We start from the raw sequence: 52,454 nt of genomic DNA on the forward strand, positions 1-52,454 counted from the left end.
CGACCACGTGCTTGAGGCTGCCCAGTTCGACCTGGTCGGCCAGCTCGCGCATCACCGCGACGGCGCCGACGATTTCGTCGATGGTCTCGCTCTTCATGCGCATGCCCATGAGGAAGGCGCCGATCTGCGCGTCGGTGCACTGCCCGGTCATGATCTCGCGCATGACGTCCTGCATTTCCTCGGTGGACAGGTCCAGCTGGTTGACCACGCGGTTGAGGGCTTCCTTGATATTCATGCGCGCACCCCGCCGGTCTGCTTGAGGAAGTTGGCCAACATCTCGTGGCCTTGTTCGGAGAGGATCGACTCGGGGTGGAACTGCACGCCCTCGACGTTCAGCGTCTTGTGGCGCAGGCCCATGATCTCGTCGACCGAGCCGTCTTCCAGCGCCGTCCAGGCTGTGATCTCCAGGCAGTCGGGCAGCGTCTCGCGCTTGACCACCAGGGAGTGATAGCGGGTCTGGGTCAGCGGGTTGTTCAGGCCGGCGAATACACCCAGGTCCTTGTGGAACACCGGGCTGACCTTACCGTGCATGACCTGGCGCGCCCGCACCACGTCACCACCGAAGGCCTGGCCGATGGACTGGTGGCCCAGGCACACGCCCAGCAGCGGCAGCTTGCCGGCGAAGCGTTCGATGACTTCCAGGGAAACACCCGCTTCGTTCGGGGTGCACGGACCGGGGGACAGGACGATGCGCTCGGGGTTGAGCGCGGCGATCTCGTCGACGCTCAATTCGTCGTTGCGAATGACGTGGATGTCGGCCTTCAACTCGGCGAAGTACTGCACCAGGTTGTAGGTGAAGGAATCGTAGTTATCGATCATCAGCAGCATGTCTGCTCGAACCTCATGATTGCACTGCTTTCGGATCGCGCCATCGTCGACACCCATTGCGGCCTCGCGGGCTGCGCGAATCTGGCAATTATGCCAGCGGATGGGAGAAATGGACGCGTAAGAAGAGACCGGCGCTATGCCGGGAAAGAAGGAATCAGGCGCGCCAGCGCCAACGGGCGAATGCCTTGAGGAGGGAGGTGATGATGCGGGTGCGGTGGATCACGGTTGCGGTCTCGCCTAGCGATGGCCGAACAGTAGCCCAAGGCCGGGCGCCAGCGCAATACGCGCGGCGCCCCTGCCGACGAAGGTAGGACATTTCACTGGCACGCCTGGAGGGCGGCACGCAGGCGGGTTTCGTAGGCCAGGTGTTGCTGCCGTTCGGCCAGCAGCGCACGCACCTTGGTTTGCAGGTCGTCCGTCGGGCGCAGGGCGGTGGTGGCGAATCGGGGAGCTTCGATGGCCGGTGTCTGGCACGGCACCGGGATAGGGATACGGATTTCCACAGGCTTGGGTGAAGTCGCGGCGCAACCGGCGAGCAACAGCGGAACGATCAGCATGAGCACTTTCATGGCAGCAGCTCCCGGTCGATCAGTTGACGAACCACTGCGCACTCTTCGCCCTCGCTGCGCTCCAGAAGCAATCGGTTGGCGGCATCTTCATGGCTTTGCGCCAGGCCACGGGCCTGGGCCAGGGCTCGCTCGGCGGCCTCCGCACGCTGGCGGGAAGTTTCTGCCAACACGTCGAGCTGCTCGTTCTGCAGCACCAGCCGAGATTCCAGCGCCTTGCCGGCTTCGCTGCAGCGTGCCTGCTCAAGCTGCAGGCCCTGCAATTGCCCGCCATAGAAGCGCGCCGCCAGCCAACCGCCGAACAGGCCACCCAGCAGGAAGCCGGCCACCCCCAGCGCCAGCCAGAAACGGCTCATCCCAGCACCTCCTGCGCGCGCCGCCAGAGCAGTACGCGCTCGTCCTGGCCGTTGAGCCCGCCATTGATACGCCGGGTAATGTCCTCGAAGCGTCCGGCGTCCGCCAGCTCGCCAAGCCCGTTGCGCTGCCACCACCAGGCGGCGGACCGACACGCCCAGCGGGGTTCCGCCAGTAGTTGTGGGCGGGCGACAAAGGGCTGTGCGAGCCGTTCGCCAACCGAGCGGTAGTTGCTCCGCCCCGTCACCTGCAGCAGGCCGCGGCCACGAAAGCGCCAGCCGTCGCCAGAGGCTTCATCACCGTTTCCGTTGCGCCCGGCGTAGACGAGGTTGGCAATGCGCTCCGGCTGGTACGCCACCTCTCGCGCCAGCGCCGTGGGCGAGCCGTCGGCGCTGCGGAAGCGCCGGGGCCAGACGGCGGCCAGACGCTGGGCGCTGTAAGTCAGGCTTTCCACGCAGCGGGTCAGATGGGCACTTTCATGGCCGACCTGGGCGATGAAGGCAGCAACACGCGGCGGCGTGTCGATTCCGAAATCCCCCATGGCGGCGTCGAGTGCCGGAAGAAAAACGCCCGCGACAGGGCGGGCGTTGGGCAGGATCAGCAGCAGCTGGCGTTCGTCGATTTGCATATCAGCCGCCCTCCCCAGCCTTGCCCTTCCCTTGCGCCCCGCCGTTGCACTGCACCGTGGTGGTCCAGCCACCTGCGGAAAAATGCTGGGTGACCGAATCGATCAGGTAGCGACCGTCGAGCCCTGCCTTGAAGCCCTGCAGATCAATAGTCAGTTCGGCGAACAGATCGGCGCGGCCGGGCAGGTCCAACTGCACTTCGGCGCTGTTGCGATTGAACTCGGCCAACCGTGCCGCAGCGACGCGCCGGGCGGCCGCCTCGTCCGGCTGCGGGTGGCGGTCGCAATGCTCCGCGGCGACTTGTGACGGCGCGTCCGGGTTGGTCACACGAACCTGCTTCTGTACGCCGTCGGTGCCGCGATAGGGCACCTTCACCGCTGCCACGACCTTCCGGTCATCCAGGGTAAAGCGGAACGAACCCACGTCCCCGCGCCCCAGCACCGGTATCTCCAGCGCCTGCCCACTGGCGCTGCGGCCAGACTGGCGCGGCTGCACCAGCAGGCTGTTGTTGGCCAGCTTCGCGGTGCAGTCGTACTGCCGGGCCAGCCGGGTGATGAAGTTGAAGTCCGACTCTCGAATCTGGTCGATGCGCGCGATCATTGTCTCGACATTGCACGCTGCGCGCCAGCCATTGCGCGCAGCGATATCCGCCACCACGCTCGCCAGGCTCATGCCTTCCCAACTGCCGCTGCGGGCGGCCTTGCCCTGCCCGCGCATGTCCCCGCTCTTGCCCTTGATCACCAGGTTGTCCGGCATGCCGCTGTAGGTCAGCGTATCCACCACATAGCGGCCCATGCGCGTAAGCGGCGCGCCGTCGTAGCCGAGGAAGACTTCCAGCGCCGCGCCGCGCCGGGGCAGCGTGACGGCGCCATCGCGGTCATCGATGGTGATCTGGAAGGTATCGGACTCCAGGCCAGGCTTGTCGGTCAGTTGCAGCTCGATCAACCGGTCGCTGACCAGCGCAGTAATGTCCGCGCCGTCGGCGCTGATGCGGAAGGCAGGTTTCATAAGCCACCTTGAATGAAAAGGCCCCGCTTGAGCGGGGCCTGGTTACTGAAGCGAATGCCGGTGGTCACTCCCACAAGCGCACGCTCTGGTCTGCCGGCACGAGCAGTTCCGGCAGGCGGATGATCACGCCTCCCCGTAACGGTTGAGCTTCGTCGGCCAGTCCGGGATTGGCATCCAGCACAGCTTCCACGCAGCCATTGAGATGCCCGTAGCGCTGGTAGCAGAGGCGGTCCAGCAGGTCGCCGTCAGCGCTTCTGACTATCGTCGTCGCCATAGCGGGTGAACTCCAGGTCGAGGGTTTGCTGACGAGGCACGCCATTGGCGAACAACGCCTCCTGCGTCTCGGTGATCTTGGTCAGGCACCAGTTGCCCAGGTCATCGCCGCGGCCGGTGCCGAGATGGACCGGCTCGCTCAACGCGGCGATGTCGCGCAGAGTTCGCGGCTGGTTCCAGCCGACGCGCTGCGAGGTGTCGCCGGCACGGATGAACAGCGGCATGACCACGCCATTGAGCGTGAGCGTTTCCGGGCCCAGGCCGACGCTCTGCTGCGCGCTGCGCCGGCCAAGCCGTGCCTGGTCCTTCCAGGCATAGCTGCTGGTGCGGGTCAGTCGCTGGAAGCCAGTGGTGTCGACGTTGAAGTAGTAAGTCTGCTCGGTCGACTTCAACGGGGTCATGATCAACAGGTGCTGCGGCACCTTGCACATCTGCTCGGAAGGGTCGAGCCTGGGTGCCAGCACCGAGCTTGGCAGGATGTCCTTCAGGCGCGGATCAATCTTGCCCAGCACCTTGTTCACCGCCTGGCCGGCGTTGCTGATCTCTTCTCCCAGCTTCTCCACGTGCTCGTTGACCTCGGCTGCCACTTGCCTGGCCTTGTCGAGGTTCTTCTGCAGCTTTTCCTGCTCGGCCTGGGCTTTCTTCACCCCGTCCTGCAGCTTGCCCTGGGCACGGACGATGCCATCGGTGACGCGCTTGAGCTTGGCTGCCGCCTCAGGTGTAACCCCGGGCAGACCTTCGAGCGCCGCGACGCCGCTGCGAATGTGCAGCATCGCCTTGTCCACCGGTGCGGCGACCTGCTCCAGGTCGCGCCGGGCGGCCGTGGCAGCGCCCGCAATCATCCCGAGGCCGGTATTGAACTGTTCCAGATAGGTCATGGGGCCTCCCTACATAACGACGGTGTCGAACAGCGCATTGCGCTGCCTTTCCTGCTGGGCCTCGGCGATCAGCCGGCGCATTGCCGGGACCAGCTCATCCAACAGTTGCTGCGGATTGACGATGTTGCCCGCCACGTTGATGCTCACCTGCGGCGAGAAGGTCCAGTTGGCTGGAGCGTTGGCGGCCATAGCTGCGGCGACCGGAGTTGCCGGAGCCGGCGCGGCAGACTGCGATTTCGCTGCCTCGTCCGCCGGACCGAACAGCGCCCCGACCTTGCCACCGATCAACTCGCCCACGGTTGCGCCAATGGAACCTCCGACCAGCGTGCCCACCAGCGGAATCGGGATCAGTGTGCCCACAGCCGCACCGACTGTCGCGCCAATGGCGGCACCACCGGCCTTGCCGTAGCCAACCGCCTTCTGCGCGGGCGACTGATCACTGGCATAGACCGAGGCAGCATCGGCAATCGCCATCGCAGCACTGACCGGACCGAAGCGTCGCAGCCCCGCTCCCAGTCCCCGCGCCAGTCCACTCACCGCCCTCTCGACTCCGGAGGCGCCTACGCTTCGCACCACTGCTGTGCCACGGCGCAGAATGCCGCCAGCGGCGCGGCCGACACGCGAAGAGCGCACGGATTTTGCCGCGCGGCCGATCCATCCGGAGGCGACTCCGGCGGCGCGTCCCAGGGTGGACCGGGCGCGCTGGAAGATACCGCCACGCGCCGCATTGCCCGAGCCGCCAGTTTTCGCTTTGCCGGTGCCTTTGCCTTTGCTCTTGCCTTTGGGTCTGCCATCAGAGAAGTCACCCAACCCGCCAGTTGGCCAGTTGGTGACGAAGACATCCTGGACCTCGCGCCTGCCCCAGTTCCAGGGCATCGCATCATTGGCGTCCTCGACGAATTTCTTTGCGTCGATCAGTGACTTCAGCGCCAGCAGACCACCACCGACAAACTCCAGGGCGCCCTGATGGCTGAGCACGGCATCACCAATTCCCAGCATGGCGCCGGAAATCTTCTGCTCGCTGGCCTCCAGCTGCCCCAGCGGAGAATCCTGATGTTGCTTGACGCCCTGCTGCAACAGGTCGGCCGGGGCGGCAGCCAGGGACTGCCTGGTCTGCAACAAAGCCTCAGTCTTCTGCGAGTCTCCTGGCCGCAACGAGGCCAGGCTGCCAAGCAGATCGCGGCTGAACAGCTCGACCGACGGCGCTTCCTTCTGACCACGCCACGCCACTGCACTCAACGCACGCTCCAGATCGGCGGCATTGTTGATGCCTCCCTTCTGCTGCAGGGCGCTGATCAGTTGTGCTGCCGTTTGCGTCGACACGCCCTGTCCCTGGGCGAACCTGGCCGCCACCGGCAACATCGTGTCCATATCGCGGAGCGGCACCTTGCTCTCGGCCATCGCCTGCGCCAGGTCCAGCACCTTTTCGTGGGGCATCGCAGCAGCATCCGCCGCCGTCACAACGCGCTTGCCCAATGCCGCCTCGGCGACCGGGTCGTAGGGTTGCCCTGCCGCTTCGCGAACCTGCATCAGACGCCCACGAAACGCGAGGCTCGCGCTCAGGGAGGATCGCGCGACATCACCGACAGAGTTCAGCTCGGCCAACGACTTTGTCGCCGTTTCCATTCGCTGCCAATCGTTCGCCGGTGCGCTCGCCCCTGGCGCTACAGCGACGGTGATTTTCGGCAAGCGAACCTCTGCCGGCCGCAGCCCCAGCAGATCGATGATCCGTCGCAGCGCCAGCCTGGTTTCCCCCGCGTTGCGCTCACTGGCGCGATGGCGGACATCCTGGTTGTCCAGAACGGCATCGATGCCATCCACCAGCGTGCGCATGGGCAGACTTGCATCCAGTTTTCCAACGAGGGTTCCCAGGCGCACGGCGGAGTCCGTTATCACCCGGCCGAGCGTGCTGCCCAGACCGACGACAGCCGCCACCAGCACGTCCGGCTTTTCACTCATTTCCATTTCACTCGCCCTCTGACGACATTCGTCACTTCAACGACAAGGGAGCGCCGGTCACCCGACGCTCCGCCAGGGCGAACTAGCCCGCCTCGTCCCCCAGCCACCAACGCAGGTCGCTGAGGGTCATGCACTCCAGTTCGCCGGCCGTGAAGCCCGACTCAGTCGCCAGTCGCCGCGCCAGCTGGCGCATCAGCGCGAAGCTCATCGTCGTCCTCTCGCACCAGGCGAAAGTAGGCGTGTTGCAGGCGCTGGTAATCGCTGAGCTTGAGCCCCTCCAGGTCCTGACGGCTGACCTGCACCAGCGAGGCGAACAGTTGCAGCTCGCGCTCCTCGTCATCACTGGCCACCTTGCTGGCCAGGCGGATGTCACGCACGGTCGGCGCACGCAGGGTGAGGACGTCCACATCGACGCCATTGCAGGAGGTCGGACGGGACAGCTTCACCACCGCCGCGTCCTCGGAAAGGCTCAGCCACGCGGGCTGTTTGACAGAGTCTTGCATCACGGCTCTCCTCAGACGCCCAGGTCGTTACGCATGGCGGCGAGCTGGTCGACGCCGTCGATCTTGCGCACCGAGTTGGCCGGGTCGATCTCGAACATCTCGCGACCCTCGACTTCCAGCTTGTAGTAGGTGACCGCCACGCTGTAAGTGCAGGCGGCCAGGTCGCCGGCTTTCCAGTCGCCCGGGTTGATCTCCTTGAGCAGGCCACGGACGGTGGCGACTACCGGAACGGTGCCGCCCTTCTGGGTCTTGAAGGAGCCGCGGAAGGTGCCGTTGAATGCCCCCTGGTCGCTCAGGCCGAAGAACTTCATGGCCTCGCGGCGCGCGCCGTTGGTGGTGAACTTTGCCTCCATGGCCTCCAGGCCGACGTCGAGCAGGACCGGAGCGTCCATGCCACCGGCACGGTACTCCTGGGTCTTCACCTTGAGGGTCGGCAGGGTCAGGGAGGGCACGTCACCGGCAAAGCTGACGCCGTCGACGAAGAGGTTGGTATTGGTCAGGATCTGCGGAATCATCTGGGGTTCTCCTTAAGCTGCGTCCAGGACTTCGGTGAGCCACTGGTCGGTCACCTCGACGCGGAAGTTGGGGTTCTCGGCAGGCGGTACGTCGGTGAAGCGGATGTTCCAGTACACCTTGCCCTGGGCCAGTTGGCTGGCGGTGTTGAGTTCCGGGTCGGCATAGACCTCGAAGTCGATCACCGCGCCCTGGTTCTTCAGGTCGCGCATGAAGGCCTGCAGGCCCTCGGTGACATCCTTCACGTAGGTCTTGGTGATGCCACGGTCGACCGCCCACTTGTGCCCGGCGAGGATCGCGTCCATCACCATGTCCATGGTCCGCACGCGGGTCACGAAGGCCCACTTGGCGTCGCTGGAGAGGGTGCGGTTGCCCCACAGGCGGTAGCCGTCGTCGCGGATGATGGTGGTGATGTTGGCGTTGTTGAGCAGGTTGGCGCGGCAGGTCTCGTCGCCGTCGAGGAATTCGATGGGCCGGCCGGTACCGGTGATGCCGAGCAGTTCCTTGTTCGACGGCGAGGACCAGAAGCCGTACTGGCTGTCGGTCCAGGCGAACAGCGCGGCGGCGTTGGCGGATGCCGGTGCGTCAACTGTGGCGCTGCTGGCGGTATCCCAGTACTGCACGCCCGGATCGACCAGGTAAATGCGCTTGCTGCCGAACTCTTCGGCGTAGGCAATGGCCTCCTCGTCGGTGGTGTTGGGGCCGTCGACGATGGCGATGGCGCGCAACTTCTCGGCCAGCGCGCCCATGGCAGTGCCGACCGCCTGAGTGGCGGAATGCTTCGGCGCGATCAGCAGACGCGGCTGGGCATTGAAGCGCGACTTGCCATCGAGCAGCGCCTGCAGGCCGGTACGCTGGCCGGCTTCGGTGACGCTGCCGATGATCGAGGAAGTCTGCTGCGCAGCATCCTCGACCTTCGTCACGCCGACGGCCACGACCACTGCGGCGGACTGGGTGAAGATGGCGGTGCAGGACTTGTAGATGGCCGATGCGGTACCGAAGGCGGCGGCCGCTTCACGCAGGTTGGTGAGCAGCACGGGCATGTCCGCCTGTGCGGTCAGCTTGCTATCGGGGGTGAAGGTATCCACCAGGCCGATGATCGAGGACGACGGCAGCGCAATGGTGCGCGCACCGACGTCGACATTGGTCACGGTGACGCCGTGAAAGAAGCTCATAGGGTTTTCTCCAGACATAAAAAAACCCGCACTGGGCGGGTTCTGTTAATGGCTCGTGCGAAGCGATTACTGCTCCGGCAACTGAGGCCACATAAGGGTTTGAGGATAGTGGGGCTGTTGCTCCACCCGGTTGACTTCAACTCGGTAAACTTTCCAGTCATGCAGCCTCTGGATTTCCTCCGGGGTAGCAATCCCGAGCTCCACCGAGTCCTGCAGCGGGGCGATCTTTTCTGCGGCCTGCTGCAGCAGATGACTCTTCTGGTAAGAGATTTCCGCTATCAGTTGCCCACTCGTAGGCACAGCGCAGGGCGCAATGTCACCGAATTCTCCAGCTATTGCCTTCTGGAAAATCTCGCGCCCATGGGCCTCGCCGTCATTGGGCGTTGCCGTGAAAGGCACCTCGCCCAAGCCTTCGAAGGTCACCAGCAACGATATGCCGGTCTGCGCCTCGTCCACCCAGAATGGTTGGCTGGCTTTCAAGAAATTCAACATTCACGCGATCCTCAGGAACAGACTGGCCCCGCCAGTTCCGCTGTTGTTGTCACTATAGAGCTGGCCCATCAGACGCCAGGTCCCACCAGCGAAGTTCTTCACTCCATTGGTGTCTCCGGCGATGTTGGTATAGAACAGACTGCCGCCCGCCGAGACCGACCCGGCCGCCGCGCCCAACGCCCCGCCGGCATTGTTTCGCAAGAGCGCATACGTCCCGACGGCGCCGGTTGCAGAGTTTGCTGCCAGACGCGACAGGCCGTGCATGTCCGTCCAGAGGTAGCCCAGATCAAGGGCATCAACCTGGATTCGTGCCCCGGTGCCGTTCTGCGCCCACCCGATGTAAACCGTATTGGTACCCTGGGCATTGCCACCACCTTGGCGAACCGGGACAAAGCCCAGCCAGCTCTGAAGATAATGAGTTCCGCCATCTGTTTTCCTGCAGTAGACGTTGCCGCCATCATGACCTATGCCAACGGCGATCCCCTCCCTGGAAGCTCCGTCGGTGATCCCGTAGCCCCCCAGCGTTGTTGCTTTACCGGCCTTGCCCGCGAGTGCGTTGGTAACGGTCGCTGCGAAACTGGGGTCATTGCCCAACGCTGCGGCAAGCTCCTTGAGCGTATCCAGCGAGGCCGGCGCACCGCCGACTAGATTTGCAACAGCCGTCGACACAAAGGCAGTGGTAGCCAATTGTGCGCTGTTACTCCCGGCAGCAGCAGTGGGTGCTGTTGGGACGCCAGTCAGTGCCTGCGAGTCGACCTTCGCCAGCTCCACTGGCGTTCGCCAGCTCCCATCACTGTTGCTGGATCGCCCCCAGAACCGATCGGTGTAAGGGGCATTCATCAGCTCAAAACCGCGGCTGCCGTTGTAGGTCACCCGGATGACAAAGGCGTTGGTATTCGGATACGGCGATACAGGTCCTGGGAGGTAATACATTCCCGATTTCAGGTTAGCCAGTGCATCCGCATCAGCTGGAACACTGCCCGTAGTAGCACTTGCCAGCCCCGCACCTTGCAGAGTGGCTTGCACGGAAGCAGTGGTACTGAACTCCTGCCAGGCCTGCCAAGTGCCATTGCGGCGTCGGTAGAAGATGCGCTCCACGCCGTATGGCTGGAAGAGCTGGAAACCGGCTGTTCCATAGACCTTGTGCAGAACCAAGCCTGAGTTCGCAAGTGGAGTGCCTGCTGCGCTGGCCGTGACATAATAGAACCCTGCAGCGGCAGTCACATCGTCCACATCCGCAAGAGTCGGGGCGGCTCCCGCACCTCCAAGACCGATCTTCTCCCGCAGGACATTCCAGACATACCCAGTCGTAGCCAAAGCATTGTCTGCCCGATCACTTGCGGCTGTCGGAGCCATCGGAGCCCCACTGAATACGGGGCTATCCAGGAAGGCATTCTCCCGCCAAGGTCCCCAAGCGGAAGTTCCCCTACGGCGAATCCAGGTGCGATCCCCGCTATACAGCACGAATATCTGGAATCCGCCTGCACCGTAAACTCGATGAATCAACCCGCCTTGCGCCACGATTGGTGTCCCCGTCGCGGTGCTTGGAACGAAGTAGAGTCCGGAAAGCAGCGATGGATCATCCAGGTCATTTGCCTGAGCACTGTTCAGAGAAGTTGTCGCGAGGCCATAGGCTGCCATCGCATTCCGCACGAATGCCGTGGTAGCAAGACTGGTGTCGTTGTCCGATGCATCCGGTGTCGGAGCCGTGGGGTTGCCGGAGAAAGCCGGCGACGCCAGTCGCGCCAACCCGTTAGTGATGTTCTGGAATGTCAGTGCAGTCGCACCCAGAGCAATGGGCGCATCGGTGACCAGCTGCCACACCGTATCGGCCTGGGCTGTCCCAGTTTCGACAGAGACAGTCAGAGCCGGGGTCACCTCGGCATTTTCGTCGCAGTCCTCGCTACGCTTCCAAGCTCCGCTGGCGGCAACGTAGATGCCGTTCTCGCTGGCGGTCGTCTGGTTCTTGACCAGTACCCTGTCGCCAGCGATCAGCGCGACGCCGTCCACGCTCTGGATCCCGCTCAAAGTGATGTTGGCAGTGGTTGCCGTGCGCACGGACTGCTTGTAGTCCGTGCGATTCATGGCACTGACGATTGCACCGTCCACATAGTCCCGAGTCGCCAGGACCACGCTGGGATCGACGGTCAGTTGAACCGACGACGTGTTGCTGACGAGCAACACCATGCGGACGGTCTGTGTGCGGCCGCTGCCTTCGGCCAATTGCGGTTTGTACGAGGGCGCGCAGTTGGCATAGGCGACCAGAGCCCCCGTCTCGTCGTACAGACCGAGTTCACGAAGCCACCAACCGCCCACATCGGCGGGAATGATCTGCTCGGCAATGATGCGTGAGCTATTGCTCGGATCGACATCAAGGCTGTTCAGAGGTGCACGACGCACCTCGTTGACCAGCGCAGTACGACCGGCATCAGGCGTGGGTACGGTACCTCCGCCGTCGCCCACAGCAAGCTGGGTAATCTTCAGAGTGGTGCCTTGCGCAGTGGCATTCGCCAGCTTGCCGGCACCGATGGTAGTGAGGAGTGCGTAGTAGGTTACGGCCATGATTGGACACTCAAGCAGTCGATGTCAGATTTCAGTCCAGAGGACTGTTGCCACCCGATTACGGAGGGCTGGAGAAAACGGTGATGGTGTCCCCGTCATAAACGACCGAGCCGACGTAGAGCGGCCCCAACGGTTCCACGCTGATATCTAGCCCAATGAGGTGTCTGGTAAGAGGCTTAGCGTCATCAATAAGACGCTCTACCTCCTGGTACATCTCTTCGCTGATACCGCTGTCGAGTACGCCGATGCGCAGTCGAAAGGTACCGGGCTCGCCCTTGGGCTCCATGTGCCACCACTCGATTACCTCGATGAGGTAACCCAGCGGCTCAATCACCCGCCGGAGCGCGGCGATGGTTCCCTTGTGCTGATGGATGCGAAACGCAGCGGCCACCGCCTTGCGCTTCACCGCCTCGTTCCAGGCCGGATCCCAGCGGTCCACCGACCAGGCCCAGGCGAGATACGGCAGCAGCGCGACCGGGCAGCGTTGCGGGTCCATCAGCTCGCGCAGGGGCACTGGCAGGTCACCGACCTGCACATCGGCCAGCGCACGCTCCAGCGGCGTCGAGTTGATCGGCAGCAGGCGGCTACTCATCGGAGCCACCGACGCGGATCTGGTAGCCGCTGCAATAAGCCGCCTGGGTGGAGTCGAGCACCACGTCCGCCGCCGGCTTCGCCAGTTCGACGCGCTGCACGCCTTCCACATGCAGGGCGGCAAACAGCGCGCTGCGGCGGATATCCCGGCCGATGCGGCGCTGGGTAGCGATGTAGCTCTGCAGCGAAGCTTCGGCAGCCTGCTGGATCAGCTCGGCCTCCGGCCCCGGGTAGATATAGAGCACGGCATCGACCTGGTAAGGCACGATGGCGGCGGACTGCACCGTGAGACGGTCGCCTACCGGGCGCACATCCTCATCGTTCAGAGCCATGCGCACCGCCTGGAGCAGCTCTTCCGAGGCAGCGCCGTTGCCCTCGGAGGACAGCACGCTGACCAGTGCTTCGCACGGCTGCGGGCTGACCGCCGAGACGTCGGCGATGCGCCCGTCGGCGCCGAGCGCGAAGGCCACGTAGGCGTTGCGCGGGCCGGCCACCGAAAGCTGATCGAAGGCCAACTGGGTGCGGTTGCGCAGCGAGTCGTCGCCCTCCAGCACGGCCGGTGTCGGCGGCGAGGTGGTGGCGTCCGCCTGCTGGATCACCAGGCGCTTGACGTTGTAACCGGCGGCCAGTTGATCGAGGTCGCCCTGCGTCGCATAACCGAGCATCACGGCACGGGCGGCGTCGTTGATCCGGGCGCGCAGCAGCAGCTCGCGGTAGGCCGCCAGCTCCAGCAGCTTGACCACCGGATCGGACTCCAGCGCGGCGTTCCAGGCCTCACCCATGGCACTGCGGAAATCCGCCAGCAGCTCGTCGTAGAGGCTCTCGTAGTCGAGGTTTTCCACCACTTCCGGGGCGGGCAGCTGGGACAGGTCGATGAGGCTCATGCCGCCACCTCCAGACCGACTTCGTCACCCAGGTAGATGCCGCGCAAGCGCAGCGAGACGCTACCGCCCATCACCGCCGTCACCTGCACGGAACTCAGGCGCAGGCGCGGCTCCCAGCGGCCGATGGCGCGGGCTACTTCCGCCTGTACTGCTCCCTTCCAGCCCTCGGTCACCGGCAGGTCGACCATGCGCCGCAGGCGACTGCCGTACTCGGGGCGCATGCGTCGACTGCCCAGCGGCGTGCCGAGGATGTCCTCGATGGATTGTTTCAGGTGTGCCAGCCCACTGAGCGGCTGGCCGTTGCGCCGATCCATGCCGATCATGGCCGCGCCCTCCGCCACTCGGGGTGCGCACAGGAATCTTTGCCCATGGCAGGTCTCCAGAAATGCAAAGGCCCGCACATGGCGGGCCCGGGTTGAAAATCGACATTCGTCAGTGGGTGTGGTGATTGCTGTTGCCGGCGGTGTCCATGATCGAACCGGTGCTGCTGATATTGCCGTTCACCGTCAGCGCTCCCTTGATGTTCACCGGCCCGGTCAGCTGGATATTCGCGGCAGTGACGGTCACCGCCCCCGGATCGATCACCACCTGGGTGCCCCCGACCTTCACCGTTGCACTGCCGGCAGGCAGTTGCAGGTCGTAGCGATGCGCCTGCCAGTCGTAGCTCAACACCGCGCCATCGGGGAAATGCCAGCTCTCCACCTCGCCGCGATTGTTCGGTGCAGCCGCTGCCGCGCCGAACAAGCCGGGCACGAAGGTGCCCATCGCGGCCATGCCTGACGGGCTCAGCAATACGCCCTGCTCGCCCAGGCTCGGCGCGCGCCAGTGCCGAGCGGCACCAGCGGCCTGTGCATGCCAGCGCACCCAGGCGCTGGTCCACTCGCCGGACCGCACACGCACCCGCGCTGCCGCCAGGTCCACCGCTACCACCTCGCATGGCATGACCAGCGCGGCCAGCATGCGGTCGTGCTCGGCGCTCACGTAGTCCTGGTTCATTGCAGCGCTCCAGGGTCGAAGTAGTCGTCCTCATGACCGGGACCGGTCTCGGGATCGAACCCCAGCACCAGGCTGCCCGGCGGCTGGTCTTCCCAAGGCCATTCCGTTTCACCGAGCAATACCGGTTGCTGCCACTCGACCAGCCAGGCCCGGCACGTCGCCAGCGCCGGACTCTCGCTGTCCGGCTGGGCCTGGATGAAGCTGACCGGCTCCAGTTCCAGCCCCCAGTTCTGCGCGCGCAACAGCATGGCCAGCGCGGCGACGTTGCGCAGTGCAAAAGCCTCGGATTGCGCGTTATCTTTTGCTACCAGAATGCGCGCCTGGAGCCGGCAGACTAGAGCTGTCTGCCCATTGCCGGGATCGCGGCCGGGCAGCAGGCCGGCGTACTCCAGCGCCAGCGCAGGAAGTGTCGCCGGTGCTTGCTTGAGTGGGCCACGCAGAAAGGCGCCGATCTCGGTCAATCGCGTGGATAGCGCCTGCTCCACCGTGTCGAGCAGCAGGGCGAGGGTCAAAGGTTGTTCGGACATGTCGTCTCCTTGAAGCATCACTCTTGTCCGCGCTCGCTTGGCGGCAGTTCGCAGACGCCCAGGCGCTTCGCCGCCCAGCGCTCATAGAGGCCGACGGCGATCTCCGCGCCGGCCGCCGCAGTCAGGCTGCCGATGGCCGCGGCCAGCGTCAGCGAGGCCCCGCAGGACATGGCCAGGAACATCACCGCCATGCCACAGACGATGGAAGCGCCGGAGCGCAGCGCCAGGCGTCGCAGCAATCGCCAGCCGCCCAGGCCCGCCTTGTCGGCGCGCCACATTTCACCGCTGATGCCGCCCGCCACCGCGAGCAGGATCAGCCCCCACAAAGGCACATCGGCCAGGGTCTGAGGTTCGTTGCCCATTGGCTCACCTTGGATAAAGACGCCCGCGAACGGGCGAAACCGGCGGCTATCAGCCGGCCGGGGATCACTGCCGGCAAGCTCGCCGGCCGCCCGCCGAATCGGCGGTTCAAAAAAACGCGGGCATGAAAAAGCCCGGCGCTGAGGCCGGGCTTTTCGGGGTTTCGCGTTGTGCTCCCTGGGGACGCACCTTTACAAGAATGACTACTTTTTACCCCCCGATTCCCGCCGGAACAAGGCTTCTTAGGGAATGCGCTGCAATACGCAGATGACACACCGCAATGTGCCGCCGAAACGCCGAAATCCAGCGTCTGAAATTTCAGAGCACCTTGCTCATCAGCACGGTGGTAAAGCCGCTGTGCCACTCCTCATCCGGGTAGAAATCGACCTCCGCATAGCCCTGCTTGCCATAGAAAGCGCGCGCCTGCTGGTTGAAGGTGTCGGTCTCCAGCCGGGCCCGGGCGAAACCTGCTGCGCGGATATTCCGCTCCGCGTGATCCAGCAACACAGCACCAATGCCGCGGCGCTGCTGGCCGGGTGAGACGTGCAGGGCATCGATGAAGTCGTCGCGCCAATCGAGCAGGCCGACGATCTCGCCATCGATGCAGGCGACCTGGAAATGCGGCAGGCGCTCGCGCAAATAGGCGACGGTATGTGCGGAAGACTCGAAGCGCGCGATGGCTTGGGCACTGAGCGCGGGCTTCCAGGTGGCTTCATAGGTTTCGCCGAGGATGCGCAGGATGGCATCGGCGTCGACCGGTTCTGCGCGGCGGAGAAGAATAGGCGTTTTCATGGGGCGCGAGCATAGCTCAAGGCACCCCGTGGAATGCACGAAGCCCGGCGCAGGGCCGGGCTTCGGAGAAGGGCAGGAAGGACTCAGGCGACGCGGCGCATCAGTCGCGACTGGATGCTCTGGTGCGCCACATGCAGGCGCAGATAGAAGGTGTTGCGGCTGCAGCGGCAGTGCCGGTACTTCTGTGCGGCTTCGCTGTCGCGGTTGAGGTAGTGCTCCGTGACCACATCCTTCTGCTCGTCCGGCAACTGGTTGATGATCAGGTCCAGTTCGGCGACGCGGTCGAGGATCACCTTGCTACCCCGGGTGCCGCGGATCATTTCGCCCTTGTTGGCGATCATCATCGCCAGGAGGTTGCCGCCGGCGTAACCACCGCCCGCGCTACCCGGATTGTGCATTTCCTCGGCCCAGAGCTTGAGCATTTCATCGATCGGCTTGATCACGGCATTGCTCCCTGGCGGCTCAGTGCCGCCGCTCCAGTTCGTCCATTGCCTGGCAGTCGATGCACCGCGTGCAGCCCGGCGCGGCCAGTCGACGTGCGGGTGGAATATCGTCGCCGCAGTCTTCGCAATACTCGGCGGAGCTGACCGCCAGGCGAGAGCGGCGGCTGTGCAGCAGGTCTTCGATCCGGTCGAGCACCAGGTCGTTGGCGTAGTCAGCGATATCAGCCACGGCGCACCTCCGTATCGACGGCGTGTGCGCAATGCCCGGCGTGTTGCAGGTGTTGATTCATGAAGGTCCTCCTGGCGACCTGCCCTCCGTGGTCGCCGAGCCTTCGGTCGGCCTGTGGTGGTCAGTCGCGATCTGTTCGTCGCGGACGCCTGACCATCGTGGCGGCGTCCCTTGCCGTTGCGCGGGCAGCACCTCCCTGGCCTGCCCGCGCCCTCCAGCCTGCGCCGCGCATCGCGGTTCGCAGGCAACCCGCAGCGTCCTTGCCGCGGTGAGGGGGAAGCCGTTCGCCTCCCTTCAGCCGAACCGGTATTCATCTCTTCGGTCGGCTGCTGGTTTTTATGATTACAACTATAGCTATACTTAGTCAACACCAAAGCTATTTACAGCCTACAACCCAGGAGGTAGAGTGCCCCCATGGAAAACCCACCCTCATCGACGCTGGCAGACCGCCTCAAACAGGCGATGGCCTCGCGTAACCTGAAGCAGGAAACCCTGGCTGAAGCTGCCGGGGTTTCGCAGAACACCATCCACAAGCTGACCTCGGGAAAGGCGCAGAGCACGCGCAAGCTGATCGAGATCGCCAGCGCCCTGGGCGTCTCGCCGACCTGGCTGGCCACCGGCGAAGGTTCGCCGGCGGCCAGCACCAGCACGCCGGTAGTGCGCCCGGCCGATGGCAGCCCGCTACGGCTGGAACCGCTGCACCCATGGGATAGCGACACACCGCTGGACGAGGACGAAGTGGAACTACGCCTGTACAAGGAAGTGGAACTGGCAGCCGGCGCCGGCCGCACCGCGGTGCGCGAGATAGAGGGGCGCAAGCTGCGTTTCTCGTACGCCACCTTGCGCGCGGCGGGAGTCGACCCAGCGGCGGCGATCTGTGCCCAGCTCACCGGCAACAGCATGGAGCCGCTGATCATGGATGGCTCCACCATCGGCATCGACACGGCCACCACGCACATCACCGACGGCGAGATCTACGCCCTGGAGCACGAAGGCATGCTGCGGGTGAAGTTCGTCTATCGCCTGCCTGGCGGCGGCATCCGCCTGCGCAGCTTCAACCGCGACGAATACCCTGACGAGGAATACCCGGCGGAGCAGTTCGACAGCGGGCAGATCCGCATGATCGGCTGGGTGTTCTGGTGGTCGACGGTGCGCCATCGCCGCGCACCGACCCTGGTTCGCTGAGCGTCGCATGCTGGTCATGAACCCCGCTTCGGCGGGGTTTTCTCTGCGCGGCGATTGAAAAGAAATACAACCTTTGCTATATTTTCTCCTGTCGCCACCACCATCGGAACAGGAGAGTCCCATGCAGTCGACCGCCGATATTCGCCCCGCCCCGCGCCCGGAGACGGTGAGCCTGGTGTATCAGATCTTCGGAGACGTCCTGGTGCCGCTGGAGCAGGTACGCGAGCGCTGGTTCCGCAACCTGAACCGGGAGAATTTCAGCAAGGCACTGTCCTGCGGCCGCATCGCCCTGCCGGTGACCACGTTGGATGACAGCCACAAGGCGATGCAGTACGTCGCGGTGGATCATCTCGCTGCGTATGTGGAGGAGCGCTCGCAGCAGGCGAATGCTGCCTTGGTTCAGCGCAAGTCGGGTCTTCAGGTGATGGAGGCGCGCCAGGCCGGGTGATCAGGCTCTTGTAGGAGCGAGCTTGCTCGCGAACGGCGTTGGCCGGGTGCTCCGATGTTGATCGGTTCGCGAGCAAGCTCGCTCCTACACAGAGCAGCCGGCGACTGCGCGAAAGCCGAGTCAGGGAACCTGATGTATCGCGTAGGAGCGGACTCCGTCCGCGATAGCTCCCGGCGCGACTCGTAGCTGGATATCGCGGACGGAGTCCGCTCCTACGAAAAGAAAAAGCCCCGCCGAAGCGGGGCTTTTCAGTCGAGTCAGCGACTCAATCGTTACCGTGCAAACGCGCGGTGTGCTCGGCCAGAGCCACGGCGCGGAACATCGCACGGCGCTTGTTGATGGTTTCTTCCCACTCCGCTGCCGGGACCGAGTCGGCGACGATGCCGCCGCCGGCTTGCACGTGGAGTTCGCCGTTCTTGATCACCGCGGTGCGAATGGCGATGGCGGTATCCATGTTGCCATTCCACGCGAGATAGCCCACGGCACCGCCGTAGACGCCACGCTTGACCGGCTCCAGCTCGTCGATGATTTCCATCGCACGGATCTTCGGCGCGCCGGACAGGGTGCCGGCCGGCAGGATGGCGCGCAGGGCGTCCATCGCCGAGAGCTCCGGCTTGAGCTGGCCGTTCACGTTGGAAACGATATGCATGACGTTGGAGTAACGCTCGATCACCATCTGCTCGGTGACCTTCACGCTGCCGGTCTGCGACACGCGACCGACGTCGTTGCGGCCCAGGTCGATGAGCATCAGGTGCTCGGCGATTTCCTTGGCATCGGACAGCAGGTCCTCTTCCAGCGCGCGGTCGGCTTCTTCGGTCGCGCCACGCGGGCGGGTGCCGGCGATGGGGCGTACGGTGACTTCGCCGTCCTCGACGCGCACCAGCACTTCCGGTGAGCTGCCCACGACGTGGAAGTCGCCGAAGTTGAAGAAGTACATGTAGGGCGTCGGGTTGAAGCAGCGCAGCGCACGGTACAGGTCAATCGGCGCGGCGGCGAAGTCGATGGACATGCGCTGCGACGGCACGACCTGCATGCAGTCACCGGCGAGGATGTACTCCTTCACGGTGTCCACCGCCCGCTCGTAATCCTCGCGGGTGAAGCTGGCGCGGAACTGCGGCTCCGGTGCGTTGACCGCGCTGAAGTCCAGGCCGCGGCGCGGGGTGATCGGCTGGCGCAGGCGCTCCAGCAGTTCATCCAGTTGCGCCAGCCCCTTGTCGTAGGCGTCGGCCTGGGCTGGGTCGGCGAGGACAATCGCGTGCATCTTGCCGGCAAGGTTATCGAACACCACCACGGCGTCGGAGACCATCAGCAGGATGTCCGGATTGTTCAGCGGGTCCGGGTTCGGGCACTGCGCCAGGCGCGGCTCGACGTAGCGCACGCAGTCATAGGCGAAGTAGCCGACCAGTCCACCGTTGAAGCGCGGCAGGCCTGCGATAGTCGGCACGCGGTAGCGATCCTTGAACTCCTCGACGAAGGCCAGCGGATCGGCGCATTCGAAGCTCTCGGTCTCGGCGCCATCGACCTTGATGCTCGCCTGGTGGCCGTAGACGCGCAGCACGGTGCGGCTGGGCAGGCCGATGATCGAGTAGCGGCCCCACTTTTCGCCGCCCTGCACGGACTCGAGCAGGTAGGTGTTCGGGCCGTCGGCGAGCTTGAGGTAGATCGACAGCGGGGTGTCGAAGTCGGCAAGGGTTTCGCAGGTCAGCGGAATGCGGTTGTAGCCTTCGGCGGCCAGGCGCTGGAAATCTTCGCGGGTCATGATCAGCCTCGTGGAATGAGGAGGTAACGGACTTGGGTGCACACACGCGCCGGGCGAACCGGCCAAAGGAGGTCAGGCGCGCCAGCGCCAGCGGGCCAGGGCCTTGATGACCTTCATCCAGAGTGTGTGGGGAGCCGTTTCCACGGTGCTGTCTCGCTGAGCGGGTTTTGAAGCGGAGTCGGGCAACACTATCGCTTTGCTCGAGTCGAAGCAAGGCAGCAGATGGCGCAGGTCGTCGAGCACCAGCGTCGGGGTTTCCTCGGCGATGGGGCGGCCATGGTTGTAGCCGTAGCTCAGGCCAACGCTGCGAACGCCAGCGGCTTTGGCGGCAAGGATGTCGTTGCGCGAGTCGCCGACGAACAGGGTCTGTTCCGCCGACACGCCGGCCATCTTCATCACGAACAGCAGCGCAGCCGGGTCGGGCTTCTGCTGCGGCAGGGTGTCGCCGCCGATGATCCAGCGGAAGAATTTCCCCAGCTTCATTTCGTCCAGCAGCGGACCGACGAAGCGCTCGGGCTTGTTGGTGATCAGCGCCAGCTCGACGCCGCGCTTCTTCAGCCACTTCAGGGTCTCGATGACGCCGGGGTAGACCACGGTCAACGCATGGCTGTCGGCGTAGGCGTCCATGAAGAGTTCCAGTGCGCGCTCGGTGTCTTCCTCGCTGACACTTTCATGCTCGATGTCACCCGCCAGGGCGCGGCGCACCAGTACGCGCGCACCGTTGCCGACCCAGTGACGCACGGCGTCCAGGCCGGCCGGCTGGCGCCCAAGCGCCAGCAGCATCTTGTCCACCGCCGCGGCGAGGTCGGGGACCGAGTCCACCAGGGTGCCGTCCAGGTCGAACATCACCAGACGCGGCAGCCCGGCGAACGGCAGTTGTGCAGCGCTCATCACTTGCGCGCCTGCGCCAGCTCGGCATGCATGGCGCGAATGACCTCGGCGTAGTCCGGTGCGTTGAAGATGGCGGAGCCAGCGACGAAGGTGTCGGCGCCAGCAGCGGCGATCTCGCGGATGTTCTTCACGTTCACCCCGCCGTCGATTTCCAGGCGGATGTCGCGGCCGGAAGCGTCGATCAGCGCGCGGGCTTCACGCAGCTTGTCGAGGGTGCCGGGGATGAACTTCTGCCCGCCGAAGCCGGGGTTCACGCTCATCAGCAGGACCATGTCGATCTTGTCCATCACGTACTTCAGCGCGTCCAGCGAGGTGGCCGGGTTGAATACCAGACCGGCCTTGCAACCACCGTCCTTGATCAGTTGCAGGGAACGGTCGATGTGCTGGGTGGCTTCGGGATGGAAGGTGATGTAGGTGGCGCCGGCTTCGATGAAGTCGCCGATGATGCGGTCAACCGGGGAAACCATCAGGTGCACGTCGATGGGCGCGGTGACGCCGTACTTGCGCAGGGCCGTGCAGACCATCGGGCCGATGGTCAGGTTCGGCACGTAGTGGTTGTCCATCACATCGAAGTGGACGATGTCGGCGCCGGCGGCGAGCACCTTGTCCACATCCTCGCCCAGGCGGGCGAAATCGGCGGACAGGATCGACGGAGCGATGGCGTAGGGTTGCATGGCGCACCTCTGTGGGCGGAAATCACGGATGGCGCGCATTGTAGCCGCTCGGACGGCTGGAAGGGGACTGGGCCGATAGTCGATGCCGGGCGGGGCAAGCCCAGGCGGAAATTCAGGCAAAAAAAATCGCGGACCGGTCCCGCCGCCGCGGGTGAGCACGGCGACGGGAACGTCCGCGAAACACTGTGAACTCAGGAAGTCGGGGCGGTACGCAGTTTCTCGCTGCGGCCACGCAGCCACTCGAGGGTCAGCAGGAGCAGGACGGAGAAGCCGATCAGCAGGGTCGCCGCGGCGGCGATGGTCGGGCTGAGGTTCTCGCGGATGCCGCTGAACATCTGGCGCGGCAGGGTGGCCTGCTCGGGGCCGGCAAGGAACAGGGTCACCACCACTTCATCGAAGGACGTGGCGAAGGCGAACAGCGCACCGGAAATCACCCCCGGAGCGATCAGCGGCAGGGTGACTTTGAAGAAGGTCAGCACCGGCGGCGCGCCCAGGCTGGCGGCGGCGCGCACCAGGTTGTAGTTGAAGCCCTGCAGGGTCGCCGACACGGTGATGATGACGAAGGGCACACCGAGCACCGCGTGGACGATGATCAGCGAGATGTAGCTGTTGCCCAGGCCCAGCGGCGCGAAGAACAGGTAGCTCGCCACGCCGATGATCACCACCGGCACGACCATCGGCGAGATCACCAGGCTCATGATCAGCGCCTTGCCGCGGAAGTCTCCGCGGGTCAGGCCGATCGACGCCAGGGTGCCGAAGACCATGGCCAGCACGGTGGCCGCCGGGGCGACGATGATGCTGTTGGTCAGCGCACGCATCCACTCGGCGGAGTTGAAGAAGTCGGCGTACCAGCGCAGGGAGAAGCCCTGCAGCGGGTAGACCAGGAAGGTGCCGGAGTTGAACGACAGCGGCACGATGACCAGTACCGGCAGCACCAGGAACAGCAGGATCAGGCCGCAGAGGATGCGCAGGGTGTAGAACCACACGCGCTCGACCGGGGACATGTACGGGCTCAGCATCTTCTTGTTCTCCTCATCAGCCCAGGCGCAGGCGGCTCGCGCCCACCAGCCAGCCATAGATCACGTAGAGCACCAGGGTGGCGAACAGCAGCAGGCCGCCCAGGGCTGTGGCCATGCCCCAGTTGATGGTGGTGTTGGTGTAGAAGGCGACGAAGTAGCTGACCATCTGATCGTTCGGGCTGCCCAGCAGCGCCGGGGTGATGTAGTAGCCGATCGACAGGATGAACACCAGCAGGCAACCGGCGCCGACGCCAGCGACGGTCTGCGGGAAGTAGACCTTCCAGAAGCTGGCGAACGGGTGGCAGCCCAGGGAAATCGCGGCGCGCATGTAGCTCGGGGAAATACCCTTCATCACGCTGTAGATCGGCAGGATCATGAACGGCAACATGATGTGCACCATGGAGATGTACACGCCGGTGCGGTTGAACACGAGCTGCAGCGGCTGGTCGATCAGGCCCATCTTCAGCAGCGCGCCGTTGATCAGGCCGCCCGACTGCAGCAGCACGATCCACGCGGCGACGCGCACCAGGATCGAGGTCCAGAACGGCAGCAGCACCATGATCATCAGCAGGTTGGACTTGCGGGTCGGCAGGATCGCCAGCAGGTAGGCCAACGGGTAGGCCAGCGCCAGGCAGATCAGGGTGATCACCGCGCCCATCCAGAAGGTGCGGGCGAAGATGTCCAGGTAGATCGACTGGTCGGGCGTGGCGCGGGCGATTTCACCCAGGTCATCGATGCGGTGATCGAGCGCCGCCAGCAGGTAATAGGGAGTGACGGAACTGGCGTTGCGACGGATCGCCTGCCAGTAGGCCGGGTCGCCCCAGCGCTCGTCGAGGGCTTCCATCGCGTCCTTGTACGACGCCGGCTGCTCCTTGAACGGCAGCGCGCGGGCAGTCTTGGACAGCAGGCTGCGGTAGCCGGCCAGTTCCATGTTCAGGCGCTTGGAGAGGTCACCGATGGTCTGGTTCTTGCGCGCGGCGACCAGGTCTTCGCTCAGCGCCTTGTACACCGCGTCCGAGGGCAGCGACTTGCCGTCCCATTCGGAAATGGCGTTGACGGTCAGCGGCATCGCGCCGACGACCTCGGGGTTGTTCACGCTCTTGTAGAGCAGCGCCGCGATGGGCACCAGGAAGGTCAGCAGCAGGAAGACCAGCAGGGGCAGCACCAGCGCCTGGGACTTCAGACGGTTCATCCGCTCCGCGCGCGCCAGGCGCTGCTTGAGGGTGGGGCCGGCGACCTCGTTCAGAGACACAGCGGTGGCCATAGCGAACTCCGGTAAAACGGGCCGCCCGAGGGCGGCCAAGGTGTGGTGTCAGGAGGAACCGCCGCGAGGGGGAACGGCGGCTCCGGTCCGTCGCGGCTCGGGCAGTCGCGACGGCAAGGGACGGCTGCTTACTTGGCAGCCCAGGCGTTGAAGCGCTGTTCCAGCTGCTCGCCGTAGTCAGCCCAGAAGGTCACGTCCATGCCCACCTGGCCCTGCATGTTTTCCGGGGTGGTCGGCATGTCTTTCAGCAGGTCCTTGCTCAGCAGCGGTACGGCGTTCTTGTTGACCGGGCCGTAGGCGATGTTCTCGGAGTAGGTCTTCTGCTGCTCGGGCTGAACCGAGAAGGCGATGAACTTGAGGCTCTCGTCCTTCTTCTTGGCGCCTTTGGGGATGGCCCAGGCGTCGAAGTCGTAGATGCCGCCGTTCCAGACGATCTTCAGGTTGCTCTCTTTCTGCACGGCGGCGATGCGGCCGTTGTAGGCGGAGCTCATGACCACGTCACCGGAGGCGAGGTACTGCGGCGGCTGGGCGCCTGCTTCCCACCACTGGATGCTCGGCTTGATCTGGTCGAGTTTCTTGAAGGCGCGGTCCTGGCCGTCCTTGGTGGCCAGCACCTTGTAGACGTCCTTGGGCGCGACGCCGTCGGCCATCAGGGCGAATTCCAGGGTGTACTTGGCGCCCTTGCGCAGGCCGCGCTTGCCCGGGAATTTCTGGGTGTCCCAGAAATCCGCCCAGCTGGTCGGCGCGCTCTTCAGCTTGTCGGCGTTGTAGGCCAGCACGGTGGACCAGACGAAGAAGCCGACGCCGCAGTTGCTGACGGCGCCCGGCACGTAGTCTTCGGCCTTGCCGAGGATGGCCGGGTCGATTTCTTCGAACAGGCCTTCGTCACAGCCGCGGGCCAGTTCCGGCGATTCGACTTCCACCAGGTCCCAGGAAACGCTGTTGGTGTCGACCATGGCCTTCACCTTGGCCATCTCGCCGTTGTATTCGCCGGCGACGATCTTGTTGCCGGTGGATTTTTCGTAGGGCTCGTAGAACGCCTTCACCTGGGCATTCTTGTTGGCGCCGCCGAAGGACACCACGGTCAGGTCGGTGGCGGCCATGGACTGGGCCGCAAAGGCCACGCCCAGAGTCAGCGCTGCGAGTTTGAGCCCCGATGCTTTCAAGGACTTCGACATTATTGTTGTCTCCACAGTGTGCAGTTTGTTTTTCTTGGATGCGTCCGGGAGTGGCCGGTCCGCTTTCGTTACGCCGCGGACAGTGGGTCGAGCGCGCGGACGTGCTCGACTTCCCAGCCCAGCGGAACCACGTCGCCAACACTGAGCGCGGGATCGAGCTCGGCGATCGGCTGTTTGACGAAGAAATCGGTACGGCCGCAGACCTCCAGGCGAATGCGCACGTGGTCGCCCAGGTAGATGAACTCGGCGACGCGGCCGGAGAAGCGGTTCACGCAGTTTTCGCTGTGGCCGTTGAGGCGCACGCGCTCGGGGCGGATCGACAGGCTGACGGTGTCGCCGACGTTGCCGACGTTGACCGCCAGCGCCTCGACCTTCTCGCCACGGGCCAGGCCCACGGTGCAGCGGTCGCCATCGCGGGCCTGGAGCTGGCCGGCGATGCGGTTGTTCTCGCCGATGAAGTTGGCGACGAAGGAGTTGCGCGGGTGCTCATAGAGCTCGGCCGGCGGGGCGATCTGCTGGATCTCGCCCTGGTGGAACACGGCCACGCGGTCGGACATGGTCAGGGCTTCGCCCTGGTCGTGGGTCACGTAGACCACGGTCACGCCGAGGCGCTGGTGGATGTGCTTGATCTCCATCTGCATGTGTTCACGCAGCTGTTTATCCAGCGCACCCAGGGGTTCGTCCATCAGCACCAGTTGCGGCTCGAAGACCAGCGCGCGGGCCAGGGCCACACGTTGCTGCTGGCCACCGGAAAGCTGGGCGGGATAACGGCCGGCGAAGCTGTCGAGCTGAACCATGGACAGCGCACGTTTCACGCGCTCGCTGACATCGGTCTTGCTCATGCCGCGCACGGAGAGCGGGAAGGCCAGGTTCTCGGCCACCGTCATGTGCGGGAACAGGGCATAGTTCTGGAACACCATGCCGATGTCGCGCTTGTGCGGGGGGACGTTGTTGATGGCGCGGCCGGCGAGCTGGATTTCACCGGCGGTAGGAGTTTCGAAACCGGCCAGCATCATCAGGCTGGTGGTCTTGCCGGAACCGGAAGGCCCCAGCAGTGTCAGGAATTCGCCTTTGCGAATGTCCAGATTGAGGTCCTTCACGATGAGGGATTCGCCGTCGTAGCTCTTCTGCACGCCACGGAAACTCACCAGCACATCGTTTGCCTGATTCTCGGCCATCACCGCACCTTTGTTTTTTTGTAAATGCCGTTGATCTCAAGACTAGAGAAGCAACACCTACGCGCAAATCGGGCGGTATGAGAGATTGCTATAAGGCTTAGAGAGGATGCTTTGTAGGGATCGCCCTACAAAAACCAGGGAAACCAACTGCCGACCAAGGGCTGGCCGGCAGTCCGCCGATCAGCGCTTGGCCCAGGCCTGGAAGCGCTTCTCCAGCGCGTCGCCATGCTCGGTCCAGAACGCCACATCCATGCCGACGGCATTGGCGATGTTCTGTGGCGCGGTCGGCAGGTTGGCGGCCACGTCCGGCGCCAGCAACTCCACCGCCTTGCGGTTGGTCGGGCCGTAGGAAATGTTTTCGGCGAAGGCCTTCTGCTGTTGCGGCTGGCTGGCGAAGTTGACGAACTGTTCGGCCAGTTCCTTCTTGAACACGCCCGAGGGCAGCGCCCAAAAATCGAAGTCGTAGATGCCGCCGGCCCAGACCATGCGAAAGCCCTTCTGCTCGCCCTGCGCGGCGGCGATCCGGCCGTTGTAGGCGGAGCTCATCACCACCGTGCCGTCGGCGAGATCACGCACCGGGTCCTGGCCGGACTTCCACCAGTTGATGTTCGGCTTCAGTTCATCGAGCTTGCGGAAGGCGCGATCGACACCGTCATTGGTGGACAGCACCTTGTAGACGTCCTTGGGCGCGACGCCGTCGGCCATCAGGGCGAATTCCAGGCTGTACTTCGCGCCCCAGCGCAGGCCGCGCTTGCCGGGGAATTTCTTCGTGTCCCAGAAATCCGCCCAGCTGCTGGGCGTGCCCTGCAGCTTGTTCTGGTTGTAGGCCAGCAGCGTGGTCCAGACGAAGATGCCGACGCCGCACGGCTGCACCGCACCGGGAACGAAGTCGGCTGTGTTGCCGAGGGTCTTGGGGTCGAGCTTCATGAACAGCCCTTCCTCGCAGCCGCGCGCGAGCTCGGGGGCCTCGACTTCCACCACGTCCCAGGACACGTGGCTGATCTCCACCATGCGCTTGAGCTTGGCCAGGTCGCCGTTGTAGGAGCCGTGGACGACGGAGTTGCCGGTCACTTCCTTGAACGGTTTGTAGAAGGCCGCCTCCTGGGCTTCCTTGTTCGCGCCACCGAAGGAAATCACCGTGACGTAGTCCGCCAGCGCCGGCATCGCAGCGCCCCCCAGCAGGCCGAACAGCAGCCCTCCCCTTACCGCTCGCAACATCTTCTTCTCCTTGTTATCACGACGTACCGCATGAAGCGGGCAATCATTCCCTGCCTCACGCCCGCTAGATAGACGGTTTGTTACAGAAATCGGACACGTCGCACAGAGTGAAGGGAAAATTCAGCGAGCCATCTGCCGCAGATCAAACCAGCGGCACGGGTCGGTCAGACGAGCTTGTGCTCCATGGCGTAACGCACCAGATCCGCCACCGAGTTGGCATTGAGTTTCTGCATCAGCCGCGCCTTGTGGGTGCTGATGGTCTTGCTGCTGACCGCCAATTGCTGGGCGATCTCGTTGACGCCTTCGCCGTGCACCAGACGCTCGAACACCGAGAACTCGCGCTCGGAAAGCAGCGCATGGGGCGGCCGCGAATCGGTGAGGCCGACTTCGAAGACCATCCGGTCGGCGAGGTCCGGGTCGATGTAGCGGCCACCGCTGGCGACCTTGCGAATCGCCGTCAGCAGTAGCGCCGGGTCGCTGTCCTTGGTGGCGTAGCCAGCGGCGCCGACCTTCAGCGCGCGGGCGACCATCTGCACCTCGTCGTGCATCGACAACATCAGGATCGCCGGCGGATTGTTCAGCGCGCGGATCCGCGGGATGGCTTCCAGGCCGTTGACGCCAGGCATCGAGATATCCAGCAGAACCACTTCGCAAGGGATCTGGCGCAGGTTCTCGAGCAACTGCTCGCCGTTGGTGGCCTCGCCGACCACCTGCAGGTCCTTGGCCATGCCGATCAGTTGCTTGATGCCTTCGCGCACGATCGTATGGTCTTCCGCCACCAGCACTCGAATCACCTCCGTTCCTCCCGCTTCGCACTTGTCATTGTCATTGTCATTGTCATTGTCGTTATCGATGCCGATGCCGATGCCGATGCCGTTGTCGCCCGGTTAGGCGCTTCGGGAGCGCAGCGGCACCCGGATCCACAGCGTAGTGCCCTCCCCGGGCTGGCTGTCGATCTGCAGGGTGCCACCGAACATCAGCACCCGCTCGCGCATGCCCACCAGGCCGAAGGAAACACCCTGGCGCGTGGCCTGCGGGTCGAAGCCCAAGCCGTCATCGGCGATGCGCAGGCACAGCTCGCTGCCCTCGACGCTCAGCTGCAGTTCCACAGTATGCGCCTGGGCATGGCGCATCACATTGGTCAGCGCCTCCTGGAGGATGCGGAACAGGCCGATGGCCTTGGCGTCGGACAGCTCCGGCGGATTCTCCGGCACCTCCACCAGGCAGGGAATCTGCGTGCGCGACTCGAAGCGGCGCGCCTGCCACTCCACCGCCGAACCGATGCCGGCATCGAGGATCGGCGGGCGCAGCGCGGTAGCCACATCGCGCACCAGCTGGAACAACTGGGCGATAAGACGCTTCATGTTGTCCAGGCGCTCGCGTAGCCCCGCGTCCAGTTCGCCATAGGCCAGTTCGCACATCGAGGTTTCCAGCTTGAGCACGGTGAGCACCTGGCCCAGTTCATCGTGCACCTCGCGGGCGATGCGTGCCTTCTCCTCCTCCCGCACGCTCTCCAGGTGCGCCGACAGCTCGCGCAGTTGCCCGCGGGAATCCTGTAGTTCGAGTTCGATCTGCTTGTGCTCGGTGATGTCCCAGACCACGCCGTCCCAGGCCGACCGACCGTCATCCAGGGTCCGCACCGTGGCCTTGATGTCGACCCAGCGCGGCTCGTTGCTGCGGGTGAGGATGCGGCCCTGCCACAGCCAGTTGCGCTGGCCTTCCACCGCCTCCTGCTGGCTGGCGAGATAGCCCTCGCGCTCGGACGGATGCACCAGGCCCATGATGCCCAGGCCGCTCTCGCGCAGGTAACCGGGCGAGTAACCCAGCGAGGTTTCGCTGCCGCCAGTGATGAAGCTGATGTAGGCGAAATCGGAGTCGTCGTCCGGCGCATTGGGCTCCAGGCGGAACACCAGCCCCGGCACGTTGGCGGCGATGCCCTGCAGGCGCGCCTCGCTCTCTTCCAGCGCGGCGCGGGCGCGGCGGCGTTCGGTTACATCACTGAGGAAGACCAGCAGGTACTCCGAATCACCGAAGCGCAGGAAGCTCAGCGAGACGTCGGCCGGCAGCCATTGGCCGTCGGCGCGCAGGCAACGGGTCTCGAAGCTCAGCGGAGCTTCGTCGGCGTTGCGCGCGCGGCGCCAGAGGTTGAGCCAGCGGTCCATGTTCAGCGTCGGCTCGAAGTCCGCCAGCGGCCGGTCCACCACGGCGCCCGCGGCATAACCGAGCAGCTCCTCGGCGGCGCGGTTGGCGTAGCGCACATGGCTATCCCAGTTGACCCAGAGGATGCCGACGGTGCTGCTGTCGATGGCGAACTGGGTCAGGCGCAATGCCTGCTCGGCGGCCTGGCGCAGCTCGATGTCGCGGCGTGCCGCCAGCAGGCGCGACTCCAATGCGCGGTGCTGCCGGCGCAGCCAGAGCAGTGCGGCAACGGCGAACAGCAGCAGCAGGCCGAGCAGGATGCAGAGGTTCTGCCAGAAGCCAGGGGAAGAACCCAGACGCGGGTAGGTCGGTTGCAGCCAGCGTTCGTGGAGCTGGTCGAGGTCCTTGGCCGGCACCGCGCGCAGGGCGGCGTCGATGATCCCTGCCAACTCGGGCAAACCGCGCCGCGTCGCCACGCGCAGCAATTGCGGATAGCCGATATCGGCCACCACCCAGAGGCCGGTGAATTCGGTTTCACGGGTCAGCCGCGCCAGCTGCGCCTCATCGATCACCGCGTAATTGGCCTCGCGGCCCAGCACCTTGCGCAGCACTTCGCGGTCGCTGTCGACGATCTGCAGGGTCAAGCCCGAATAGGTGCTGCGCAGGTAATCCACCACCGGGCCGGGTCCGCGCACAGAGACCGATTCGCCCTCGCGCAGGTTGTCCAGCTCCACGGACGTGCCGCTGCGGCGGTCGCCCACCACCAGCCGCGGTACGCGCAGATAGGGATCGGAGAACAGCCAGTCGCGAAGGGTCGAGGGCGTCTGGCTGACGCCGGGCGCCAGGTCGATTTCGCCGCTGTGCACGGCTCGCTCCAACGCGGCCTGGTCCGGATAGGTGCGCCATTCGAGGCTGACACCCATGGCCTTAGCCAGCCATTCCAGCAATTCCACGTTTGCCCCGGAGAGCTGCTGCAGCCGGCGATCCTGTTGCACATAGGGCGCCTCCAGTACGGCGCCCACGCGCAGTTGCGGATGCTCGGCAAGCCAGGCGCGCTGCGCTTCGTCCAGTGCCAGTGGCGGCACGGCGGTTTCCGCCACGGCCAGCAGCGGCAGGCACAGGAACCACGCCAGGCAGGCTTTCCAGAACACACGACTCATGCCGACAGCACCATGGATTTCACTCGGGTCAAAGCAAAGGGCCGGCATACCTTACCGCAACCCCGGTTGAACCCGGCACGCCTGCGCCTGACAAAGCTAATACAAGCCGCTAGGCTGGCCGCACTCGCGCCCCGCCGCGTGCTGCCCGCCAGACAGGGATATCATCGATGCCGCATTTGTCTCGACCGACGCTTCTCGCCCTTTGCCTGACCCTCGGCCTGTCGCCGCTGGGCATCAGTCGGGCCGAAGACGCCAAGCCCGCCACCGACGAAAAATCGGCCACGGCACCGGTGGTGCGCCAGGCGGTGAGCGAGCGCAGCCAGGACGAAGCCAGCGGCCTGGTACGCCAGCTGCCCGAAAGCGAGCGGCAGGAACTCAAGGCCGGCGACGAAACCTTCCTTGCCCTCTGGCTGCCGGCCAATACCGCCGACGCCGAAGGCGCCGTGATCCTCATCCCCGGCGATGGCGAAAGCGCCGACTGGCCGGTGGCGATCAGTCCGCTGCGGCGCAAGCTGCCCGATGCCGGCTGGCAGACCCTGGCCGTCACACTGCCCGACCCGCAGAGCACCGCGCCGATTCCGCGCCCGAAGGAATCGCCCGACAAGGCCAGCGCCGACACCGACGCCAGCGCTGCCGATAGCGCCAGCAAACCGGAAGTGAAAGGCAGCCAAGGCAGCGCGACGCCGACTCCGGAAAGCACCGCCGAGACCGGCAGCGCGGAGCCGGCCCAGGCCAGCCCGGAAGCTCCGCCGCCTCCCACCGACCCGGTGGAACTGCGCAAGGCCCACGCCGAACGGGTGCTGGCGCGCATCCAGGCAGCGGTCGAGCTGGCGCAGCAGCACAAACCCAGGACCATCGTCCTGCTCGGTCATGGTACCGGCGCCTATTGGGCAACCCGCTACCTGGGCGAGCGCACACCGGCGGACATCAAGAACCTGCTGCTGGTGGCGCCAGAGATGCCGCGCGACTTCAAACCGTCACTGGACGAGACCGTCCCCTTGCTGAACCTCGCCACCGGCGATTTCTACTACAAGGACAAGGCAACCGATGTAGCGGCAGCCAAACTGCGCCTGCAGGCCAGCAAGCGGCAGAAAGCCTCCAACTATGTGCAGATCGGCATGAACGCCCTGCCAGCCGACCTGGGCACCGAGCAGGAACAGCTTTACCGGCGCATCCGCGGCTGGCTATCGATGCACCTGGAGCCGATCGAGCAACCCTGAGTCAACGGAAGCCGCGACGCTGGCGCACCAGCAGGTAGGCCGCCTGGATCTCGCGGGTCCTGCTGGTGGCCGCGGCAATCCGTTCAGGGCTGGCGCCCATGCCTTCGAGCTTGTCCGGGTGGTTCTGGCTGATCAGCTTGCGGTAGGCGCGCTTGATCTCCTCCGGCTCGCTGCCCGCCGACACGCCTAGCAGTCGCAGCGCTCCGGTATAGGATTCACGCGGAGTAGCCGGCGGTTTGGGCGGCTCGGCACCGGACGACATCGCCAATACCCTGGAGCGAGAAAGCCCCAGCGAATCGCCCCATTGCAGCAGCAGGTTCTTCTGCGCGGCGTTCGGCGCGCCGCTCGCCCAGGCCATTCGCCAACAGGCCTGGAGCAGCCCCTCGGCAGTCGCCTCCTGGCCATGACGCTGGCGCAAGCCGACGTCCAGCAATTCACCGCCCAGCTTGCCGCGACCGAAGGCATCGATGGCCTGGCGACGAGCCTTGTCATCCAGCTGCAGGCGCTGCATTTCGGAACGCGCCTGCTGAATGTGCGCATCGACCACGCGGCCGCGGCTCTTGGCCAGACGGCCGAGTAGCAGGAAGAGCAACTCCTGGTCACCTACCCGAGGGCCGCCGCGCAACTGCTCCAGCAGGCCCCGCCAGGTCCGCTGCTTCAGGCGCCGGTCGAGCACCTGGCCGAGCAACGCACCGAGCATGGCGCCCGGAATGCTTGCCAATGCCCATCCGGCGATGACGCCCACCAGGGTCCCCGGCCAGAACACCTCAGCCCTCCGCCAATTGGCGTTCGACTTCTGCCAGGCGCTCGTGGGTGCCGACATCGATCCAGCGGCCACGATGGTGCACGCCACTCACGCGCCCTGCTTCCATCGCCTGGCGCAGCAGCGGCGCCAGCTTGAACGCGCCGGGCTGGCAGCCGTCGAACAGCTGCGGACGGAGGATGGCGATGCCGCTGTAGGTCAGGCTCGGCTGACCTTCCCGGTAGTCGCTGACGCGACCGTCACGCAGGCAGAAATCACCCCGAGCGTGGTGGCCGGGATTGTCCACCAGCACCAGATGCGCCAGGTCGCCCTCGGCCAACGCGCCGTGCAGGCTTGCGTAATCGAAGTCGGTCCAGATGTCACCGTTGGCGATGACGAAGGCGTCGTCACCCAGCAGCGGCAACGCCTTGAAGATGCCGCCGCCGGTTTCCAGCGGCTCACCTTCGGGCGAGTAGAGGATGCTCACGCCAAAGGCCGAGCCATCGCCCAGATGGTCTTCGATATGCTGGCCGAGCCAGGCGTGGTTGATCACCAGTTGATCGAAACCGGCCTGGCGCAGCGCCTGCAGCTGGTACTCGATCAGCGGCACGCCGCCAGCGCGCACCAGCGGCTTGGGCGTGTGCAGGGTCAGCGGGCGCAGGCGCTCGCCCTTGCCCGCGGCGAGAATCATGGCCTTCATGCGGGATGCGTCTCGTCTTTGGGCAGGCTGGCCAGCAGCGCGGCGAGGTCGGCCAGTTCCGGCCGGCGCGCGATGACGCTTTCCAGGTAGCGGAAGAAGCGTGGCACATCGCCCAGGTAGCGAGGCTTGCCATCGCGATGGCAGATGCGCGCGAAAATGCCGATCACCTTCAGATGACGCTGGGCGCCCATCAGGTCGCTGGCGCGGAAGAAGGTCTCGAAGTTCTCCGGCAGCGGAATACCGGCGGCCTGGGCCTTGCGCCAGTAGCGCGAAAGGCCGTCGTGGACGCGCGGCTCCGGCCAACTGAGGAAGGCGTCCTTATAAAGGCAGGTCACGTCGTAGGTCACCGGACCGTAGACCGCATCCTGGAAGTCGAGGATGCCGGGGTTCGGCTCGCTGAGCATCAGGTTGCGCGGCATGTAGTCGCGGTGCACCAGCACGCGCGGCTGCGCCAGGGCGCTGCGCACCAGCAGATCGCAGGTGCGTTCCCAGCGAGCGAGTTGCTCGCCCTCCAGGGTCACGCCCAGATGGCGCTGCAGGTACCAGTCGGGGAACAGCTGCAGCTCGCGGCGCAACAGGGCTTCGTCGTAGGCCGGCAGGCGCTCGGCCACACCCACCTGCTGGAAGGCCACCAGGGCGTCCAGGGCGTTCTCGAACAGCTCCTCGGCATTCTGCGCAGTGAGCACATCAAGGTAGGTCTGCCGCCCCAGATCATCGAGCAGCAGGAAGCCCTGCTCGACATCCTCGGCCAGAATCTTCGGAACGTGCACGCCGGCCTCGGCCAGCAGGCCGGCGACCTTGATGAAGGGGCGGCAGTCCTCCTGGGGCGGCGGCGCATCCATCACGATCAGGCTGCGGCCTGCGCCCTGCCAGCGGAAATAACGGCGGAAACTGGCGTCGCTGCTGGCCGCAGTGAGGCTGGCCTCGGGCACCAGCCCCCAGCCTTGCACGTTGAACACTGCGGGCAAACTCAAGTCCAACCAGCGGATCATCTGCTGGTAACGAGCATCCTCGGTCATTTTTCGGGGTTCTCCACGGCGCTAGCCGTTGCGCGGGTCATGCTTTATTATCCAGCATCTTTTTGAGCCCATCGATAGGCGTGCGGCCCGTTTTGGGCTGAAGGCTCGCAGGAAGCCCGGATTAACAAGATGGCAGTGAATTTCCCCGTGTTCCGTAGAAAATTCCCCTTACTGGTGACCGGTGGCCTGCTGGCTATCCAGCCGCTCGCCTTTGTGACCGCGGCACCCGGCGAGCAGTTCGCCTGCCAGCCCTCCGCGTCCGGCGCCTGGGACTGCTCCTCGCAGAACAGCGCCAGCAGCGTGCCGCGTCCGCAGCATGGGGCCACCTCCGTCAGCGCCGGCGGCACTGCCGCCAGCAGCAGCTCGAAATCCTCGGGCAGCTCGAGCAGCAGCGCCGGCGAAGAGCCGAAACAACTGGTCACCGAATCCGGCGGCCGCGGCCTGAAGTCGCGCAGCAGCGACTACAGCCACCTCGACTGGATCCCCCGCGACAAGCTCACCGCTGCACAACAGGCCGAAATGGGCCCGTACTGCAGCGGCGCCTACGTCGAGCCGGTACGTCCAGGCATGAACGACAAGACGCCGAACGACGAGGCCCCGACCTACGTCTCGGCGAAGGTTTCGCGCTACGAGCAGGAAAAGCAGGTCGCCACCCTCGCGGGCAATGTGGTCCTGCGCCAGGGCAGCATGCAGGTGGAGGCCGACGAGGCCAACCTGCACCAGGCCGAGAACCGCGGCGAGCTGGTCGGCAACGTCAAGCTGCGTGACAACGGTGCGCTGATCGTCGGCGACCATGCCGAACTGCAGCTGGACAACGGTGCTGCGAAGATCGACAACGCCGAATACGTCATGCACCAGGCTCAGATCCGCGGCAGCGCGCTGTACGCCAAGCGCCAGGAAGACGCGATCATCCAGCTCAAGGACGGCACCTATACCCGTTGCGAGCCCGGCAGCAACGCCTGGGTCATGAAGGGCAATAACATCAAGCTGAACCCGGCCACCGGTTTCGGCACCGCGACCAACGCGACCCTGCGGGTAAAGGACATTCCGGTCTTCTACACCCCATACATCTATTTCCCGATCGACAACCGTCGTCAGTCCGGCTTCCTGGCGCCTTCCTTCGCCAGCTCGACCGATACCGGCTTCACCCTGACCACGCCGTACTACTTCAACCTGGCGCCCAACTACGACGCCACGTTGTACCCGCACTACATGGTCAAGCGCGGCATGCTGATGGAAGGAGAGTTCCGCTACCTGACCCACAGCAGCGAAGGCCAGGTCACGGCGGCTTACCTGAACGACAAGAACGACGACCGCAAGGACTTCCCGCAGTACACCGACACTCGTTGGCTGTACGGCTGGAAAAATACCAGCGGCCTGGATTCCCGCACCCTGGCGCAGGTGGACTACACCCGCATCAGCGACCCGTACTACTTCCAGGACCTAGACACCTCGCTGGGCATCGGCTCGCCGACCTACGTCAACCAGCAGGGCTCGCTGACCTACCGCGGCGACAGCTACACCGCGCGCCTGAATGCGCAGTCCTTCCAGCTGGCGACCGTGACCGACGTCACGCCCTACGATCGCCTGCCTCAGCTCACCCTGGACGGCCGCCTGCCGTTCAACCCGGGTGGCCTGAACTTCACCTACAGCACCGAGGCCGTACGCTTCGATCGTGATTTGGATGAAGGCTACTACCGTATCGACGTGGACAACCCGACGCTCTACCCGCGCCCGGATACCAATATCCGCGGCCTGGCGCGCGCCACGGGTGATCGCTTCCACGCCGAACCGGGCGTCAGCCTGCCGATGAACCGCAGTTGGGGCTTCATGACTCCGACCGTCAAGGCGATGTACACCAAATACGACCTCGACCTGGACAGCCAGGGTAAGGCCGACCTCGCCAATCCGACCATCAACACAGGCAACCGTGAGTTCGAAAGCAGCCCGGATCGCTCGCTGGGCTTGGCCAAGCTCGACAGCGGCCTGTATTTCGATCGCGACACCACCTTTGGCGGTACCAAGTTCCGCCAGACCCTGGAGCCACGGGCGATGTATCTGTACGTCCCGTACAAGGACCAGGACAACCTGCCGACCTTCGATACCGGCGAGTTCACCTTCAGCTACGACTCGCTGTGGCGTGAAAACCGCTTCACCGGCCGTGACCGCATCGGGGATGCCAACCAGCTGTCGCTCGGTGTGGGTTCGCGCTTCATCGAGGACGATGGCTTCGAGCGCGCCTACATCGCCGCTGGCCAGATCTACTACTTCAGCGACCGCCGTGTACAGCTGCCGGGCCTGACCGAAGAGGACCTGCGCGCCACCGGTGCGAAGAACCCGGATGCCGATACCTGGCGTTCACCCTACGCGCTCACCGGCATCTATCGCTTCAACCATGACTGGTTCGCCAGCTCGGACTTCAACTGGAACCCGAACACGAACCACACCGACAACGGCAACCTGATGTTCCACTATCAGCCCGAAGCCGATCCTCGCAAGGTGCTGAACGCCGGCTACCGCTACCGTGCGGACAGCAAGCGCTTCAACCCGAACACTGGCCAGTTCGAATACGGCAGCGACGAGTACAAGATCGAACAGCATGATCTCTCGTTCATCTGGCCCGTCCTTCCGCAGTGGGCCGCCATCGGCCGCTGGCAGTTCGACTACAACCAGAGCCGCACGCTGGAAGCCTTCGGTGGCTTCGAGTACGACAGCTGCTGCTGGAAGCTGCGCCTGATCAATCGCTACTGGGTCGACTACGACGACGAGGAATTCGTGACCTCCACGTCCAAGGCCGACCGCGGTGTATTCCTTCAAATCATCTTGAAAGGCCTTGGCGGCGTGGTTGGCAACCAGGTGGAAGGCTTCCTCGACCAAGGTATCCAGGGTTATCGTCAACGTGAAGACAATGCTATGTAAGGCCCTGCGCCCGCTGATGCTGGGCGCGCTGTTGGCAAGTTCCGTCGTGCACGCCGAAGTGGTTCCGCTGGACCGTGTGGTCGCCATCGTCGACAACGACGTGGTGATGCAGAGCCAGCTGGACCAGCGCCTGCACGAAGTCCGTGCAACCATCCAGAAGCGCGGTGCGCCGCTGCCGCCCGAGCACGTGCTGACCCAGCAGGTGCTCGAGCGTCTGATCATCGAGAACATCCAGCTGCAGATCGGTGACCGCTCCGGCGTGCGCATTACCGATGAAGAGCTGAACCAGGCCATGGGCACCATTGCCCAGCGCAACAACATGAGCCTGGACCAGTTCCGTGCCGCCCTGTCCCACGATGGCCTGTCCTATGACGAGGCCCGCGAGCAGGTGCGCCGCGAGATGATCATCAGCCGCGTGCGCCAGCGCCGTGTGGCCGAGCGCATCCAGGTCAGCGAGCAGGAAGTACAGAACTTCCTCGCCTCCGACCTGGGCAAGATCCAGCTCTCGGAAGAATACCGCCTGGCCAATATCCTGATCCCGGTGCCCGACAGCGCCTCGCCCGAGACGGTGCAGGCTGCCGCTCGCCAGGCCCAGGAAATGTACCAGCAGCTCAAGCAGGGCGCGGACTTCGGCCAGTTGGCGGTCTCCCGCTCGGCCGGCGACAACGCCCTGGAAGGCGGCGAGATTGGCTGGCGCAAGGCCGCCCAGCTGCCCTCGCCGTTCGACAGCATGGTTGGCACCCTGGCCGTGGGCGACGTGACCGAACCGGTCCGCACCCCAGGCGGCTTCATCATCATCAAGCTGGAAGAGAAGCGCGGTGGCAGCAAGATGCTGCGTGACGAAGTTCACGTCCGCCACATCCTGCTCAAGCCCAGCGAGATTCGCAGCGAAGAAGAAACCCAGCGCCTGGCCGAGAAGCTCTACGAGCGCATCCAGGCCGGCGAGAGCTTCAGCGACCTGGCGAAGAAATTCTCCGAAGACCCGGGCTCCAAGCTCAACGGCGGCGACCTCAACTGGGTCGACCCGGAATCCCTGGTACCGGAATTCCGCGACGTGATGAACAACGCGCCGCAAGGCCAGGTGACCAAGCCGTTCCGCTCGCCGTTCGGCTGGCACGTGCTGGAAGTCCTCGGCCGTCGAGCCACCGACAGCAGCGACAAGTTCCGCGAGCAACAAGCCGCCCAGACCCTCCGCGCACGCAAGTACGACGAGGAACTGCAGGCCTGGCTGCGCCAGATCCGCGACGAAGCCTACGTCGAGATCAAGCAGTAAGCAGCGCGAGTCGCTACGAAGAAACCCGGCCATGGCCGGGTTTCTTTTTGCCTGCCGGAGGCTTCGTCGTAGAGTAGGAACATCCGCGGTAAATCCTGATTCGAGAGTCGTCCATGAGTACTTCCCACCTTTTCGCCCTCACTCCCGGCGAGCCCGCCGGCATCGGTCCCGACCTCTGCCTGCTGCTGGCCCGTGAAACCCAACCGCATCCGCTGGTCGCCGTCGCCAGTCGCGAACTGCTGGCAGAGCGTGCCGCACTGCTGGGGTTGAACATCGACCTGCAGGAAGTGGGCCCGGGCCGCTGGCCCGATGTCGCCGCTCCGGCCGGCAGCCTTTATGTCTGGGACACCCCGCTGGCAGCGCCGGTGGAACCGGGCAAGCTGAACCAGGCCAACGCCGCCTATGTGCTGGAGACCCTCACCCGCGCCGGCCAGGGCTGCCTGGACGGGCATTTCGCCGGAATGATCACCGCCCCCGTGCACAAGGGCGTCATCAACGAAGCCGGCATCGCCTTCTCCGGCCATACCGAGTTCCTCGCGGATCTCACCCGCACCGCCCAGGTAGTGATGATGCTCGCCACCCGCGGCCTGCGCGTCGCCCTGGTGACCACTCACCTGCCGCTACGGCAGATCGCCGATGCCATCACCCCGGATCGCCTGGAGCGAGTCACCCGCATCCTGCATGCTGATCTGTGCGACAAGTTCGGCCTGGCCAACCCGCGCATCCTGGTCTGCGGCCTGAACCCCCATGCCGGCGAAGGTGGCCACCTCGGCCACGAGGAAATCGACGTGATCGAGCCGACCCTGGAGCGCCTGCGCACCGAGGGCATGCAACTGATCGGCCCGCTGCCGGCCGACACGCTGTTCACCCCCAAGCACCTTGAACACTGCGACGCGGTACTGGCCATGTACCACGACCAGGGGCTGCCAGTGCTCAAGTACAAGGGCTTCGGTGCAGCAGTGAACGTAACGCTGGGCCTGCCGATCATCCGCACCTCGGTGGACCACGGCACCGCGCTGGACCTCGCCGGCACCGGCCAGATCGACAGCGGCAGCCTGCAGGTTGCCCTGGAAACCGCCTACCAGATGGCCGAAGCCGGCGCCGCGAAAGGCTGATCAGCAGCATTCCGTTCGGCCAGCGTTTCGTGCTGGCCGTCGCGGACTGGTAAACTGATGGTTTTTCCGCCTCCAGCCGGCCGCCTCGGGCGCCCGGCTGCTCTCCGGAGCCTTCGATGTCCGAACTCTTCCAGCACCGCGCCCGTAAACGCTTTGGGCAGAACTTCCTGCATGACGCCGGGGTGATCCACAAGATCCTCCGCGCCATCGCCGCCAAGGAAGGCCAGCACCTGCTGGAGATCGGCCCAGGCCAGGGCGCCCTGACCGAGGGCCTGGTGGACAGCGGCGCGAAGCTCGACGTGATTGAGCTGGACCTGGACCTGATCCCGCAACTGAAATGGCGCTTTGGCCTCAAGCCCAACTTCAGCCTGCACCAGGGCGATGCGATGAAGTTCGACTTCTCCAGCCTCGTCGCCTCCCCCGAGGACAAGCTGCGCGTGGTCGGCAACCTGCCCTACAACATCTCCACCCCGCTGATCTTCCATCTCCTGGACCATGCCTCGCTCATCCAGGACATGCACTTCATGCTGCAGAAGGAAGTGGTGGAGCGCCTGGCCGCCGAGCCGGGCAACGGCGACTGGGGCCGCCTGTCGATCATGGTGCAGTACTTCTGCCGGGTGGATTATCTGTTCACCGTCGGCCCCGGTGCGTTCAACCCGCCGCCCAAGGTCGAGTCGGCCATCGTGCGCCTGGTGCCCTACGCTGAACCGCCCCATCCGGCCAAGGATCACCGCGTGCTGGAACGCATCGTCCGCGAAGCCTTCAATCAGCGTCGCAAGACCCTGCGCAACACCCTGCGTACGCTGATGAGCGTCGAGGACATCGAAGCCGCCGGCGTCGACCCGACCCTGCGTCCGGAGCAATTGAGCGTCGCCGATTTCGTCAGCCTGGCTAACCGTTACAGCGAAACCAACCCGGAAGCCGAGCAAGGACCGAGCGCATGAGCGATCCCCGCTACCAGGTCAGCGTCAGCGTCACCACCCGCCACCTGCCCGAGCAATCGCAGCCGGAGCAGCAGCGCTACGTGTTCGCCTATACCGTGACCATCCACAACCACGGCGAGCTGGCCGCCAAGCTGCTGACCCGCCACTGGATCATCACCGACGGCGATGGCCACGTGCAGGAAGTGCGCGGCGCCGGCGTCGTTGGCGAAAAGCCGCTGATCGAGCCGGGTGCCAGCCACACCTACACCAGCGGCACCGTGATGGCGACCAAGGTCGGCAGCATGCACGGCAGCTACCAGATGGTCGCCACCGACGGCCACCACTTCGATGCCGAGATCCCGGCGTTCCGCCTCGCCGTCCCCGGGGCGCTGCACTGATGGCCACCTATGCCGTAGGCGACCTGCAGGGCTGTCTGGAACCGCTCAAGTGCCTGCTGGAGCAGGTGAAGTTCGACCCCGCCCAGGACAAGCTCTGGCTGGTCGGCGACCTGGTCAATCGCGGCCCCGCGTCGCTGGAAACCCTGCGCTTCCTCCATGGCATGCGCGAGTCGCTGGTCTGTGTGCTGGGCAACCATGATCTGCACCTGATCGCCGTGGCCTACAACGCCGAGCGCCTGAAGAAGAACGACACCCTGCGCGAGATCGTCGAGGCACCCGATTGCGCACAACTGATCGAATGGCTGCGACAGATGCCGCTGGTCCATCACGACGCCGCTCGCGACATCACCCTGGTACACGCCGGCATCCCGCCGCAATGGGACATCGACAAGGCCCTGCAGCGCGCTGCCGAAGTCGAAGCCGCGCTGCGCGACGACACCCAGTTGCCGATGTTCCTCGATGGCATGTACGGCAACGAGCCGGCCAAGTGGGACAAGAAGCTGAACGGCATCGCGCGATTGCGGGTGATCACCAACTATTTCACGCGCATGCGCTTCTGCACCCCGGACGGCAAACTCGACCTGAAGTCCAAGGAAGGCCTGGACACCGCGCCGCCCGGCTACGCGCCGTGGTTCAGCTATGCCGAGCGCAAGGCCGCCGGGCGCAAGATCATCTTCGGCCACTGGGCCGCGCTGGAAGGCCAGTGCGACGTCCCCGGCCTGTTCGCCCTGGACACCGGCTGTGTATGGGGCGGCAGCATGACGCTGATGAACGTCGATACCTTCGAGCGCATCCAGTGCAGCTGCGCCGATAAACCAGAATGATTGCAGCGGGGCCACAGGCTCCGCGCCTTGCGAGGTACTACCCATGAGCGACTTCAAGCGCATTGCCCCCGACCTGGCCCAGCAACTGCGCGAAAGCGGTGCCCAGGTCGTCGACATACGCGACCCACAGAGCTATGCGCTGGGCCATATCAGCGGCTCGCGGCACATCGACAACTACTCGGTGGCTGACTTCATCCGCGAGGCCGACATGGACGCGCCGCTGGTCGTGGTCTGCTACCACGGCAATTCCAGCCAGAGTGCGGCGGCCTATTTCGTCCAGCAGGGCTTCTCCGAGGTCTACAGCCTCGACGGCGGCTTCGAGCTGTGGCGCAGCGTCTATCCCGCGGATACCAGCGCAGGCGGCTCCGACTGAAAGCCCCTACGAAAGGGGCGGATTAGCCCCTTCAAAAAATCTGTAACTTCTCGCTCTTTCGTCCTTTACACATCAAAGAACGAACTATCCTTTCCCTCAGGCCATCCAAAAAAGGGAGAGCCGGCACACCGGCTTCCGGTTAATCGGCAGTGACCATTGGGGCGGATCAGGGCAGTCGCCAGGTTCCGTTGGAGTTCTGGGGGATTCTCGCCGGTAACACTGGCAGCCCGACCGCACCCGCACAGACCGATCCGGCGCCGGCTCCATGCATCGAGCGAGGAGACGTCATGAGCATTTTCAGTCACTTCCAGGAACGCTTCGAAGCGACCCGTCAAGAGGAGTACTCCCTCCAGGAGTACCTGGACATCTGCAAGCAAGACAAGATCGCCTATGCCACCGCCGCCGAGCGGATGCTGATGGCCATCGGCGAGCCTGAACTACTCGACACGTCCGTCGATTCCCGCCTGTCGCGAATCTTCTCCAACAAGGTAATCCGCCGTTATCCGGCCTTTGCCGACTTCCATGGCATGGAAGAGTGCATCGACCAGATCGTCTCCTTCTTCCGCCACGCCGCACAGGGCCTGGAAGAAAAGAAACAGATCCTTTACCTCCTGGGACCGGTCGGTGGCGGTAAATCCTCCCTCGCCGAAAAGCTCAAGCAACTGATGGAGCACGTGCCCTTCTATGCGATCAAGGGCTCGCCGGTGTTCGAATCGCCCCTGGGGCTGTTCAATCCGGATGAGGACGGCGCCATCCTCGAGGAGGACTACGGCATCCCGCGCCGTTACCTGCGCTCGCTGATGTCACCCTGGGCGACCAAACGCCTCAACGAATTCGGCGGCGACATCAGTCAGTTCCGTGTGGTCAAGCTGCACCCCTCGATCCTCAACCAGATCGCCATCGCCAAGACCGAACCCGGGGATGAAAACAACCAGGACATCTCCGCGCTGGTCGGCAAGGTGGATATCCGCAAGCTGGAAGAATTCCCGCAGAACGACGCCGACGCCTACAGCTACTCGGGCGCGCTGTGCCGGGCCAACCAGGGCCTGATGGAGTTCGTCGAGATGTTCAAGGCGCCGATCAAGGTCCTGCACCCCTTGCTCACCGCGACCCAGGAAGGTAACTACAACAGCACCGAAGGCCTCGGTTCCCTGCCCTACAGCGGCATCATCCTCGCCCACTCCAACGAATCGGAATGGCACAGCTTCCGCAACAACAAGAACAACGAGGCGTTCATCGACCGGATCTACATCGTCAAGGTGCCGTACTGCCTGCGCGTCTCCGACGAGATCAAGATCTACGACAAGCTGCTGATCAACAGCTCCCTGGCGCACGCCCACTGCGCGCCGGACACCCTGAAGATGCTTTCGCAGTTCTCCGTGCTGTCGCGCCTGAAGGAGCCGGAAAACTCCAACATCTACTCGAAGATGCGCGTCTACGACGGCGAGAACCTCAAGGACACCGACCCCAAGGCCAAGTCGATCCAGGAATACCGCGACACGGCGGGCGTCGACGAAGGCATGGCCGGGCTTTCCACCCGTTTCGCCTTCAAGATACTTTCCAAGGTGTTCAACTTCGACCCGCATGAAGTGGCCGCCAACCCGGTGCACCTGCTCTACGTGCTGGAACAGCAGATCGAGCAGGAACAATTCCCACCGGAAACCCGCGAACGCTACCTGCGCTTCCTGAAGGAATACCTGGCGCCGCGCTATGTCGAGTTCATCGGCAAGGAAATCCAGACTGCGTACCTGGAGTCCTACAGCGAGTACGGTCAGAACATCTTCGACCGCTACGTGCTGTACGCCGACTTCTGGATCCAGGACCAGGAATACCGCGACCCGGAAACCGGCGAGATCCTCAACCGCGCCGCCCTCAACGAGGAGCTCGAGAAGATCGAGAAGCCGGCTGGCATCAGCAATCCGAAGGACTTCCGCAACGAGATCGTCAACTTCGTCCTGCGCGCCCGCGCCGGCAACAACGGCAAGAACCCCAGCTGGCTGTCGTACGAGAAGCTGCGCGTAGTGATCGAGAAGAAAATGTTCTCCAACACCGAGGACCTGCTGCCGGTCATCAGCTTCAACGCCAAGGCGAGCAAGGAGGATCAGCAGAAGCACAACGACTTCGTCAAACGCATGGTCGAGCGCGGCTACACCGAGAAGCAGGTGCGCCTGCTGTCGGAATGGTATCTGCGGGTTCGCAAGTCGCAGTAGTCTGCCATCGGCGCGGCGGGATTCCCCGCCGCGCCGGTCGCCGTCGCATTCGGACCTGTCCGAGGCGGTCGTTCCGCTTCGCAGCAGGCCCTGAGGAGCATTCATGAGCTACGTCATCGACCGGCGTCTGAACGGCAAGAACAAGAGCACGGTGAACCGCCAGCGCTTCCTGCGGCGTTACCGCGAACACATCAAGAAGGCCGTCGAGGAGGCTGTCAGCCGCCGCTCCATCACCGATATGGAACATGGCGAGCAGATCAGCATTCCCGGCCGCGATATCGACGAACCGGTCCTCCACCACGGCCGCGGCGGCAAGCAGACCGTCGTTCACCCCGGCAACAAGGAATTCACCACCGGCGAACACATTCCCCGTCCTCAGGGCGGCGGCGGTGGGCGCGGCGCCGGCAAGGCCAGCAACCAGGGTGAGGGGATGGACGAATTCGTCTTCCAGATCACCCAGGAAGAGTTCCTCGACTTCATGTTCGAGGACCTGGAACTGCCCAACCTGATCAAGCGGCATCTCACCGGCAGCGATACCTTCAAGACCGTGCGCGCCGGCATCAGCAACGAGGGCAACCCCTCGCGCATCAATATCGTCCGCACGCTGCGCTCGGCCCACGCCCGGCGCATCGCCCTCTCCGGTTCCACCCGCGGCAAGCTGCGGGCCGCGGTGGCGGAACTGGATCGCCTCAAGCGCGAAGAGCCGGACAACCTAGGCGATATCCAGGAGCTGGAGCAGAAGATCGCCGGCATGCGCGCACGCATCGACAAGGTGCCGTTCCTGGATACCTTCGACCTCAAGTACAACCTGTTGGTGAAGCAGCCCAACCCGACCTCCAAGGCCGTGATGTTCTGCCTGATGGACGTCTCGGGCTCCATGACCCAGGCCACCAAGGACATCGCCAAGCGCTTCTTCATCCTGCTCTACCTGTTCCTCAAGCGGAACTACGAGAAGATCGAAGTGGTGTTCATCCGCCACCACACCAGCGCCCGCGAAGTGGACGAGGAAGAGTTCTTCTATTCCCGCGAGACTGGCGGCACCATCGTTTCCAGCGCGCTGAAGCTGATGCAGGAAGTCATGGCCGAGCGCTATCCCACCAACGAATGGAACATCTACGCCGCCCAGGCCTCGGACGGCGATAACTGGAACGACGACTCGCCGGTCTGCCGCGACATCCTGATGAAGCAGATCATGCCGTTCGTCCAGTACTACACCTACGTCGAGATCACCCCGCGCGAACACCAGGCGCTGTGGTTCGAGTACGAGAAGATCCGCGACACCTTCGAGGACAGCTTCGCCCAGCAGCAGATCGTCTCCGCCTCGGACATCTACCCGGTGTTCCGCGAGCTGTTCCAGAGGAGGCTCGTCGCATGAGCAAGCGCCAGCCGATCGCCACCGGCTCGGAGTGGACCTTCGAGCTGATCCAGCAGTACGACCGCGAGATCAGTCGTCTCGCCGAACGTTATGCGCTGGACACCTACCCCAACCAGATTGAGGTCATCACCGCCGAGCAGATGATGGATGCCTACGCCTCCGTCGGCATGCCCATCGGTTACAACCACTGGTCCTACGGCAAGCACTTCCTCAGCACGGAAAAGAACTACAAGCGCGGTCAGATGGGCCTGGCCTACGAGATCGTGATCAACTCCGACCCGTGCATCGCCTACCTGATGGAGGAGAACACCCAGTGCATGCAGGCGCTGGTGATCGCCCACGCCTGCTACGGGCACAACAGCTTCTTCAAGGGCAACTACCTGTTCCGCACCTGGACCGACGCCACCTCGATCATCGACTACCTGGTGTTCGCCAAGTCCTACATCAACAAGTGCGAGGAGCGTTACGGCATCGACGCCGTGGAAGACCTGCTGGACTCCTGCCACACCCTGATGAACTACGGCGTGGACCGCTACAAGCGGCCCTACCCGATCTCCGCCGAGGAAGAGAAGCAGCGCCAGAAGGAGCGCGAGGAGCAGATCCAGCGCCAGGTCAACGACCTCTGGCGGACCATTCCCAAGGCCACCGGCAAGGACAAGGAACAGGGTCTGGCCCGCTATCCCAGCGAGCCGCAGGAAAACATCCTCTACTTCATCGAGAAGAACGCCCCGCTGCTGGAACCCTGGCAGCGCGAAATCGTGCGCATCGTGCGCAAGGTGGCGCAGTACTTCTACCCGCAGCGCCAGACCCAGGTGATGAACGAGGGCTGGGCGACCTTCTGGCACTACACCCTGATCAACGACCTCTACGACGAAGGGCTGGTCAGCGACGGCTTCATGATGGAGTTCCTCCAGTACCACACCAGCGTGGTCTACCAGCCCGGCTTCGACAGCCCCTACTACAGCGGCATCAACCCCTACGCGCTGGGCTTCGCCATGTACCGCGACATCCGCCGCATCTGCGAACACCCCACCGAGGAAGACAAGCGCTGGTTCCCGGACATCGCCGGCAGCGACTGGCTGGCCACCATCAAGTTCGCCATGAAGAGCTTCAAGGACGAGAGTTTCATCCTGCAGTTCCTCTCGCCCAAGGTGATTCGCGAGTTCAAGCTGTTCAGCATTCTTGACGACGACCAGAAGGACGACATGCTGGTCGACGCCATTCACGACGACGACGGCTATCGCAAGATCCGCGAAACCCTGGCTGCGCAGTACAACCTCGGCAATCGTGAACCGAACATCCAGATCTGGGATGTCGACCGCCGCGGTGACCGCTCGCTGACCCTGCGCCACCAGCAGCACGACCGCAAACCGCTGGGCGAATCCACCGACGACGTGCTCAAGCACCTGCACCGCCTGTGGGGCTTCGATATCCACCTGGAAACCCTGCAGGGCGAGAACATCGTCAACACCTTCCACATGCCCCCAAAGGGTGAACGCGACAGCGAGGAGGGTTACCCCCGGCTCGACCTGATCATCCCACCCATTTGATCGGTTGACCGGGGCAGCAGGCGTGACAAGCATGGCGGCAACCCCGCTGGAGACCGCCATGCGTCTGTTCGCCATTCTCCTGCTCTGCCTCGCTGTCGCGACCTGCAGCAACCCCGTCCCCCACGCCCAGGTCGCGTATGCCGCCGATGCGCGCCTGGCCGGGCTGCGCGACTTCCAGCTGATGCCGCCGGAAAACGCCGTCGACGCCCTGCCCTACCGCAGCCGTTATCCCCTGATCAACGCCCAGGTGCGCCAGGGCCTGATCGAGCGCGGCTACCGCGAAAGCGCTACCCCACAGCTCCGCGTCTACTACTGGCTGGCGCTGCAGGACGCACCGCTGGAATTCAAGGTCGATACACCTCCGCCCAATCCGCTGGGCCCCTATCTCGCCATTCATCGTCTGCGCGACGAGACCGGCACCCTGCGCCTGCGCCTGACCGATGCGCAGGAACGGACCCTGTGGGAAGGCACCGTCAGCACCGGCCTCAGCCCCGCCCACGCCAGCGCGACACTCCTGCAGGATGCCATCGGCGCCCTCGTCCAACAGATTCCCGCCGCCACGCCGTAACGCCGCACCGCGTAGGAACGGACTTCGTCCGCGATGATATCCGGCGCGATGCGGACCTATCGCGGACAGAGTCCGCTCCTACGAGCACGGCCAACACCCCGCCACGCTTGCCCCACCCGCCACAAACCCCGAAGCTATCCCCCAGAACAGGAGACAGCTTCATGCAGATCTACAAGGTGGGCGGCGCCGTGCGCGACCGCCTGCTCGGCATCCCCTTCAGCGACACCGACTGGGTGGTGGTCGGCGCCAGCGCCGACGAGATGCTCGCCCAGGGCTACCGCCCGGTGGGCGCCGACTTCCCGGTGTTCCTCCACCCGAAATCCGGCGAGGAATACGCCCTCGCCCGCACCGAACGCAAAAGCGGGCGCGGCTACGGTGGTTTCACCTTCTACGCCAGCCCCGAGGTCACCCTCGAAGACGATCTGATTCGCCGCGACCTGACCATCAACGCCATGGCCGAAGATGACCACGGCAACGTCGTCGACCCGTACCACGGCCAGGAAGACCTTGCAGCCCGCCTGCTTCGCCACGTCTCCCCGGCCTTCGCCGAAGACCCGCTGCGCGTGCTGCGCGTCGCCCGCTTTGCTGCGCGCTACGCCCCCCTGGGTTTCAGCGTGGCGCCGGAAACCCTGGCACTGATGCGGGAACTGTCGGAATCCGGAGAGCTGGAAGCACTGACTGCCGAACGCAGCTGGAAGGAAATCTCCCGTGCCCTGATGGAATCGCGCCCGGACGTGTTCATCCAGGTCCTGCGCGACTGCGGCGCCCTCGCCGTGCTGATGCCGGAAGTGGACGGCCTGTTCGGCGTGCCGCAACCGCCGCAGCATCATCCGGAAGTGGACACCGGCGAACACGTGCTGGCCGTGCTGCGTGAGTGCGCTAAACATGACCAGCCGCTCAGCGTGCGCTGGGCCTGCCTGGTGCACGACGTCGGCAAGGGCGAAACCCGCGAGGAAGACTGGCCCAAACACCACGCCCACGAACATCTGGGCCTGCCGCTGATCGACGCGATCAATACGCGCTTCAAGGTCCCACGGGACTGCCAGGAGCTGGCGCGACTGGTCGGCGAGTACCACACCCACTGCCACCGTGCGCTGGAGCTGCGGCCGAATACCATCCTCGAGCTGCTGCAGTCCTTCGACGTGTATCGCCGGCCGCAACGCTTCGAGGAGTTTCTCGCCGCCAGCGAGATGGACGCCCGCGGCCGCCATGGGCTGGAAGATCGCGACTACCCGCAGGCGGAATACTTGCGCGGCGCAGCGCAAGCCGCACGCGCGGTCGCAGTGCAGCCGCTGCTGGAGAAGGGATACAAGGGGGCGGAGCTGGGCGAAGCGCTCAAGCGCGAGCGTCTGAACGCCCTGAAGGCCTACAAGGAAAACCACGTCACCTGAAACGGCGGAATGCTCTTTCTTGTAGGAGCGAGCTTGCTCGCGAACCCGCCCAGCGCTGGCGTCACCGGATACATCGTTCGCGAGCAAGCTCGCTCCTACAGAAAAGCCATTACGGCGCCGGGTGCGCCCCGATCAGCGCCGCCGGCGTCAGCTCAGCGCCCCGCCACTGGAAGGGAACCGGCCAAAGCTTCTGGGCGATCTGCGCGTCCGACCAGAGCTCAGCGAACGAACGCTGAGCCCCCGGATGCTTCACCTCGGGAGCCAGCAACGCCAACGGCCAGAGCACGAAGGCGTTCTTCAGCACTTCCGCACGCGGCAGCGTCAGGCCATCGAACTCGCCATGCAGATCGCCGTACAGCAATACGTCGATATCCAGCGGCAGGCCCTTGCGCTCCGGCGCATAGCGGCCGTTGTCCGCCTCGATGTGCTTGAGCCGCAGGCTCAACTCCGCCAGCGGCAGGTCGGTGCGCGCCACAATCACGAAGTTGTAGAAGGGACCGCTGCGGATACCCACCGGCTCACTCTCGAACACCGGCGAACAGCGGATATCCTCGAGGAACTCGTCCAGCGCCTCCAGCCCCGCGAGCAGGTGCTGCTCCCGGTCGAAGTTGCTGCCCAGCCCGAGGTAGACCGTCGTCAGCGGCATCCGCGTTCGATCTCCACACCCACGCCGATAGCGGCGGCAACGGCGCCAGGCTTGGTGACCTTCAGGCGCAGCCACTGGATACCGAATTCGGTCATCAACAACTCGGCGAGGCGCTCGGCGAAGGTCTCCACCAGTTGGAAGTGCGCGTCACGGGCGAAGGCCATGACCCGCTCGGAGAGCACGGCGTAGTCCAGGGCCTTGGCGATATCGTCGTCGGCCGCCGCCGGGCGGTTGTCCCAGCCCAGCGTCAGGTCCAGGCGCAGGCACTGCCGGATGCCCCGTTCCCAGTCGTAGACGCCGATCACGGTGTCCACTTCCAGCCCCTCGATGAAAACTCTGTCCACTGACTGCATGCTCCAAGGCGACACGACAAGCGGCCGGCGCCCCGTTAGAATCGGAAACGACCTCGTCTCCGGTGGAAACCATGTTCTGGTTCTTGGCGATCCTCGCCTACCTGCTCGGATCACTGTCCTTCGCGGTACTCCTCAGTCGCCTGTTCGGCACTGCCGACCCGCGCGCCAGCGGCTCGGGCAACCCCGGCGCCACCAACATGCTGCGCCTGGCCGGCAAGAAGATCGCCATCCTCACCCTGCTCGGCGATCTCGCCAAGGGGCTGCTGCCCGTCCTCATCGCCCGCCTGCTCGGCCTGTCCGACATGCAGCAGGCCTGGGTCGGGCTGGCGGCGGTGATCGGTCACCTCTACCCGCTGTACTTCAACTTCCGCGGCGGCAAGGGCGTCGCCACCGCCGCCGGCATGCTGCTGGCGCTTTACCCGCCAGCTGCCCTGCTCGCGGCAGTCGCCTGGCTGGTGACTTTCAAGCTGTCGCGTACCAGCTCGCTCGCTTCCCTGGTCGCCACGCCGCTGACGCTGCCGCTGCTGGCCTGGCAGGAGCCGTCGGCGCTGCTGCCGATGACCGCGCTCACCGGCCTGATTGTCTGGCGTCACCGTAGCAACCTGCGCGATCTCATCGCCGGACGCGAGCGTCACTTCTAGAGCCGCGAGCTTCCCGGCCCGCGTACCGCGCTGCAAGCGAAAAAACGGCCCATGCCGCTCAGAGCATGCGCCGCGTCGTTTGCAGCTTCATTATTCAGATCGCTGGCAGCGACTCCATTGGCCAACGCGCGTGGACGCCGATCGATGGGCCATCCTGCTGCCCCGCCACCAGCCGCTGGCAGCCAGCATAGGCGATCATCGCGCCGTTATCGGTGCAGAAGCGCGGGCGAGCGTAGAACACCTGGCCCTTCATTTCGCCGAGCATCTTTTCCAGATGCTGACGCAGCGCCTGGTTGGCGCTGACACCGCCGGCGATGACCAGGCTTTTCAGGTGAGTCTGCTTGAGCGCGCGCTTGCACTTGATGGTCAGGGTCTCGACCACCGCAGTCTGGAACGCCAGGGCGATATCGCAGCGGGTCTGTTCGCTGTCATCACCTTCAGCGACGCAGCGCTGCCAGGTGTTCAGCGCAAAGGTCTTGAGGCCGCTGAAGCTGAAATCCAGTCCCGGACGATCGGTCATCGGCCTTGGGAAAACAAAGCGACCCGCGGTGCCGCGCTCGGCCAGACGGGCGATCTCCGGACCACCGGGATAGGCCAGGCCGAGCAGCTTGGCAGTCTTGTCGAAGGCCTCGCCGGCAGCGTCGTCCACCGACTCGCCGAGTACCTGGTAACGGCCAATGCCATCCACCCGAACCAATTGGGTGTGGCCGCCAGATACCAGCAACGCGACGAACGGAAACTTCGGCGGCTGTTCTTCCAGCATGGGAGCCAGAAGGTGGCCTTCCATATGGTGCACGCCGACGGCCGGTATGCCCCAGGCGAACGCCATGGCCTGGGCGCAGGAAGCGCCTACCAGCAGCGCGCCCACCAGGCCCGGGCCGGCGGTGTAGGCAATGGCGTTGATGTCTTCGGCGGTGCGGCCGGACTCGTCCAGTACCTGGCGAATCAGCGGCAGCATGCGCTTGACGTGATCACGGGACGCCAGCTCGGGAACCACGCCGCCGTATACGCGATGCAGGTCGATCTGGCTGAACAGCGCGTCGGCCAGCAGGCCCTTTTCGCTGTCGTACAGGGCGACGCCGGTCTCGTCGCAGGAGGTTTCCAACCCCAGCACTAGCATGGGTTTGAGCCTTTTCTCTGGGCAAAATTGAAGCCGCGCATCATAATCGCCGGCTGGGCTTCGGACCAGTGCTTTTCGATCGGAGGCTTTGCATTCCTCCTTCCGAACGTTTAATATCCGCAACCCTTGAAAACCGCCGACTCCGAACAACCGTCAGGAGCGCGATAAATCCTCCGGTAATCATTGAAGGTACGACCTGGATGCCCGCCGTCAAAGTTAAAGAGAACGAACCCTTCGACGTAGCTCTGCGTCGTTTCAAGCGCTCCTGCGAAAAAGCAGGCGTACTGGCCGAAGTCCGTAGCCGTGAGTTCTACGAAAAGCCGACCGCCGAGCGTAAGCGCAAGGCCGCTGCCGCTGTTAAGCGTCACGCCAAGAAAGTGCAGCGCGAACAGCGCCGCCGCGAGCGCCTGTACTGAGTTACA

At 64.6% G+C, this 52,454-nt stretch carries 56 protein-coding genes (1 of these 56 running past the window's edge); 17 read left to right on the forward strand and 39 right to left on the reverse strand.

What is annotated here, in order from left to right; translation table 11 throughout:
• The 23 genes from trpD to G4G71_RS29720 all read right to left on the reverse strand — a co-directional run.
• Positions 1-235: the 5' portion of an anthranilate phosphoribosyltransferase gene (gene trpD / locus G4G71_RS29605; protein ID WP_169942355.1), read on the reverse strand. The gene continues 815 nt to the left of window position 1, outside the view; the window shows 235 of its 1,050 coding nt (coding positions 1-235); it begins with the start codon at positions 233-235; the stop codon falls past the left edge of the window.
• A complete protein-coding gene (locus G4G71_RS29610; protein WP_017517337.1) occupies positions 232-828 on the reverse strand; it encodes an aminodeoxychorismate/anthranilate synthase component II in 597 nt (198 codons plus the stop codon). The genes trpD and G4G71_RS29610 overlap by 4 nt, the downstream gene beginning before the upstream one ends.
• Before the next feature lie 317 nt (positions 829-1,145).
• Complete coding sequence (locus G4G71_RS29615; protein ID WP_169942357.1) at positions 1,146-1,397, reverse strand: hypothetical protein; 252 nt, start codon at positions 1,395-1,397, stop codon at positions 1,146-1,148.
• Positions 1,394-1,750 (reverse strand): hypothetical protein, encoded by a 357-nt coding sequence (locus G4G71_RS29620; RefSeq protein ID WP_169942359.1) that lies wholly within the window; start codon positions 1,748-1,750, stop codon positions 1,394-1,396. Before G4G71_RS29620 ends, G4G71_RS29615 begins: the two co-directional genes overlap by 4 nt.
• Positions 1,747-2,376, reverse strand: coding sequence for a glycoside hydrolase family 19 protein (locus G4G71_RS29625; RefSeq protein WP_169942361.1), 630 nt, complete (start codon positions 2,374-2,376; stop codon positions 1,747-1,749). The genes G4G71_RS29620 and G4G71_RS29625 overlap by 4 nt, the downstream gene beginning before the upstream one ends.
• A gap of 1 nt (position 2,377) precedes the next feature.
• Positions 2,378-3,382 carry a phage late control D family protein gene (locus tag G4G71_RS29630; RefSeq protein ID WP_169942363.1) on the reverse strand — a complete coding sequence of 335 codons (1,005 nt, stop codon included), beginning with the start codon at positions 3,380-3,382 and terminating at the stop codon, positions 2,378-2,380.
• 64 nt (positions 3,383-3,446) lie between these two features.
• On the reverse strand, positions 3,447-3,656 hold the full coding sequence (locus tag G4G71_RS29635) for a tail protein X (RefSeq protein WP_024763574.1): 210 nt from the start codon (positions 3,654-3,656) through the stop codon (positions 3,447-3,449).
• Positions 3,628-4,533 (reverse strand): phage tail protein, encoded by a 906-nt coding sequence (locus tag G4G71_RS29640; protein ID WP_169942365.1) that lies wholly within the window; start codon positions 4,531-4,533, stop codon positions 3,628-3,630. The genes G4G71_RS29635 and G4G71_RS29640 overlap by 29 nt, the downstream gene beginning before the upstream one ends.
• 9 nt (positions 4,534-4,542) lie before the next feature.
• Positions 4,543-6,498, reverse strand: a complete 1,956-nt coding sequence (locus G4G71_RS29645; protein WP_169942367.1) for a hypothetical protein — start codon at positions 6,496-6,498, stop codon at positions 4,543-4,545.
• A gap of 155 nt (positions 6,499-6,653) precedes the next feature.
• Positions 6,654-6,995, reverse strand: coding sequence for a phage tail assembly protein (locus G4G71_RS29650; protein WP_024763577.1), 342 nt, complete (start codon positions 6,993-6,995; stop codon positions 6,654-6,656).
• 11 nt (positions 6,996-7,006) lie between these two features.
• Positions 7,007-7,510, reverse strand: coding sequence for a phage major tail tube protein (locus G4G71_RS29655; protein ID WP_024763578.1), 504 nt, complete (start codon positions 7,508-7,510; stop codon positions 7,007-7,009).
• A gap of 12 nt (positions 7,511-7,522) precedes the next feature.
• Positions 7,523-8,683 (reverse strand): phage tail sheath subtilisin-like domain-containing protein, encoded by a 1,161-nt coding sequence (locus G4G71_RS29660; RefSeq protein ID WP_169942369.1) that lies wholly within the window; start codon positions 8,681-8,683, stop codon positions 7,523-7,525.
• Between the two features lie 66 nt (positions 8,684-8,749).
• Positions 8,750-9,175 carry a tail fiber assembly protein gene (locus G4G71_RS29665; RefSeq protein ID WP_169942371.1) on the reverse strand — a complete coding sequence of 142 codons (426 nt, stop codon included), beginning with the start codon at positions 9,173-9,175 and terminating at the stop codon, positions 8,750-8,752.
• Positions 9,176-11,737: a phage tail-collar fiber domain-containing protein gene (locus tag G4G71_RS30015; RefSeq protein ID WP_240964857.1), complete on the reverse strand. Its 2,562-nt coding sequence runs from the start codon at positions 11,735-11,737 to the stop codon at positions 9,176-9,178.
• 58 nt (positions 11,738-11,795) lie between these two features.
• Positions 11,796-12,329 (reverse strand): phage tail protein I, encoded by a 534-nt coding sequence (locus tag G4G71_RS29680; protein ID WP_169942373.1) that lies wholly within the window; start codon positions 12,327-12,329, stop codon positions 11,796-11,798.
• Complete coding sequence (locus G4G71_RS29685; RefSeq protein WP_169942375.1) at positions 12,322-13,212, reverse strand: baseplate assembly protein; 891 nt, start codon at positions 13,210-13,212, stop codon at positions 12,322-12,324. The genes G4G71_RS29680 and G4G71_RS29685 overlap by 8 nt, the downstream gene beginning before the upstream one ends.
• Entirely contained in the window at positions 13,209-13,535 is a 327-nt protein-coding gene (locus G4G71_RS29690) for a GPW/gp25 family protein (protein WP_169942377.1), read from the reverse strand. Before G4G71_RS29690 ends, G4G71_RS29685 begins: the two co-directional genes overlap by 4 nt.
• Positions 13,536-13,644: 109 nt before the next feature.
• Complete coding sequence (locus G4G71_RS29695; protein WP_169942379.1) at positions 13,645-14,208, reverse strand: phage baseplate assembly protein V; 564 nt, start codon at positions 14,206-14,208, stop codon at positions 13,645-13,647.
• Complete coding sequence (locus G4G71_RS29700) at positions 14,205-14,735, reverse strand: hypothetical protein (protein WP_169942381.1); 531 nt, start codon at positions 14,733-14,735, stop codon at positions 14,205-14,207. The genes G4G71_RS29695 and G4G71_RS29700 overlap by 4 nt, the downstream gene beginning before the upstream one ends.
• A gap of 17 nt (positions 14,736-14,752) precedes the next feature.
• Complete coding sequence (locus G4G71_RS29705) at positions 14,753-15,097, reverse strand: phage holin family protein (protein ID WP_169942383.1); 345 nt, start codon at positions 15,095-15,097, stop codon at positions 14,753-14,755.
• 316 nt (positions 15,098-15,413) lie between these two features.
• The gene (locus tag G4G71_RS29710) at positions 15,414-15,887 is read right to left on the reverse strand and encodes a GNAT family N-acetyltransferase (RefSeq protein WP_169942385.1); all 474 of its coding nucleotides are present in this window, start codon (positions 15,885-15,887) and stop codon (positions 15,414-15,416) included.
• An 83-nt stretch (positions 15,888-15,970) separates the two neighbouring features.
• Positions 15,971-16,330 (reverse strand): PA0613 family protein, encoded by a 360-nt coding sequence (locus G4G71_RS29715; protein ID WP_169942387.1) that lies wholly within the window; start codon positions 16,328-16,330, stop codon positions 15,971-15,973.
• Between the two features lie 19 nt (positions 16,331-16,349).
• A complete protein-coding gene (locus G4G71_RS29720) occupies positions 16,350-16,559 on the reverse strand; it encodes a TraR/DksA C4-type zinc finger protein (RefSeq protein ID WP_024763589.1) in 210 nt (69 codons plus the stop codon).
• Between the two features lie 414 nt (positions 16,560-16,973).
• Between G4G71_RS29720 and G4G71_RS29725 the strand changes: the two genes are divergently transcribed.
• Complete coding sequence (locus G4G71_RS29725) at positions 16,974-17,744, forward strand: XRE family transcriptional regulator (protein ID WP_169942389.1); 771 nt, start codon at positions 16,974-16,976, stop codon at positions 17,742-17,744.
• A 121-nt stretch (positions 17,745-17,865) separates the two neighbouring features.
• The gene (locus tag G4G71_RS29730; protein WP_054908044.1) at positions 17,866-18,192 is read left to right on the forward strand and encodes a pyocin activator PrtN family protein; all 327 of its coding nucleotides are present in this window, start codon (positions 17,866-17,868) and stop codon (positions 18,190-18,192) included.
• A 265-nt stretch (positions 18,193-18,457) separates the two neighbouring features.
• On the opposite strand, the gene trpE is transcribed toward G4G71_RS29730, so the two are convergent.
• The 10 genes from trpE to G4G71_RS29780 all read right to left on the reverse strand — a co-directional run bounded on the left by trpE (position 18,458) and on the right by G4G71_RS29780 (position 30,672).
• A complete protein-coding gene (trpE, locus tag G4G71_RS29735) occupies positions 18,458-19,951 on the reverse strand; it encodes an anthranilate synthase component I (protein WP_169942391.1) in 1,494 nt (497 codons plus the stop codon).
• 72 nt (positions 19,952-20,023) lie between these two features.
• On the reverse strand, positions 20,024-20,842 hold the full coding sequence (locus tag G4G71_RS29740) for a phosphoglycolate phosphatase (RefSeq protein WP_169942394.1): 819 nt from the start codon (positions 20,840-20,842) through the stop codon (positions 20,024-20,026).
• The gene (gene rpe, locus G4G71_RS29745; RefSeq protein ID WP_045212681.1) at positions 20,842-21,516 is read right to left on the reverse strand and encodes a ribulose-phosphate 3-epimerase; all 675 of its coding nucleotides are present in this window, start codon (positions 21,514-21,516) and stop codon (positions 20,842-20,844) included. The genes G4G71_RS29740 and rpe overlap by 1 nt, the downstream gene beginning before the upstream one ends.
• Before the next feature lie 191 nt (positions 21,517-21,707).
• Positions 21,708-22,535: an ABC transporter permease gene (locus G4G71_RS29750; RefSeq protein ID WP_054908041.1), complete on the reverse strand. Its 828-nt coding sequence runs from the start codon at positions 22,533-22,535 to the stop codon at positions 21,708-21,710.
• A 16-nt stretch (positions 22,536-22,551) separates the two neighbouring features.
• Positions 22,552-23,799, reverse strand: coding sequence for an ABC transporter permease (locus tag G4G71_RS29755; RefSeq protein ID WP_054908040.1), 1,248 nt, complete (start codon positions 23,797-23,799; stop codon positions 22,552-22,554).
• Between the two features lie 128 nt (positions 23,800-23,927).
• Positions 23,928-24,977, reverse strand: a complete 1,050-nt coding sequence (locus tag G4G71_RS29760; protein ID WP_169942396.1) for an ABC transporter substrate-binding protein — start codon at positions 24,975-24,977, stop codon at positions 23,928-23,930.
• 68 nt (positions 24,978-25,045) lie between these two features.
• Positions 25,046-26,155: an ABC transporter ATP-binding protein gene (locus tag G4G71_RS29765; RefSeq protein ID WP_169942398.1), complete on the reverse strand. Its 1,110-nt coding sequence runs from the start codon at positions 26,153-26,155 to the stop codon at positions 25,046-25,048.
• A 180-nt stretch (positions 26,156-26,335) separates the two neighbouring features.
• On the reverse strand, positions 26,336-27,373 hold the full coding sequence (locus tag G4G71_RS29770; RefSeq protein WP_169942400.1) for an ABC transporter substrate-binding protein: 1,038 nt from the start codon (positions 27,371-27,373) through the stop codon (positions 26,336-26,338).
• Positions 27,374-27,537: 164 nt separating this feature from the next.
• Positions 27,538-28,167 (reverse strand): response regulator, encoded by a 630-nt coding sequence (locus G4G71_RS29775; RefSeq protein WP_169942402.1) that lies wholly within the window; start codon positions 28,165-28,167, stop codon positions 27,538-27,540.
• A gap of 93 nt (positions 28,168-28,260) precedes the next feature.
• Positions 28,261-30,672, reverse strand: a complete 2,412-nt coding sequence (locus tag G4G71_RS29780; RefSeq protein WP_169942404.1) for a PAS domain-containing sensor histidine kinase — start codon at positions 30,670-30,672, stop codon at positions 28,261-28,263.
• A 167-nt stretch (positions 30,673-30,839) separates the two neighbouring features.
• Between G4G71_RS29780 and G4G71_RS29785 the strand changes: the two genes are divergently transcribed.
• On the forward strand, positions 30,840-31,892 hold the full coding sequence (locus G4G71_RS29785; RefSeq protein WP_169942406.1) for an alpha/beta hydrolase family protein: 1,053 nt from the start codon (positions 30,840-30,842) through the stop codon (positions 31,890-31,892).
• 1 nt (position 31,893) lies between these two features.
• Here the strand turns inward: G4G71_RS29785 and G4G71_RS29790 are convergent, their stop codons facing one another.
• From G4G71_RS29790 to G4G71_RS29800, 3 genes are read right to left on the reverse strand one after another with little or no spacing between them, the layout of a single operon-like run.
• Entirely contained in the window at positions 31,894-32,658 is a 765-nt protein-coding gene (locus G4G71_RS29790) for a DnaJ domain-containing protein (protein ID WP_169942408.1), read from the reverse strand.
• A 1-nt stretch (position 32,659) separates the two neighbouring features.
• Complete coding sequence (murU, locus tag G4G71_RS29795; protein ID WP_169942410.1) at positions 32,660-33,334, reverse strand: N-acetylmuramate alpha-1-phosphate uridylyltransferase MurU; 675 nt, start codon at positions 33,332-33,334, stop codon at positions 32,660-32,662.
• A complete protein-coding gene (locus G4G71_RS29800) occupies positions 33,331-34,353 on the reverse strand; it encodes an aminoglycoside phosphotransferase family protein (protein ID WP_169942412.1) in 1,023 nt (340 codons plus the stop codon). Before G4G71_RS29800 ends, murU begins: the two co-directional genes overlap by 4 nt.
• Before the next feature lie 129 nt (positions 34,354-34,482).
• On the opposite strand from G4G71_RS29800, the gene G4G71_RS29805 reads away from it, so the two are divergent.
• The 12 genes from G4G71_RS29805 (at position 34,483) to G4G71_RS29860 (ending at position 49,272) form a co-directional block, all read left to right on the forward strand.
• Positions 34,483-37,272: an LPS-assembly protein LptD gene (locus tag G4G71_RS29805; protein ID WP_169942414.1), complete on the forward strand. Its 2,790-nt coding sequence runs from the start codon at positions 34,483-34,485 to the stop codon at positions 37,270-37,272.
• Positions 37,253-38,545 (forward strand): peptidylprolyl isomerase, encoded by a 1,293-nt coding sequence (locus G4G71_RS29810; protein WP_169942416.1) that lies wholly within the window; start codon positions 37,253-37,255, stop codon positions 38,543-38,545. The genes G4G71_RS29805 and G4G71_RS29810 overlap by 20 nt, the downstream gene beginning before the upstream one ends.
• Before the next feature lie 113 nt (positions 38,546-38,658).
• Complete coding sequence (pdxA, locus tag G4G71_RS29815) at positions 38,659-39,660, forward strand: 4-hydroxythreonine-4-phosphate dehydrogenase PdxA (protein ID WP_169942419.1); 1,002 nt, start codon at positions 38,659-38,661, stop codon at positions 39,658-39,660.
• 116 nt (positions 39,661-39,776) lie between these two features.
• Positions 39,777-40,604 carry a 16S rRNA (adenine(1518)-N(6)/adenine(1519)-N(6))-dimethyltransferase RsmA gene (gene rsmA, locus G4G71_RS29820; RefSeq protein WP_169942421.1) on the forward strand — a complete coding sequence of 276 codons (828 nt, stop codon included), beginning with the start codon at positions 39,777-39,779 and terminating at the stop codon, positions 40,602-40,604.
• Complete coding sequence (gene apaG / locus G4G71_RS29825; RefSeq protein WP_054908027.1) at positions 40,601-40,981, forward strand: Co2+/Mg2+ efflux protein ApaG; 381 nt, start codon at positions 40,601-40,603, stop codon at positions 40,979-40,981. Before rsmA ends, apaG begins: the two co-directional genes overlap by 4 nt.
• Entirely contained in the window at positions 40,981-41,805 is an 825-nt protein-coding gene (locus G4G71_RS29830) for a symmetrical bis(5'-nucleosyl)-tetraphosphatase (protein WP_169942423.1), read from the forward strand. The genes apaG and G4G71_RS29830 overlap by 1 nt, the downstream gene beginning before the upstream one ends.
• A 43-nt stretch (positions 41,806-41,848) precedes the next feature.
• Entirely contained in the window at positions 41,849-42,178 is a 330-nt protein-coding gene (gene glpE / locus G4G71_RS29835; RefSeq protein ID WP_169942425.1) for a thiosulfate sulfurtransferase GlpE, read from the forward strand.
• A 287-nt stretch (positions 42,179-42,465) separates the two neighbouring features.
• Positions 42,466-44,388 carry a PrkA family serine protein kinase gene (locus G4G71_RS29840; RefSeq protein WP_169942427.1) on the forward strand — a complete coding sequence of 641 codons (1,923 nt, stop codon included), beginning with the start codon at positions 42,466-42,468 and terminating at the stop codon, positions 44,386-44,388.
• Positions 44,389-44,491: 103 nt separating this feature from the next.
• The gene (locus G4G71_RS29845) at positions 44,492-45,763 is read left to right on the forward strand and encodes a YeaH/YhbH family protein (RefSeq protein WP_054908024.1); all 1,272 of its coding nucleotides are present in this window, start codon (positions 44,492-44,494) and stop codon (positions 45,761-45,763) included.
• Positions 45,760-47,313 carry a SpoVR family protein gene (locus G4G71_RS29850; protein WP_169942429.1) on the forward strand — a complete coding sequence of 518 codons (1,554 nt, stop codon included), beginning with the start codon at positions 45,760-45,762 and terminating at the stop codon, positions 47,311-47,313. Before G4G71_RS29845 ends, G4G71_RS29850 begins: the two co-directional genes overlap by 4 nt.
• A 58-nt stretch (positions 47,314-47,371) precedes the next feature.
• Complete coding sequence (locus G4G71_RS29855; protein WP_169942431.1) at positions 47,372-47,881, forward strand: DUF4136 domain-containing protein; 510 nt, start codon at positions 47,372-47,374, stop codon at positions 47,879-47,881.
• 161 nt (positions 47,882-48,042) lie between these two features.
• Positions 48,043-49,272: a multifunctional CCA addition/repair protein gene (locus G4G71_RS29860; RefSeq protein ID WP_169942433.1), complete on the forward strand. Its 1,230-nt coding sequence runs from the start codon at positions 48,043-48,045 to the stop codon at positions 49,270-49,272.
• A gap of 109 nt (positions 49,273-49,381) precedes the next feature.
• On the opposite strand, the gene folK is transcribed toward G4G71_RS29860, so the two are convergent.
• Both folK and folB read right to left on the reverse strand, forming a co-directional pair.
• Complete coding sequence (gene folK / locus G4G71_RS29865) at positions 49,382-49,918, reverse strand: 2-amino-4-hydroxy-6-hydroxymethyldihydropteridine diphosphokinase (RefSeq protein WP_169942435.1); 537 nt, start codon at positions 49,916-49,918, stop codon at positions 49,382-49,384.
• Positions 49,909-50,262, reverse strand: a complete 354-nt coding sequence (folB, locus tag G4G71_RS29870) for a dihydroneopterin aldolase (RefSeq protein WP_169942437.1) — start codon at positions 50,260-50,262, stop codon at positions 49,909-49,911. The genes folK and folB overlap by 10 nt, the downstream gene beginning before the upstream one ends.
• 80 nt (positions 50,263-50,342) lie before the next feature.
• On the opposite strand from folB, the gene plsY reads away from it, so the two are divergent.
• Positions 50,343-50,912 carry a glycerol-3-phosphate 1-O-acyltransferase PlsY gene (plsY, locus tag G4G71_RS29875; RefSeq protein ID WP_169942439.1) on the forward strand — a complete coding sequence of 190 codons (570 nt, stop codon included), beginning with the start codon at positions 50,343-50,345 and terminating at the stop codon, positions 50,910-50,912.
• A 94-nt stretch (positions 50,913-51,006) separates the two neighbouring features.
• On the opposite strand, the gene tsaD is transcribed toward plsY, so the two are convergent.
• A complete protein-coding gene (gene tsaD, locus G4G71_RS29880) occupies positions 51,007-52,032 on the reverse strand; it encodes a tRNA (adenosine(37)-N6)-threonylcarbamoyltransferase complex transferase subunit TsaD (protein ID WP_169942441.1) in 1,026 nt (341 codons plus the stop codon).
• Positions 52,033-52,232: 200 nt separating this feature from the next.
• Here tsaD and rpsU point away from each other — a divergent pair, with 200 nt between their 5' ends.
• Positions 52,233-52,448, forward strand: coding sequence for a 30S ribosomal protein S21 (rpsU, locus tag G4G71_RS29885; RefSeq protein ID WP_003085057.1), 216 nt, complete (start codon positions 52,233-52,235; stop codon positions 52,446-52,448).
• The last annotated feature ends 6 nt before the right edge of the window (positions 52,449-52,454 follow it).

Source organism: Pseudomonas multiresinivorans, assembly GCF_012971725.1.
Lineage (GTDB): Bacteria > Pseudomonadota > Gammaproteobacteria > Pseudomonadales > Pseudomonadaceae > Pseudomonas > Pseudomonas multiresinivorans.

Bases quoted from the DNA above. Each gene is read 5' to 3' on its own strand.
- G4G71_RS29610 (WP_017517337.1), bottom strand. From the start codon at position 828: ATGCTGCTGATGATCGATAACTACGATTCCTTCACCTACAACCTGGTG.
- G4G71_RS29615 (WP_169942357.1), bottom strand. From the start codon at position 1,397: ATGAAAGTGCTCATGCTGATCGTTCCGCTGTTGCTCGCCGGTTGCGCC.
- G4G71_RS29620 (WP_169942359.1), bottom strand. From the start codon at position 1,750: ATGAGCCGTTTCTGGCTGGCGCTGGGGGTGGCCGGCTTCCTGCTGGGT.
- G4G71_RS29625 (WP_169942361.1), bottom strand. From the start codon at position 2,376: ATGCAAATCGACGAACGCCAGCTGCTGCTGATCCTGCCCAACGCCCGC.
- G4G71_RS29630 (WP_169942363.1), bottom strand. From the start codon at position 3,382: ATGAAACCTGCCTTCCGCATCAGCGCCGACGGCGCGGACATTACTGCG.
- G4G71_RS29635 (WP_024763574.1), bottom strand. From the start codon at position 3,656: ATGGCGACGACGATAGTCAGAAGCGCTGACGGCGACCTGCTGGACCGC.
- G4G71_RS29640 (WP_169942365.1), bottom strand. From the start codon at position 4,533: ATGACCTATCTGGAACAGTTCAATACCGGCCTCGGGATGATTGCGGGC.
- G4G71_RS29645 (WP_169942367.1), bottom strand. From the start codon at position 6,498: ATGGAAATGAGTGAAAAGCCGGACGTGCTGGTGGCGGCTGTCGTCGGT.
- G4G71_RS29650 (WP_024763577.1), bottom strand. From the start codon at position 6,995: ATGCAAGACTCTGTCAAACAGCCCGCGTGGCTGAGCCTTTCCGAGGAC.
- G4G71_RS29655 (WP_024763578.1), bottom strand. From the start codon at position 7,510: ATGATTCCGCAGATCCTGACCAATACCAACCTCTTCGTCGACGGCGTC.
- G4G71_RS29660 (WP_169942369.1), bottom strand. From the start codon at position 8,683: ATGAGCTTCTTTCACGGCGTCACCGTGACCAATGTCGACGTCGGTGCG.
- G4G71_RS29665 (WP_169942371.1), bottom strand. From the start codon at position 9,175: ATGTTGAATTTCTTGAAAGCCAGCCAACCATTCTGGGTGGACGAGGCG.
- G4G71_RS30015 (WP_240964857.1), bottom strand. From the start codon at position 11,737: ATGGCCGTAACCTACTACGCACTCCTCACTACCATCGGTGCCGGCAAG.
- G4G71_RS29680 (WP_169942373.1), bottom strand. From the start codon at position 12,329: ATGAGTAGCCGCCTGCTGCCGATCAACTCGACGCCGCTGGAGCGTGCG.
- G4G71_RS29685 (WP_169942375.1), bottom strand. From the start codon at position 13,212: ATGAGCCTCATCGACCTGTCCCAGCTGCCCGCCCCGGAAGTGGTGGAA.
- G4G71_RS29690 (WP_169942377.1), bottom strand. From the start codon at position 13,535: ATGATCGGCATGGATCGGCGCAACGGCCAGCCGCTCAGTGGGCTGGCA.
- G4G71_RS29695 (WP_169942379.1), bottom strand. From the start codon at position 14,208: ATGAACCAGGACTACGTGAGCGCCGAGCACGACCGCATGCTGGCCGCG.
- G4G71_RS29700 (WP_169942381.1), bottom strand. From the start codon at position 14,735: ATGTCCGAACAACCTTTGACCCTCGCCCTGCTGCTCGACACGGTGGAG.
- G4G71_RS29705 (WP_169942383.1), bottom strand. From the start codon at position 15,097: ATGGGCAACGAACCTCAGACCCTGGCCGATGTGCCTTTGTGGGGGCTG.
- G4G71_RS29710 (WP_169942385.1), bottom strand. From the start codon at position 15,887: ATGAAAACGCCTATTCTTCTCCGCCGCGCAGAACCGGTCGACGCCGAT.
- G4G71_RS29725 (WP_169942389.1), top strand. From the start codon at position 16,974: ATGGAAAACCCACCCTCATCGACGCTGGCAGACCGCCTCAAACAGGCG.
- G4G71_RS29730 (WP_054908044.1), top strand. From the start codon at position 17,866: ATGCAGTCGACCGCCGATATTCGCCCCGCCCCGCGCCCGGAGACGGTG.
- trpE (WP_169942391.1), bottom strand. From the start codon at position 19,951: ATGACCCGCGAAGATTTCCAGCGCCTGGCCGCCGAAGGCTACAACCGC.
- G4G71_RS29740 (WP_169942394.1), bottom strand. From the start codon at position 20,842: ATGAGCGCTGCACAACTGCCGTTCGCCGGGCTGCCGCGTCTGGTGATG.
- rpe (WP_045212681.1), bottom strand. From the start codon at position 21,516: ATGCAACCCTACGCCATCGCTCCGTCGATCCTGTCCGCCGATTTCGCC.
- G4G71_RS29750 (WP_054908041.1), bottom strand. From the start codon at position 22,535: ATGCTGAGCCCGTACATGTCCCCGGTCGAGCGCGTGTGGTTCTACACC.
- G4G71_RS29755 (WP_054908040.1), bottom strand. From the start codon at position 23,799: ATGGCCACCGCTGTGTCTCTGAACGAGGTCGCCGGCCCCACCCTCAAG.
- G4G71_RS29760 (WP_169942396.1), bottom strand. From the start codon at position 24,977: ATGTCGAAGTCCTTGAAAGCATCGGGGCTCAAACTCGCAGCGCTGACT.
- G4G71_RS29765 (WP_169942398.1), bottom strand. From the start codon at position 26,155: ATGGCCGAGAATCAGGCAAACGATGTGCTGGTGAGTTTCCGTGGCGTG.
- G4G71_RS29770 (WP_169942400.1), bottom strand. From the start codon at position 27,373: ATGTTGCGAGCGGTAAGGGGAGGGCTGCTGTTCGGCCTGCTGGGGGGC.
- G4G71_RS29780 (WP_169942404.1), bottom strand. From the start codon at position 30,672: ATGAGTCGTGTGTTCTGGAAAGCCTGCCTGGCGTGGTTCCTGTGCCTG.
- G4G71_RS29785 (WP_169942406.1), top strand. From the start codon at position 30,840: ATGCCGCATTTGTCTCGACCGACGCTTCTCGCCCTTTGCCTGACCCTC.
- murU (WP_169942410.1), bottom strand. From the start codon at position 33,334: ATGAAGGCCATGATTCTCGCCGCGGGCAAGGGCGAGCGCCTGCGCCCG.
- G4G71_RS29800 (WP_169942412.1), bottom strand. From the start codon at position 34,353: ATGACCGAGGATGCTCGTTACCAGCAGATGATCCGCTGGTTGGACTTG.
- G4G71_RS29805 (WP_169942414.1), top strand. From the start codon at position 34,483: ATGGCAGTGAATTTCCCCGTGTTCCGTAGAAAATTCCCCTTACTGGTG.
- pdxA (WP_169942419.1), top strand. From the start codon at position 38,659: ATGAGTACTTCCCACCTTTTCGCCCTCACTCCCGGCGAGCCCGCCGGC.
- rsmA (WP_169942421.1), top strand. From the start codon at position 39,777: ATGTCCGAACTCTTCCAGCACCGCGCCCGTAAACGCTTTGGGCAGAAC.
- apaG (WP_054908027.1), top strand. From the start codon at position 40,601: ATGAGCGATCCCCGCTACCAGGTCAGCGTCAGCGTCACCACCCGCCAC.
- G4G71_RS29830 (WP_169942423.1), top strand. From the start codon at position 40,981: ATGGCCACCTATGCCGTAGGCGACCTGCAGGGCTGTCTGGAACCGCTC.
- glpE (WP_169942425.1), top strand. From the start codon at position 41,849: ATGAGCGACTTCAAGCGCATTGCCCCCGACCTGGCCCAGCAACTGCGC.
- G4G71_RS29840 (WP_169942427.1), top strand. From the start codon at position 42,466: ATGAGCATTTTCAGTCACTTCCAGGAACGCTTCGAAGCGACCCGTCAA.
- G4G71_RS29845 (WP_054908024.1), top strand. From the start codon at position 44,492: ATGAGCTACGTCATCGACCGGCGTCTGAACGGCAAGAACAAGAGCACG.
- G4G71_RS29850 (WP_169942429.1), top strand. From the start codon at position 45,760: ATGAGCAAGCGCCAGCCGATCGCCACCGGCTCGGAGTGGACCTTCGAG.
- G4G71_RS29855 (WP_169942431.1), top strand. From the start codon at position 47,372: ATGCGTCTGTTCGCCATTCTCCTGCTCTGCCTCGCTGTCGCGACCTGC.
- G4G71_RS29860 (WP_169942433.1), top strand. From the start codon at position 48,043: ATGCAGATCTACAAGGTGGGCGGCGCCGTGCGCGACCGCCTGCTCGGC.
- folK (WP_169942435.1), bottom strand. From the start codon at position 49,918: ATGCCGCTGACGACGGTCTACCTCGGGCTGGGCAGCAACTTCGACCGG.
- plsY (WP_169942439.1), top strand. From the start codon at position 50,343: ATGTTCTGGTTCTTGGCGATCCTCGCCTACCTGCTCGGATCACTGTCC.
- tsaD (WP_169942441.1), bottom strand. From the start codon at position 52,032: ATGCTAGTGCTGGGGTTGGAAACCTCCTGCGACGAGACCGGCGTCGCC.
- rpsU (WP_003085057.1), top strand. From the start codon at position 52,233: ATGCCCGCCGTCAAAGTTAAAGAGAACGAACCCTTCGACGTAGCTCTG.